At 71.2% G+C, this 57,215-nt stretch carries 42 protein-coding genes and 1 pseudogene (1 of these 43 only partly in view); 22 read left to right on the forward strand and 21 right to left on the reverse strand.

Annotated features, from left to right (window positions below; genetic code table 11):
* A protein-coding gene (locus tag AB0C15_RS06340; RefSeq protein WP_357349242.1) for a helix-turn-helix transcriptional regulator crosses the window boundary here: on the reverse strand, window positions 1-131 show its beginning. Its footprint begins 679 nt before the window's first position; only the first 131 of its 810 coding nucleotides appear in the window; its start codon is at window positions 129-131; its stop codon lies off the left edge, out of view.
* Window positions 132-504: 373 nt separating this feature from the next.
* Here AB0C15_RS06340 and AB0C15_RS06345 point away from each other — a divergent pair, with 373 nt between their 5' ends.
* Together AB0C15_RS06345 and AB0C15_RS06350 are read left to right on the forward strand one after the other, a co-directional pair.
* Window positions 505-804 carry a hypothetical protein gene (locus tag AB0C15_RS06345; RefSeq protein WP_357349348.1) on the forward strand — a complete coding sequence of 100 codons (300 nt, stop codon included), beginning with the start codon at window positions 505-507 and terminating at the stop codon, window positions 802-804.
* Between the two features lie 93 nt (window positions 805-897).
* Entirely contained in the window at window positions 898-1,869 is a 972-nt protein-coding gene (locus AB0C15_RS06350) for a hypothetical protein (RefSeq protein ID WP_357349244.1), read from the forward strand.
* Between the two features lie 74 nt (window positions 1,870-1,943).
* Here AB0C15_RS06350 and AB0C15_RS06355 read toward each other — a convergent pair whose 3' ends face one another.
* From AB0C15_RS06355 to mce, 4 genes are all read right to left on the reverse strand, one after another.
* Entirely contained in the window at window positions 1,944-4,091 is a 2,148-nt protein-coding gene (locus AB0C15_RS06355) for a hypothetical protein (protein WP_357349246.1), read from the reverse strand.
* A 178-nt stretch (window positions 4,092-4,269) separates the two neighbouring features.
* Entirely contained in the window at window positions 4,270-5,541 is a 1,272-nt protein-coding gene (locus AB0C15_RS06360; protein WP_357349248.1) for a DivIVA domain-containing protein, read from the reverse strand.
* 312 nt (window positions 5,542-5,853) lie between these two features.
* Window positions 5,854-7,209, reverse strand: coding sequence for a crotonyl-CoA carboxylase/reductase (gene ccrA / locus AB0C15_RS06365; RefSeq protein ID WP_357349350.1), 1,356 nt, complete (start codon window positions 7,207-7,209; stop codon window positions 5,854-5,856).
* A 332-nt stretch (window positions 7,210-7,541) separates the two neighbouring features.
* Window positions 7,542-8,021: a methylmalonyl-CoA epimerase gene (gene mce, locus AB0C15_RS06370; RefSeq protein ID WP_357349250.1), complete on the reverse strand. Its 480-nt coding sequence runs from the start codon at window positions 8,019-8,021 to the stop codon at window positions 7,542-7,544.
* A 61-nt stretch (window positions 8,022-8,082) separates the two neighbouring features.
* Between mce and AB0C15_RS06375 the strand changes: the two genes are divergently transcribed.
* Window positions 8,083-9,282 (forward strand): acetyl-CoA C-acetyltransferase, encoded by a 1,200-nt coding sequence (locus tag AB0C15_RS06375; RefSeq protein WP_357349252.1) that lies wholly within the window; start codon window positions 8,083-8,085, stop codon window positions 9,280-9,282.
* 55 nt (window positions 9,283-9,337) lie between these two features.
* A complete protein-coding gene (gene meaB, locus AB0C15_RS06380) occupies window positions 9,338-10,342 on the forward strand; it encodes a methylmalonyl Co-A mutase-associated GTPase MeaB (RefSeq protein WP_357349254.1) in 1,005 nt (334 codons plus the stop codon).
* A gap of 57 nt (window positions 10,343-10,399) precedes the next feature.
* Here the strand turns inward: meaB and AB0C15_RS06385 are convergent, their stop codons facing one another.
* Window positions 10,400-10,804 (reverse strand): hypothetical protein, encoded by a 405-nt coding sequence (locus AB0C15_RS06385; protein WP_357349255.1) that lies wholly within the window; start codon window positions 10,802-10,804, stop codon window positions 10,400-10,402.
* A gap of 252 nt (window positions 10,805-11,056) precedes the next feature.
* Here AB0C15_RS06385 and AB0C15_RS06390 point away from each other — a divergent pair, with 252 nt between their 5' ends.
* The 4 genes and pseudogenes from AB0C15_RS06390 to AB0C15_RS06405 all read left to right on the forward strand — a co-directional run.
* Complete coding sequence (locus AB0C15_RS06390) at window positions 11,057-11,473, forward strand: Asp23/Gls24 family envelope stress response protein (protein ID WP_357349257.1); 417 nt, start codon at window positions 11,057-11,059, stop codon at window positions 11,471-11,473.
* A 114-nt stretch (window positions 11,474-11,587) separates the two neighbouring features.
* Window positions 11,588-13,276 (forward strand): methylmalonyl-CoA mutase family protein, encoded by a 1,689-nt coding sequence (locus AB0C15_RS06395; RefSeq protein WP_357349259.1) that lies wholly within the window; start codon window positions 11,588-11,590, stop codon window positions 13,274-13,276.
* Between the two features lie 221 nt (window positions 13,277-13,497).
* Window positions 13,498-14,412 carry a tetratricopeptide repeat protein gene (locus AB0C15_RS06400; protein WP_357349261.1) on the forward strand — a complete coding sequence of 305 codons (915 nt, stop codon included), beginning with the start codon at window positions 13,498-13,500 and terminating at the stop codon, window positions 14,410-14,412.
* A 66-nt stretch (window positions 14,413-14,478) separates the two neighbouring features.
* Window positions 14,479-15,414, forward strand: a pseudogene (locus tag AB0C15_RS06405) (arginase family protein); the annotation flags it as partial.
* 578 nt (window positions 15,415-15,992) lie between these two features.
* Here the strand turns inward: AB0C15_RS06405 and AB0C15_RS06410 are convergent.
* Complete coding sequence (locus AB0C15_RS06410) at window positions 15,993-17,957, reverse strand: penicillin-binding transpeptidase domain-containing protein (RefSeq protein ID WP_357349263.1); 1,965 nt, start codon at window positions 17,955-17,957, stop codon at window positions 15,993-15,995.
* Window positions 17,958-18,246: 289 nt separating this feature from the next.
* Here AB0C15_RS06410 and AB0C15_RS06415 point away from each other — a divergent pair, with 289 nt between their 5' ends.
* Complete coding sequence (locus tag AB0C15_RS06415) at window positions 18,247-23,325, forward strand: NAD-glutamate dehydrogenase (protein WP_357349265.1); 5,079 nt, start codon at window positions 18,247-18,249, stop codon at window positions 23,323-23,325.
* A gap of 72 nt (window positions 23,326-23,397) precedes the next feature.
* On the opposite strand, the gene AB0C15_RS06420 is transcribed toward AB0C15_RS06415, so the two are convergent.
* Window positions 23,398-24,087 carry a class F sortase gene (locus tag AB0C15_RS06420; RefSeq protein WP_357349267.1) on the reverse strand — a complete coding sequence of 230 codons (690 nt, stop codon included), beginning with the start codon at window positions 24,085-24,087 and terminating at the stop codon, window positions 23,398-23,400.
* Between the two features lies 1 nt (window position 24,088).
* A complete protein-coding gene (locus tag AB0C15_RS06425; RefSeq protein WP_357349269.1) occupies window positions 24,089-25,264 on the reverse strand; it encodes a hypothetical protein in 1,176 nt (391 codons plus the stop codon).
* Between the two features lie 602 nt (window positions 25,265-25,866).
* On the opposite strand from AB0C15_RS06425, the gene AB0C15_RS06430 reads away from it, so the two are divergent.
* A complete protein-coding gene (locus AB0C15_RS06430; RefSeq protein WP_357349270.1) occupies window positions 25,867-27,648 on the forward strand; it encodes a glycoside hydrolase family 6 protein in 1,782 nt (593 codons plus the stop codon).
* Between the two features lie 127 nt (window positions 27,649-27,775).
* Here the strand turns inward: AB0C15_RS06430 and AB0C15_RS06435 are convergent, their stop codons facing one another.
* The 5 genes from AB0C15_RS06435 to AB0C15_RS06455 form a co-directional block, all read right to left on the reverse strand.
* A complete protein-coding gene (locus AB0C15_RS06435) occupies window positions 27,776-28,162 on the reverse strand; it encodes a hypothetical protein (RefSeq protein ID WP_357349272.1) in 387 nt (128 codons plus the stop codon).
* Between the two features lie 121 nt (window positions 28,163-28,283).
* Entirely contained in the window at window positions 28,284-28,592 is a 309-nt protein-coding gene (locus tag AB0C15_RS06440) for a hypothetical protein (RefSeq protein WP_357349273.1), read from the reverse strand.
* A 16-nt stretch (window positions 28,593-28,608) separates the two neighbouring features.
* On the reverse strand, window positions 28,609-30,267 hold the full coding sequence (locus AB0C15_RS06445; RefSeq protein ID WP_357349275.1) for a sodium:solute symporter family protein: 1,659 nt from the start codon (window positions 30,265-30,267) through the stop codon (window positions 28,609-28,611).
* 197 nt (window positions 30,268-30,464) lie between these two features.
* The gene (locus AB0C15_RS06450) at window positions 30,465-31,484 is read right to left on the reverse strand and encodes a hypothetical protein (RefSeq protein WP_357349277.1); all 1,020 of its coding nucleotides are present in this window, start codon (window positions 31,482-31,484) and stop codon (window positions 30,465-30,467) included.
* An 11-nt stretch (window positions 31,485-31,495) separates the two neighbouring features.
* Window positions 31,496-32,089 carry a hypothetical protein gene (locus AB0C15_RS06455; RefSeq protein ID WP_357349279.1) on the reverse strand — a complete coding sequence of 198 codons (594 nt, stop codon included), beginning with the start codon at window positions 32,087-32,089 and terminating at the stop codon, window positions 31,496-31,498.
* A gap of 129 nt (window positions 32,090-32,218) precedes the next feature.
* On the opposite strand from AB0C15_RS06455, the gene AB0C15_RS06460 reads away from it, so the two are divergent.
* From AB0C15_RS06460 to AB0C15_RS06495, 8 genes are all read left to right on the forward strand, one after another.
* A complete protein-coding gene (locus AB0C15_RS06460) occupies window positions 32,219-33,706 on the forward strand; it encodes a catalase (RefSeq protein ID WP_357349352.1) in 1,488 nt (495 codons plus the stop codon).
* 205 nt (window positions 33,707-33,911) lie between these two features.
* Window positions 33,912-36,275 (forward strand): nitrate- and nitrite sensing domain-containing protein, encoded by a 2,364-nt coding sequence (locus tag AB0C15_RS06465; protein WP_357349281.1) that lies wholly within the window; start codon window positions 33,912-33,914, stop codon window positions 36,273-36,275.
* On the forward strand, window positions 36,275-36,697 hold the full coding sequence (locus AB0C15_RS06470; RefSeq protein ID WP_357349282.1) for a roadblock/LC7 domain-containing protein: 423 nt from the start codon (window positions 36,275-36,277) through the stop codon (window positions 36,695-36,697). Before AB0C15_RS06465 ends, AB0C15_RS06470 begins: the two co-directional genes overlap by 1 nt.
* Entirely contained in the window at window positions 36,687-37,076 is a 390-nt protein-coding gene (locus AB0C15_RS06475) for a DUF742 domain-containing protein (protein WP_357349284.1), read from the forward strand. Before AB0C15_RS06470 ends, AB0C15_RS06475 begins: the two co-directional genes overlap by 11 nt.
* Window positions 37,057-37,659: an ATP/GTP-binding protein gene (locus AB0C15_RS06480; RefSeq protein WP_357349286.1), complete on the forward strand. Its 603-nt coding sequence runs from the start codon at window positions 37,057-37,059 to the stop codon at window positions 37,657-37,659. The genes AB0C15_RS06475 and AB0C15_RS06480 overlap by 20 nt, the downstream gene beginning before the upstream one ends.
* An 88-nt stretch (window positions 37,660-37,747) precedes the next feature.
* Window positions 37,748-38,785, forward strand: coding sequence for a lactonase family protein (locus AB0C15_RS06485; protein ID WP_357349288.1), 1,038 nt, complete (start codon window positions 37,748-37,750; stop codon window positions 38,783-38,785).
* Window positions 38,786-38,942: 157 nt separating this feature from the next.
* Window positions 38,943-40,700 (forward strand): substrate-binding domain-containing protein, encoded by a 1,758-nt coding sequence (locus tag AB0C15_RS06490; protein ID WP_357349290.1) that lies wholly within the window; start codon window positions 38,943-38,945, stop codon window positions 40,698-40,700.
* Window positions 40,701-40,931: 231 nt separating this feature from the next.
* Window positions 40,932-42,398, forward strand: coding sequence for a sugar transferase (locus AB0C15_RS06495; RefSeq protein ID WP_357349354.1), 1,467 nt, complete (start codon window positions 40,932-40,934; stop codon window positions 42,396-42,398).
* 7 nt (window positions 42,399-42,405) lie between these two features.
* Here the strand turns inward: AB0C15_RS06495 and AB0C15_RS06500 are convergent, their stop codons facing one another.
* Window positions 42,406-43,536, reverse strand: a complete 1,131-nt coding sequence (locus AB0C15_RS06500) for a PP2C family protein-serine/threonine phosphatase (protein ID WP_357349292.1) — start codon at window positions 43,534-43,536, stop codon at window positions 42,406-42,408.
* A gap of 96 nt (window positions 43,537-43,632) precedes the next feature.
* Between AB0C15_RS06500 and AB0C15_RS06505 the strand changes: the two genes are divergently transcribed.
* Complete coding sequence (locus AB0C15_RS06505) at window positions 43,633-44,259, forward strand: MarR family transcriptional regulator (RefSeq protein WP_357349294.1); 627 nt, start codon at window positions 43,633-43,635, stop codon at window positions 44,257-44,259.
* An 18-nt stretch (window positions 44,260-44,277) separates the two neighbouring features.
* On the opposite strand, the gene AB0C15_RS06510 is transcribed toward AB0C15_RS06505, so the two are convergent.
* Entirely contained in the window at window positions 44,278-45,921 is a 1,644-nt protein-coding gene (locus AB0C15_RS06510; RefSeq protein WP_357349296.1) for a SpoIIE family protein phosphatase, read from the reverse strand.
* Window positions 45,922-46,047: 126 nt separating this feature from the next.
* Window positions 46,048-47,286, reverse strand: coding sequence for an ROK family transcriptional regulator (locus AB0C15_RS06515; protein WP_357349298.1), 1,239 nt, complete (start codon window positions 47,284-47,286; stop codon window positions 46,048-46,050).
* Window positions 47,287-47,364: 78 nt separating this feature from the next.
* Between AB0C15_RS06515 and xylA the strand changes: the two genes are divergently transcribed.
* From xylA to AB0C15_RS06530, 3 genes are all read left to right on the forward strand, one after another.
* On the forward strand, window positions 47,365-48,552 hold the full coding sequence (xylA, locus tag AB0C15_RS06520) for a xylose isomerase (protein ID WP_357349299.1): 1,188 nt from the start codon (window positions 47,365-47,367) through the stop codon (window positions 48,550-48,552).
* Between the two features lie 10 nt (window positions 48,553-48,562).
* Window positions 48,563-49,990 (forward strand): xylulokinase, encoded by a 1,428-nt coding sequence (gene xylB / locus AB0C15_RS06525; protein ID WP_357349301.1) that lies wholly within the window; start codon window positions 48,563-48,565, stop codon window positions 49,988-49,990.
* Window positions 49,991-50,083: 93 nt separating this feature from the next.
* Complete coding sequence (locus tag AB0C15_RS06530) at window positions 50,084-51,517, forward strand: MFS transporter (RefSeq protein ID WP_357349303.1); 1,434 nt, start codon at window positions 50,084-50,086, stop codon at window positions 51,515-51,517.
* Window positions 51,518-52,246: 729 nt separating this feature from the next.
* On the opposite strand, the gene AB0C15_RS06535 is transcribed toward AB0C15_RS06530, so the two are convergent.
* The 4 genes from AB0C15_RS06535 to AB0C15_RS06550 all read right to left on the reverse strand — a co-directional run bounded on the left by AB0C15_RS06535 (window position 52,247) and on the right by AB0C15_RS06550 (window position 57,077).
* Window positions 52,247-53,920 (reverse strand): glycoside hydrolase family 13 protein, encoded by a 1,674-nt coding sequence (locus tag AB0C15_RS06535; RefSeq protein ID WP_357349356.1) that lies wholly within the window; start codon window positions 53,918-53,920, stop codon window positions 52,247-52,249.
* 29 nt (window positions 53,921-53,949) lie between these two features.
* A complete protein-coding gene (locus AB0C15_RS06540) occupies window positions 53,950-54,996 on the reverse strand; it encodes a LacI family DNA-binding transcriptional regulator (RefSeq protein WP_357349305.1) in 1,047 nt (348 codons plus the stop codon).
* A gap of 64 nt (window positions 54,997-55,060) precedes the next feature.
* Window positions 55,061-56,029 (reverse strand): carbohydrate ABC transporter permease, encoded by a 969-nt coding sequence (locus tag AB0C15_RS06545; RefSeq protein WP_357349307.1) that lies wholly within the window; start codon window positions 56,027-56,029, stop codon window positions 55,061-55,063.
* 1 nt (window position 56,030) lies between these two features.
* A complete protein-coding gene (locus AB0C15_RS06550; protein WP_357349309.1) occupies window positions 56,031-57,077 on the reverse strand; it encodes a sugar ABC transporter permease in 1,047 nt (348 codons plus the stop codon).
* Window positions 57,078-57,215: the final 138 nt, after the last annotated feature.

A 57,215-nucleotide genomic window follows, 5' to 3' on the forward strand; every position in this document is an offset into this window, starting at 1 on the left:
AGTGCGGACACCATCGAGCCGGAATAGTGCACCAGTCGGCCGAAGTCCTCCTGACTCATCCCGGCGGCGATCCGCAGGCGGCGCAGCTGTGCGCGGATCATGTCGGCCGTCGGCGCGGCGTCGCCTTCCACAGTGCCTCCGCAGGTTGAGGGCCTTCTCCACCGGTCGACCCGGCGGGTCACGTCGGCACCGCAGTCACCCCACCGGAGTCGGCGATGCCTTCCGACCGTAGCCGTGTCCTCAGCAGACTGTCACGTATCGGGTCGTCCCCGGACCACTCCGGTTCCCCACCGCGCGGGCCTGCCGTTGCACGACGGCGTGCCCGCGCCCCAGTCGAGGAGGTCACCCATGTCGACGTCTCGCCCCGCCGGCCGGTCGCTGCCCGTCACCGTCACCTCGGCGTCGCTGTCGTCCGCCGGTTGTACCCCGCCGGGCTCCCACTCGGGCGGGAGGGCACGTACCCCGCCGTCGGGGCTGCCCCAGCCGCGGCTCGGGCCGTACCCCATGTTTCCCCGACCCTGCGGCGCGCGGACGCCGCACACTCCGCTGCGACCCCTGTGGTGCTGCCGGGCCGACGGCCGGCCGTGGCCCTGCGCGGACGCCCGGCTGCTGCTCAAGGCGGAGTTCGACGAGGACCCGGTGGCGCTGACCATCTACCTGGCCGGGCTCTACCACGAGGCGGCGCACGACCTGTACCAGCTCAATCCCTACGACGGCCCGGCGCCCCGGGAGTTGTTCGAGCGCTTCGTGGCGTGGGGCCAGTTCCGCAGCCCGATCGTCGACCCACCCCCGGACGGCGGCTAGACCGCGCAGATCTTGGACAGTTTCCGTCACGCCCTGACGGAAACTGTCCAAGATCTGGTGGTGGGCCGGCGGTCAACGGCGAAAGCTGTTCAAATGCTGCCCGCCGATGACGATGACGCACTCGACTGGCTCGCCTTCGAGCAGGCGGGCGTGCTGACGACCGCGCAGGTCGCCGGGCTGCTGAGCGAGGGGACGGTGCGGGGCCGGATTCGGTCCGGTAGGTGGCGGTCGATCTGCCGGGGGATCCTGCTGACCGGCAACGGCCGACTCACCCGCGACCAACAACTCTGGGTGGCGGTGCTGGCGGCCGGGCCGGGGGCGGTGCTGGCCGGGGTGTCCGCCGCCGCCGAAGCCGGGGTACGAGGGCTGCGGCGCGAGCCGCTGCACGTGCTGGTGCCGGCCGCTCGCCGTGCCGCGCGGACCACCCTGCGTCGACTCCCGATCGACATGCCCGCCGTCCTGGTCCACCGCACGACGGTCCTACCCGAGGCCCATCTCCAACGTGGCCGTCCGATGCGCACCACGACGGCGCGGGCCCTGGTGGACGCGGCGGGCTGGGCGGCCGGGGTGGACGAGGCGCAGGCGGTGCTGGCCGCCGGTTGCCAGCAACGCCGGGTGCTGCCCGAGGAGTTGCAGGCGGTGCTCGACGTCCTCCCTCGGGCCCCTCGTCGGCGGTTGATCGGGCAGACCATCAGCGACATCGCCGGCGGCGCGCAGGCGCTCTCCGAGATCGACTTCCTTCGGCTGTGTCGCCGGCATCGGCTGCCCGCCCCCGACCTGCAGGAACACCGTGTCGACGCGGCCGGCCGGACCCGCTGGCTGGACGCGTACTGGCGGGAGTGGCGGGTGCAGGTGGAGGTCGACGGGGCGCACCACATGGACGCCAAGCAGTGGGCGGCGGACATGCGTCGGCAGAACGACGTCTGGACCAGCGGCGATCGGATTCTGCGCTTCCCGGCCTGGCTGGTCCGGGCCCGCCCGGACGAGGTCGCCGAGACTGTCCGCCGTGCCCTCGTCGCCGCCGGCTGGACCCCCACCCCGCCCCTACGCCAGCCGACGACATAATGAATCTTGGACACTTTCCGTCATCGGCTGACGGAAAGTGTCCAAGATCTGGAAGCTGGGACGGGCGGGTGCCGTCACTCCTTCTCGATGGTGACCTTGCTGGGCTTGGCGCTGCGCTCGTCGGTGGTCGGCTTGGTGGGCCGCTTGCCGTTCTCACCGGTGCTAGTGATCCTGGTGGGCTTGGCGCCCCGGCCACCCTCGCCCGGAACGGCGGCCACCGTCGGCTCCCCGTCCACCCCGGCGCTCGCCGTCCCACCATCCACTGTGGTCACCGGCTCGGCCACCGGCCGCGTCGTGGACTGCCCGGACTCCTCGGCGCTCGCGTTCACCGGCTGCCTGGTGTCCGTGGGCTCCGCCTTCAGCCCGGTGCCCGTGCCTGACCCGGTGCCCGTGCCCGAACCGCTGCCCGTGCCTGTGCCCGCGGTGACACTTACGCCGTCGTCTCCACCACCTGGCGCGTCTCCGCTCGCTCCGTCCGCGTCGGCAGGCGCGGTCGGGCCGTCGATCGGGCCGGCGACGCTCTGCAACCGCAGATCGGACATCCGCCGCTGGAGGTCGTCGGACTCCTGCCGGGCCTTCCAGGTCTCCTGCCGCAGGTCGGCGAGCTGTTGCTGGGCCTGGGCGATCTCCAGCATCACCTGAGCCAACTGCTGCCGGCCCGCCGCCGACTCCTGCTGGGTCGCCGCCAGATGCTGCTGGGTGGTGGCCAGGTGCTGCTGCGTGGTGGCCGCGTACTCCTCGAACTGCCGCCGGGACGCCGCGACATGCTCGTCGGCCTTGCGGCGCTTGTCGCCGGCCTCGGTCTCGGCCTGGCTGAGCAGCTCGGCGGCCTCGGCCTCGGACCTCTCGCGCAGAGCCGCCGCGTCCTGCTCGGCCGCCTGTCGGACGCCCGCCGCGCCCTGCTCGATCTCGTTCTTACGAGCTGTGTACGTGGTCTCCAGTTCGTCCTTGCGGGTGGAGTACTCGGTCTCCAGCTCGTTCTTGCGACCGGAGTATTCGGCCTCCAGCTCGTCCCGGCGGGTGGTGAACCCGCTCTCCAGCTCCTGCTGACGGCTGGTGAAACCAGCCTCCAACTCGTGCTGACGTGAGGTGTGCTGCTTGTCCAGGTCGTCGCGGCGCTTGGTGAACTCCTGCTCGGCCGTGGACCGAAGCTGCGCCAGCTCCCGGTCGGCCGCCTCCCGACGGGAGTTGACCTCCTGCTCCACCCCGGCCCGCCACGCGCCAAGCTCCTGCTGGGTCTGTGCCCGGGTGTGCTGGACGTACGCCTCGGTCTCGGTGCGCATCCGCTGCACGTACGCCTCGGTCTCGGCACGACTGCGCTTCGCCGCCTCGGTGGCCTGCGTCGTCAGCCGCTCGGCCTCCTGCTGCGCCTTGGCCCGGGTGGCCCGGCCGGCCATCGACGCGTCGTCGATGATCTGCTTGGCGTCCTGCTGCGCCTTGGCGTGCGTGGCCCGACCGGCCTCGGTCGCGGTGTCGGTGAGCCGCTTGGCTTCCTGGAGGGCCTTGGCGTGCACCTCCTTCGCGGCGTCGCGCAGCTCGCTGGCCTCCTGCCGGGCGTTGGCAAGCGTCTCGCTGGCCGTCTCGCGCAGCTTGGTGGCCTCCTGCTGGGCCCGGGTGTGGATCTCCTTGGCGGAGTCCCGTAGCTGGGTGGCCTCCTGCTGGGCCTTCGCCAGCGCGTCCTGCGCCGCCTTGCGCAACTGCGCCGACTCGTCCTTGGCCGACCGCAGGGTCGCGTCCGCCTCGGCCCGCCGGGCGGCGCTGTGCCGCTCCTCCTCGGCGCGTCGGGCGGCGAGGGCGATCTCGAAGTCCTTCAGTGCCCGCGCGGCCTGCTCGCGGGCCTCCTCGATGATGTGCTCCGCGGCGGCACGGCGGGCCTCGATCTCTCCGTTCGCGTCGGAGAGGATCTGCTCGGCCTGCTCCTCGGCCAGAGTGAGGATCGACTCGACCCGTGGGCCGAGATGCCGGAACGACGCCCGGTCGACCACGTTCATCTGCTTGCGCACCTGGGTCAGGTCGCGCTGGAGAACCTCGACCTGGCCGGCGAGCTTGTGGATCTGTGTATACGCCTGTTCCCGTTCCGAGGCGAGGGTCGCGATCTCGTGCTCAGCACGCGCGACATAACGGTCGACCTGTTTCTTCTCGTACCCCCGCAGAGCGGACTCGAAGCTGGGCTCCGTCGTCACGTCCCCGCCGAGAGCGAACAGTTCCTCGCCGTGCGACATGCCCCCATCCTCACACGCAACAGGCCCTGCTGGGGCGATACGGACGGGCCTTGTGGGAGCTACTTCACTCTCTTGCAGGCCCGGGCCTACCAGAGGCTGGGAAACGCATACGGCGCGAGGTGGCACCGGTTACCCGGTGTCACCTCGCGCCGTCGATGCCCCGACCTGACGCCTCGCGTCAGCCGGCGGTCTCCGCGGGCACCCGCTCCTGACCACCGTCGGTCTTCTTGGCTGCTTCCGGCTTGGCGGCCGGCGCCGGAGCGGCCTGCGCCGGCATTCCGGGAACGATGCCGGCGAGGCCGGAGAGCATCTGACCCAGCTGCGAGGTGACCGCGTCCTTCTGCCGGGTGAGGTCCTCGACCTCGCGGCGGGCGGCCTGGGTGGTCAGCTCGGCCTCGGTGCGAGCCTCGGTCAGCAGGCGCTGCGACTCGGCCTTCGCCTCGTTGAGGGTCTTCTCCGAGTGCGCCTTGGCCTTGTCGACCGTCTCGGCGGCGTTGCGCTCCGACTCGACCCGCCGCGCCTCGGCGCGCTGCTCGATCTCCTTGGCCCGCTCCTGCGCGGCGCGGGCGCGCTGCTCGGCTTCGCTGACCAACTTCTGGGTCTGCGAGACCTGGGCGGCGTGGCGCTCGGACTCCTCGCGCTCGGCCTTCTCCCGCCGCTCGGCCAGCTGAAGCTCCAGAGCCTGCAGGTCCTTGTCGCGCTTGTCGCGCGCGTCGGTGAGCAGCTTGGTCGCCTCGGCGCGCTTCTCCTCAGCCTCGCGGGCGGCCTTCGCCCGCTGCTGGGTGATCTCCCGCTCGGCGGTGGCCCGGAGGGTGGCGACCTCCCGCTCGACAGTCGACTTCAGCTCGGCCACCTCGTGTGCGGTGACGGTACGCAGCTGCTTGGTTTCCCGGTCGGCGTCGGCGCGCAGCGTGTCAGCCTCGCGGCGGGCCTGCACCCGGACCTCGGCGGCCTCGCGCTCGGCGGCCGTACGCAGGTTGCCCGCCTCGCGCTCGGCGCTCGCCTTCATGGCCGCTGCCTCGGCGCGGGCCTTGTCGGTGATCTCACGGGCCTCGAGGCGGGCGGCGGAGAGGATGCCTTCCGACTCGCGCTTCGCCTCGTTGCGGTGGTCGTTGGCCTGCTCCTCGGCGAGCCGGAGGATCTGCTCGACGCGGGTGCCGAGCCCGGAGAGGGTGGGCCGGCTGTTCTCTTCGAGCTGCTTGTTCGTGTCGGTGAGCTTCTGCTCCAGCGCACTCATGCGCTGCTCGGCCTGGCGGAGCCGACGCTGGGCGTCGTTCATCCGCTGCTCGGCCTCGGCACGGGCCTGCTCGGACTGGGTCAGCGCGGCGGTCATCCGGCCGAGGAAGTCGTCGACCTGATGGGTGTTGTATCCGCGCAGGCCAACGGTGAAATCTGGCTGCGAGTTCGCGTTATCGAAGAACGCGAGAGGGGAGGACTGCTGCTGGGGCATTGGGACATACTGGCAGACGCCCCAGGGTGCTTCGCAAGAGCGGGGCGAAGCTTTCGTGCCCGCTTTACATGGTCAACTCCCACGGTCGGCGAGGTCGGACCAATCGGCGATCTTGGCAGGTCCCGGCCGGTCGGGCGCCACGCAGCGTGACACGGAAAAGGGCCCCGGGGTTACCCCGAGGCCCTTTGTTCGATCCAGGCGGGTTATCCGCTAATGGGGGCGGAAGAACAATGGCCGATCGTCGCAATGGTCATCCGGCGTTCCACCGTCCGGCCGGTGCCCGTGCGGGCTGCCGCGGAGCCCGGGTGCCGGTCAGTGCCCCCGGAACCTGTTGATCGCGTGCTCGTGCCGGGCCCGCAACTCGCCGTCGCGCACGCCCAACCCGTCGCTGGGAGCCAGGCAGCGCACACCGACCTTGCCCTGGTGGGCGTTGCGGTGCACCTCGTACGCGGCCTGACCGGTCTGCTCCAACGGATAGGTGCGGGACACCGTCGGGTGCACCTTCCCGAGCGCGACCAGGCGGTTCGCCTGCCAGGCCTCGTGGTAGTTGGCGAAGTGGCTGCCGACGATCCGCTTGAGGTGCATCCACAGGTAGCGGTTGTCGTACTGGTGCTGGAAGCCGCTCGTGGACGCGCAGGTGACGATGGTGCCGCCGCGCCGGGCCACGTAGACGCTCGCGCCGAACGTCTCCCGGCCCGGGTGTTCGAACACGATGTCCGGGTCCTCGCCGCCGGTCAGCTCGCGGATCCGCTCGCCGAAGCGCCGCCACTCGTCCGGGTCCTGGGTCTCCTCGTCCTTCCAGAAGCGGAAACCCTCGGCGGCCCGGTCGATGACCAGCTCCGCGCCCATGCTCCGGCACAGCTCGGCCTTCTCCGGCGAGGACACCACACAGACCGGGATCGCGCCGCCGTTGAGCGCCATCTGGGTGGCGTAACCGCCGAGGCCACCGGACGCACCCCAGATCAGCACCACGTCGCCCTGCTTCATGTTGGCGCCGTGATGCGAGACCAACTGCCGGTACGCGGTCGAGTTGACCAGCCCGGGACTGGCCGCCTCCTCCCAGCTCAGGTGCCGCGGTTTGGGCATCAGCTGGTTGGCCTTGACGACCGCCAGTTCGGCGAGCCCGCCGAAGTTTGTCTCGAAGCCCCAGATCCGCTGCTGCGGGTCGAGCATGGTGTCGTCGTGCCCGGCCGCGTCCTCCAACTCGACGGAGAGGCAGTGCGCGACGACCTCGTCGCCGGGCGCCCAGCGGGTCACCCCGGGGCCGGTACGCAGCACGACGCCAGCCGCGTCCGAGCCGACCACGTGGTACGGCAGGTCGTGCCGGCGGGTCAACTCGGAGACCCGGCCGTAGCGTTCCAGGAACCTGAAGGTGCTCACCGGCTCGAAGATGCTGGTCCACACGGTGTTGTAGTTGATGGCGCTGGCCATCACCGCGACGAGCGCCTCGCCCGGCGCCAGCTCCGGCGTCGGCACCTCCTGCACGTGCAGCGCCTTGCGCGGGTCCTTGTCCCGGGTGGCCATGCCGTCGAACATCCGGGTCTCCTCGGCGCGCACCACCACGCCCCGGTAGCTCTCCGGGACGGGCAGCCCGGCGACGCCGGCGAGTTCGCGGTCCGGGTCGTTCGATTGCTCCGCCGCCATGATCGCTTCGAGGATGTCCTGCACGGTGACCTCCGGTTCGTCCGCACCCGCACGGGCCCGGGTGCTGCCATCGTCGGCGCCGGTGGGCACGACCCGCCATGTCGGCATTCGACACATCCGGCACCGGTCGCGCTCCTGTGGGGCCGGACGTTACTGAACGGTAGCTAGGCCGGGAAGCCCTCTGTGAAAAACTGCATCCGCCGATGCGTGAAGGTGCCCGGCCACCCCGCCAACCGCGCACTGACGTGCGCGGTTGGCGGGGTGCCACGGCGCGCGGGCGGCCGGTGCGCGGCCACGCTGAGGCGGGGTGCGCGCGGGCGCGGCCGCGTTGGGCGCCCGGGGCGGCCCAGGTGGGGTCAGTGGGTGGGGGTGGGGGCGGGTTCCACCAGTTCGACGAGGACGCCACCGGCGTCCTTCGGGTGGACGAAGTTGATCCGGCTGTCCGCGGTGCCACGCCTCGGGGTGTCGTAGAGCAGACGCATGCCGCGCTCGCGCAGCGCCGCGCAGGCCACGTCGATGTCCGCCACCGTGTACGCGACCTGCTGCACGCCCGGCCCGTTGCGGTCCAGGAACTTGGCGATCGTCGACTCCGGGCTGAGCGGGGCGAGCAGTTGCACGCAGCCGCCCTCGATGGTCGGGCCGACCGACAGCATCGCTTCCCGGACACCCTGCTCGGCGTTGGTCTCGACGTGTACGCAGCGCATCCCGAAGGTCCGCCGGTAGAAGTCGATCGCGGTGTCCAGGTCGGCGACGGCGATGCCGACGTGGTCGATCTTGCGAAGCCCGATGTCTGTGACGTAGTCCGCACCGGGCTCGACGGGGGAGTTCTCTGCCATGGCGCTAGTCTGGCCGAACCATCGTTCAGGCGTACAGCTCGGCACCCCCTCGGAGGCAGGCATGGCTTCGGTGATCGTCAGCGGCGCGCGGACCCCCATGGGCCGGCTGCTGGGCAACCTCAAGGACCTCCCGGCCACCAAGCTCGGCGGGATCGCCATCAAGGCCGCACTGGAGCGCGCGGGTGTCAGCCCGGACCAGGTCCAGTACGTGATCATGGGGCAGGTGCTCCAGGCCGGCGCCGGGCAGATCCCGGCCCGGCAGGCGGCGGTCGAGGCCGGTGTGCCGATGTCCGTGCCGGCGCTGACCATCAACAAGGTCTGCCTCTCCGGCCTGGACGCGATCGCCCTGGCCGACCAGTTGATCCGGGCCGGTGAGTTCGACGTCGTGGTGGCCGGCGGCATGGAGTCGATGACCAACGCCCCGCACCTGCTGATGGGCCAGCGTGCCGGCTACAAGTACGGCGACGTGGTGGTCAAGGACCACATGGCGCACGACGGGCTCAGCGACGCCTGGGACTGCTGCTCGATGGGCGAGTCGACCGAGCGGCTCGGCGCCAGGCACGGCATCACGCGTGCGGAGCAGGACGCCTTCGCCGCCGCCAGCCACCAGCGCGCCGCCGCCGCACAGAAGAACGGCCACTTCGCCGACGAGATCACCCCGGTGGTCATCCCGCAGCGCAAGGGCGACCCGCTGGTGATCAGCGAGGACGAGGGCATCCGCCCGGACACCACTGTCGAGTCGCTTGCCAAGCTGCGCCCCGCCTTCGCCAAGGACGGCACCATCACCGCCGGCAGCTCCTCGCCGATCTCCGACGGGGCCGCCGCGGTGCTCGTCATGAGCAAGGCCAAGGCGACGGAGCTGGGGCTGACCTGGCTGGCCGAGATCGGCGCGCACGGCAACGTGGCGGGTCCGGACAACTCCCTGCACTCGCAGCCGTCAAACGCGATCAACCACGCCCTGAAGAAGGGCGGCCTGAGCGTTGCGGACCTGGACCTCATCGAGATCAACGAGGCGTTCGCCCAGGTCGGTGTCCAGTCCACCCGTGACCTCGGCATCAGCCCGGACAAGGTCAACGTCAACGGCGGCGCGATCGCGCTGGGGCACCCGATCGGCATGTCGGGCGCGCGTCTCGTCCTCACCCTCGCCCTGGAGCTGAAGCGGCGCGGCGGTGGCACCGGCGCGGCCGCGTTGTGTGGCGGCGGTGGCCAGGGCGACGCGCTGATCATCCACGTGCCGGGCAAGGCCGAGACGAACCAGTGAGCGCGAGGAACGAGCGGGTTTTGTGGGCCCCACGGTCGCGAACGAAGATGGTGCGGTGAGCGAGGCGACCGAGAGCGTCCCGGCAGCGGGCACCCCGTCGGTGCGCCGCAGTCGGGACGTACCGCTGCTTGTCGAGCGGGCCCGCGCGGCTGACCCCCGCGCGGTGGCCCGCCTGATCACGCTCGTGGAGAACGGTGACGCGCTGTTGCCGGCGATCGCCGCGGCGCTGGCGCCCTACGCCGGGCAGGCCCAGGTGGTCGGGCTGACCGGTTCACCCGGGGTGGGCAAGTCGACCACCACCAACGAGCTGGTCCGGGCGCTGCGGGCGCGTGGGCACCGGGTGGGTGTGCTGGCGGTCGACCCGTCCAGCCCGTTCACCGGCGGGGCCATCCTCGGCGACCGGGTGCGGATGCAGGACCACGCCACCGACCCGGGCGTCTACATCCGGTCGATGTCCAGCCGGGGGCACCTCGGCGGCCTGGCCGCGGCCACGCCGCAGGCGGTCCGGGTGCTCGAGGGCGCCGGCTGCGACGTGGTGCTTGTGGAGACCGTCGGCGTCGGGCAGGCCGAGGTGGAGGTCGCCTCGCTCGCCGACACGACGCTTGTGCTGCTCGCACCCGGGATGGGCGACGCGATCCAGGCGGTCAAGGCCGGCATCCTGGAGATCGCCGACGTGTTCGTGGTCAACAAGGCGGACCGGGACGGCGTCGACGCCACCGTTCGGGACATCCAGGGCATGATCGTGCTCGGTGAGCGCGGGCCGGGGCAGTGGCGACCACAGGTGGTGAGGTCGGTCGCCGCCCGCGGCGAGGGCATCGACGACATCGCCGCCGCCATCGACAAGCACCGGGGCTGGCTGGTCGAGCACGGCGAGCTGCGTCGCCGCCAGGAGGCGCGGGCCGCCGCCGAGATCGAGGCGATCGCGCTCGGCACCCTCCGCGCCCGGATCGGCTCACTTCGCGACGGTACGGAGTTGAGCACGCTCGCCGCCACGGTCGCTGCCGGTGGCCTCGACCCGTACTCGGCGGCCGACGAACTGCTCGCCCAGCTCGCCCGCTGACCCGGGAGTGCGGGGGCCGGCACCAATGATCGGCGACGGCCCCCCGCGTCTGCGGTTCTAGCCGCAGTGTCCCCAGGGGCTGGTCCAGTACGTGCCGCGGCTGAGGCCGCCGAACCGGACGCACTGGCCGCCGCTGTCGGCTCGGATCGGCCCGGCGTAGTACGCGAACCGACCCTCATCGATGCCGCCCCGGCCGTCCTCAATGTCGAGGTACGCGCCGACCTTGGTCGCCGTGCCACGGTCCGCGGTCTTGACGGTGACCACACAGTTCCAGCCGCCACCGCTGGACTTGTAGAGCAGGTACGTGGTCGCGCCGGGTAGCCCGTGGCTGTCGATGACGTAGTACCCGGAGCCGCACAGGGCGCTTGGCGACTCGGCGGCCTGAGCCGGCCCGGCCGCTCCGAGCAGCGCGCCGACCGACAGGGTGGCCGCCGTGGCGAAACTCAACAACCTTCTGCGCATCAAACAGACCTCACTCGTGTTTCAAACGGACGTCCATCCTGGACGCGCCATCGGGCAGCCTACTGGTCAAGATCGACATTCGGGTGGTCGTCGGTCGCGCGTACGGCTGGTTGGCGGCGCGTGCCGCGTGCCGGAGGCGAAGGTCACTCCGGTTTTAGTAGGCTCGCGGCGCGTGGCGGGAGTTCAGGCTGTCGCGCGGCGGGCTGACGGGACGGTCGGTCCACAATGCGGCGGACCAGGGGAGATGTGATCATGACGGACGCGGTGGAGAACGCCGGAGCAGTGCAGCCCGCGACGGGTGCGGCCCGGGGTGTCACGTCGGTTTCCGACGAGGTCGTGGAGAAGATCGCCGGGGCGGCCGCTCGTGCGGTGCCCGGTGTCGCCGACCTCGGCGGTGACGTGGCCCGGTTCTTCAACAGCGTGCTGGACAAGGTCGGTCTGGACGAGGTGGGCGACGCGCGCCGGGGCGTCTCGGCCGACGTGAAGGGCAGCTCGGCCGTCATCAACGTGGTCCTGGTGATCGACGCCGGGCACGTGGTGGCCGACGTGACCGAGGCGGTGCGGGCCGCGGTGATCGAGGCGGTGGAGAGGTACGGCCTGACGGTCACCCAGGTCAACGTCACGGTGGACGACATCGAGCTGAACCAGCCGGGCGCGGCAGCGGTCTGAGGGGTCATCGCCGGCCAGCTCACGTTACCCGCGGGTACGACGTGACTTAGCGATCGTTCAGGTGCGGGCTCTACACTCGGGGTGCTGTCGAGGACCCGAGGAGGAGCCCTGCTCATGGACGCCGACGAGATCGACGCCGGACGGGCGCGCTGGCAGGCCCGGTACGACGCCGCGCGCAAGCGGGACGCGGACTTCACCACGCTCTCCGGGATGCCGGTCGAGCCGGTGTACGGGCCGCCGGAGGGCGCCACCTATCCGGGCTTCGAGCGGATCGGCTGGCCGGGCGAGTACCCGTACACCCGGGGTCTGCATCCGACCGGCTACCGCGGACGGACCTGGACGATCCGGCAGTTCGCGGGCTTCGGCAACGCCAAGCAGACCAACGAGCGCTACAAGATGATCCTCGGCGCCGGAGGTGGCGGCCTCTCGGTGGCGTTCGACATGCCGACGCTGATGGGCCGCGACTCGGACGACCCGCAGGCGCTCGGCGAGGTCGGCCACTGCGGGGTGGCCATCGACACCGCTACCGACATGGAGGCGCTGTTCGACGGCATCGACCTGGCCGGCGTCACCACCTCGATGACCATCTCCGGCCCGGCCGTGCCGGTGTTCTGCATGTACCTGGTCGCCGCCGAGCGGCAGGGCGCCGACCTGTCCACCCTGGACGGCACCCTGCAGACCGACATCTTCAAGGAGTACATCGCGCAGAAGGAGTGGCTCTTCGACCCGGAGCCGCACCTGCGCCTGATCGGCGACCTGATGGAATACTGCGCCGCCGAGATCCCGCGCTACAAGCCGCTGTCGGTCTCCGGCTACCACATCCGGGAGGCCGGCTCGACCGCCGCGCAGGAGCTGGCGTACACCCTGGCGGACGGCTTCGGCTACGTCGAGCTGGGCCTCTCGCGCGGGCTTGACGTCAACGTCTTCGCGCCTGGGCTGAGCTTCTTCTTCGACTCGCACCTCGACTTCTTCGAGGAGATCGCCAAGTTCCGGGCCGCCCGCCGGATCTGGGCCCGCTGGCTGCGCGACGTCTACGGCGCGACCAGCGAGAAGGCCCTGTGGCTGCGGTTCCACACCCAGACCGCCGGGGTGTCGCTGACCGCGCAGCAGCCGGTCAACAACGTCGTACGCACCGCAGTCGAGGCGCTCGCGGCGGTGCTCGGCGGCACGAACTCGCTGCACACCAACGCGTTGGACGAGACCCTGGCGCTGCCCACCGACGAGTCGGCCGAGATCGCACTGCGTACCCAGCAGGTGCTGATGGAGGAGACCGGAGTGGTGAACGTGGCCGACCCGCTCGGCGGCTCCTGGTACGTCGAGGCGCTGACCGACAAGATCGAGGCCGAGGCGGAGGAGATCTTCACCCGGATTCGCCAGCTCGGCGGCGACGGGCCGCACCAGATCGGCCCGATGACCTCGGGCATCCTGCGCGGTATCGAGGACGGCTGGTTCACCGGGCACATCGCCGAGTCGGCATTCGTCTACCAGCAGGCCCTGGAGAAGGGCGACAAGAAGATCGTCGGGGTCAACTGCCACACCGGCACGGTCGCCAAGGAGCTGGAGATCCTGCGCATCTCGCACGAGGTGGAGCTGGAGCAGCGCCGGATGCTCGCCGAGCGCAAGAACGCCCGGGACGAGGAGGCGGTCCGCGCCGCGGTGACCCGGATGGTCGAGGTCGGCCGCACCGACGGCAACATGATCCCCGCCATGCTCGACGCGGTCCGCGCCGAGGCGACCCTGGGCGAGATCTGCGACGCCCTGCGCGCCGAATGGGGCACCTACCGAGAACCAGCCCGCTTCTAATCCGCTGTCCCACCCCCACCCCACCCCCACCCCCACCCCCGCCCCGCCCCCCACCCCCACCCCGTCGATCTTGCAGTTTCTGCGGTGCCATAAGGCATGAATGCGGCATAGCGGCGACAGAAAGTGCAAGATCGCGAGGGTGGTGGGTGGGGGGTGAGAGTTGCAACGTCGGGGTTGCGGGTGACCGGAGAATCCCGGCTCACGTGCGAGACTAGGTAACCATGAGCGACCCACGGATCACCTCGTCGATCTTCACCCGCGGCGCGGTCGACCTCAGCACGCTGCGTGGCCCCGCACCAGCCAGTACCCGCCCCGGCACGCCCCCGCAGGGCGGCCCGTCCAATGGCGCACCCGCCGCCGGCGGTGACACCGCCATCGTGGACGTCACCGAGGCGACAATCCAGTCCGACGTGCTCGAACGCTCGATGGCCATGCCCGTCGTGGTGTTCTTCGGCGCGGCCGGCTTCCCGGAGAGCGACGAGTTCGCCCCGGTTCTGGAGCGGCTGAACGCCGAGGGCGCCGGCACCTGGGTGCTGGCCCGCGTCGACGTGCAGGAAAATCCCCGAATCGCCCAGATGTTCCGGGTCCAGGGCATTCCCATGGTCTACGCGGTCGTCGGCGGCCAACCTGTCGACGCCTTCTCCGGGGTGGTGCCCGAGGCTCAGTTGCGGCAGTGGATCCAGGCAGTCCTCAAGGCCGGCGGCGTGACCGTGGCCGAGCCGGAGGACCCCCGCCTCGACGAGGCGGACGACGCGCTGATGAGCGGCGATCTGGACGCCGCCGAGCAGGCGTACCGGAAGATCCTCGCCGACGCCCCGGCGGACGCCGCGGCCACGGCCGGGCTGGCCCAGGTCGGGGTGGCCCGCCGGGTGGCCGGTGCCGATCCGTCCACCGCGCTTGCCGCCGCCGAGAGCGCCCCGGACGATGTCGCCGCCCAACTGCTGGCCGCCGACATCGAGGTGCTCAGCGGCCTGGCCGAGCAGGCGTACGCCCGGCTCGTCGGTCTGGTCCGGCGCACCGCCGGTGAGGACCGTGAGACGGTACGCCAGCACCTGGTCTCGCTCTTCTCCATCGCCGGCCCGGACGATGCGGCCGTCGCCTCGGCGCGTCGGGCCCTGGCCAGCGCCCTGTTCTGAGTTCGTAGCACGCCAGCGCGGGCCGGCGTTCCGGCCGGCCCGCCCGACCTCCGAGGACGGGAGCTCATGATGCGCCGGATCGCCGTCCTCGACGCGCCGACAAATCTTGGTCTACGGCCGCCGACGCCCACGTCGGTCCCGGGTTGCGCCAAGGCGCCTGGCGCGCTGCGCGACCACGACCTGCTGGCCCGGCTCCGGGCCCGCGACGCCGGCTGTGTGACTCCCGCCCGCTACGACCCGGGCGACTGGCGGCCCGGTGACGGGGTGTGCCACGCCCGGGAGATCGCCGACTACTCGCTGGCCCTCGCCGAACGCATCGGCTCGATCATCGACCGGGGTGAGTTCCCGGTGGTGCTCGGTGGCGACTGCTCCGTGCTCCTCGGATCGGCGCTGGCCATGCACCGGCTCGGCGAGGCCGTCGGCGGGCGGATCGGGCTGGTCTTCGTCGACGGGCACTCCGACTTCCGGCACCCCGGCAACGCCTCCTACGTGGGTGCCGCCGCCGGTGAGGACCTGGCCCTGGTCACCGGCCGAGGGCAGGCCGACCTGGCCGCGCTCGAGGGTCGCCGGCCCTACTTCCGCGACATCGACGTGGTGGTGCTCGGCATCCGCGCCCAGGACGAGTACCGGCTCGACCTCCAGGCCGCCGGGATCACCACCCGGCCGGTGCCGGCGTTGCGTGCCGAAGGCGCTGCCCGGACGGCCCAGTGGGCGCACGAGCAACTCGCCGACTGCGCCGGCTACTGGGTGCACATCGACGTGGACGTACTCGACCCCGCGGTGATGCCCGCCGTGGACGCCCCCGACCCGGGCGGAATCGCCTTCGCCGAGTTGGAGATCCTGCTCGCCGGTCTGGTCGACACCCCGCACTGCCTCGGCGTCGAGTTGACCGTCTTCGACCCCGACTACGACCCGGACGGCTCGTACGCGGCCGAGATCGTCAACACGGTGGTGGCCGGCCTGGCGCCGGTGACCGCCCCGGAGGCCGTGCCACCCCGACTGTTGTCGGTCCGGCCGATGCCCTCCCCGCGCCGCGCCGCCCCCACCGATCGTGGGCAGCGGTCCGGTGTTGCGGAAGGGTTCGACGGTGGCGGGCCGTCCGGCGGGGTGGAGGGGTTTGCGGAACGGCCGGACGGGCCTGACGCCGTAGATCTTGCCGGCCTTGACGGCTCCGGTCGTGGAGTGGCTGATGCCGGCCGGGACGACTGGGTCGCGGCGGAGCAGTCGGGCACTCCTGAACCGGCCCACGCCGAGTTGTCGGGGGTGGCGGCGGTGGTCGCGCCCGAGCGTGAGCCGGTCGGCCCGCCCGCCTCGGCCGGGCCGGGGCTGCTCCGGCGGGTCTCGTCGACCGTAGAGGACACGTCGGGCCAGAGTTCTGTCATCGAGAACGGCGCAGATCTGCACAAAGCCGACACTGCCTGACCCGGTCGGCCGCTGATCGACTCGGGTTCATTGAACTCGGCGTATCCGAAGGCCCCGGATGACACGGTTTCAAGGAACCCGAGTTGATCAGAGCCGGAGCCCACCGGCAGCCCCTGGGCGTAGCGGGCTGCCGGCCGGCGGACGTGTGAGGGGCGAGGTCAGGTGGCGGGAAGGGCGCGGAGGAAGCGCTCGGCGATCGGCACGGCCGAGGCCGTGCTGGCCCCACCCTTCTCCACGAAGACGGCGAACGCCACGTCGCCCCGCCACCCGACGAACCAGGCGTGGGTGTGGGCCGGGTTGTCGTCGTACTCGGCGGTGCCGGTCTTGCCGTAGACCTCGCCCGGCACGTCCTTGAGCGCGCTGCCGGTGCCGGCGGTGACCACCTCGCGCATCATCGTGCGCAGCGCCGCGACGGATTCCGGCTTCAGTTGCTCGCCGGCCGCGGCCGGCTTCGCCGGCGCCGGGTCGAGCAGCAGCTTCGGCTGCTCGAACCGGCCGCGGGCGACGGCGGCGGTGGCACCGGCCATGGCGAGCGGGCTGACCAGCGTGGTGCCCTGCCCGAACGAAGCGGCGGCCTGCTCGGCCGGACTGCCGCCGGTCGAGACCTTGCCGGTGAAGGCGTCCGTGCCAAGGTCCCACTGACCCTCCAGGCCCAGCGAGCGGCCGGCGGCGGCCAGCCCGTCGCCCCCGAGCTTCGGTGCCAGCGCGGCGAACGCCGTGTTGCAGGACTTGGCGAAGTCGGTGCGGAACGGCACCGAGCCCAGCTCGAAATTGTCCGAGTTCTTGAAGGACCGGCCGTCCACGGTGAAGGTCTTCTTGCAGTCCACCGGCCCGTCCAGGGTGACCGCGCCCCGGTCCAGCAGACCCAGCGTGCTGACCATCTTGAACGTGGAGCCGGGCGGCACCTGGGCGTTGAAGGCCAGGTTCTCGCCGGCCGGCCCGGGGCCGTTCGCCGCGGCCAGCACGGCCCCGTCGCTGATCCGGACCGCCACCACCGCGGATCGGCGCGATTCGGCGCGCAGGGCCCCGTCGGCCGCGTTCTGGACGGCGACGTCCAGTGTGGTCTTCAACGCCTGACCGGGCTGCGGCTCCCGGCGGAACAGCTCGGTGCCGGTGGGCTCGAGTTTGCCGCCCTCGGCCGGACGCTCGACCACCACGGTCAACCCCGGCCCGCCGCGCAGCCGCTCGTCGTAGCGGCCCTGCAACCCGCCGTGCCCGACCTTGTCGCCGACGACATACCGGTCGGGATGGGCGGCCAGGTCGTCGGCCTGCGCCGGGTCGACGGTGCCGAGCAGCGCACGGGCGAACTCGCGGGTGGGGGCCAGGTCGACCTTGTCGGAGACGAACTTGGTGCCGGGCAGGTCGTAGATCCGGGGCTTGATCTGCCGGTACGCCTCCTCGCGCAGCGACACCACCTCGACGAACGCGCCCGGCTCCGCCTCGGCCACCCGCTTGGGCAGGTCCGCCAGGTCGACACCGGGGACCAGTGCCGGACGGATGGCCTTGAACGCCGCGTCGAGGTCCTTGACGAGCTTCTTGATGTCGGTGACCCCATCGGGCTGCACGCCCACCCGGACCACCGGGCGCGGGGCCACCAGCGGCTTTCCGGCGTTGTCGAGCACCCCGGCGCGGGCACTGGCGTCACGGCGCAGCGCCAACCGGTCACCCTTGGTGAGTTGCTCGTGCACCACCGTCGGCTCCCAGATCACCTGCCACTGGTCGTCGTCGCCGTGGGCGAGCCGCACCTCCCGGTCGTACGCCCACCGGGTCTGACCCGGCAGAGCCCACTCCACCTGGACCGTCGCTGTCGCGATGTCCTTCGTGATCTTCGGCTCGCCGCGACGCGTCAGCGTGGGCGGGGTGGCCGCCAGCTCACCGGCGAGTTCCTTGATCTCGCGTGCCACGTCGGCGGACGGCAGTTTCGTGCCGAGCGGGTCGATCAGACCGACCGCCTGGAGGTCGCCACTGCGCCAGCCCGTGAGGAAGGCGTCGACGGTGCGCTGCGGCCCGTCGTCAGCCGAGCAACCGACCAGGACACCCGCCGTGAGCAACGCCGTGGTGACGGCGGCGGCCAGGCGGCGGGCGGGGTTCGGCCGGTGGGGCCGGGGGTACGACAAGGGCATGAAGCTGGTCCTTCCGATCTCGGACTGCCCTCGCACGGTAGTACGCGAGCGCCGTCCCCAACGTCCCCCAGGTGTTCGGCAGCGCTCAAAGACGGGGCGCGCCCGTGTGATGAACATCGCGTGGCGGGGTATCCCGCAGCCGGCCAACCTCGGACCCGCAACGGGTGAAAGGACAAAGTCCCGATCCGGACGTCTGGCCAGTGGTCCGCCGACGAAGGCGCACAACGGCAGGGCCTAGGCTGGGCGGCAGAGTGACCCACAACGCGGTGGGTCGAGGGGAGTGGCACCGATGGACCGGCGTCCGGCGATCAAACCGGAACCCGACCTCCGGCAGGATGACTCCGGCCGGGACGACGACAGCTTCGATTCGGCGACCGACGGGGACGGCTACGGCCGGCTCGACACGGGCGTCACCGGGCTGACCGGGTCGAGCATCGACACCATCTACGATCTGGGCCTGCCGACCGAGGCGTTGGCCGACGACGTGGAGGACGCCGAGCTCGACGAACCAGTTCCCAACGCGGAGCGCCTGGTGGCCCAGGCCGTCGCGCTCGCGGGGGACGACCATGACGCGGCGACACTTGTCGGTCGTTTCTGGCGGTTCGCCCCGGACGAGGAGTTGGTCGGCTTCACGGCGGAGGAGATGCTCGACGCGGCCCGGGCTCACCGGGATCTCGCCCAGCAGCGGGTGCCGGGCGAGTTGAAGCTGCGAATCCACGAACCGCACGCGGACCAGCACCACACGGTCGTCGAGATCGTCACGGACGACATGCCGTTCCTGGTCGACTCGGTGACGGCGCTGCTCAACTCGTACCACCTCGACGTGCACCTGCTGGTGCACCCGTTGGTGGTGGTGCGGCGGGAGCCGCTGGGCCGGCTCACCGAGGTCTCCGCAGACGTGGAGCCGGACGACGCGATCTCCGGCGACATCGTCGAGAGCTGGATGCGGATCGAGATCGACCCGGTCCGGGACGCGGCCGAGCGGGACCGGCTCCGCCACGAGTTGCAGCGGGTGCTCACCGACGTGCGGGAGGCGGTGGAGGACTGGCCGAAGATGCGGCAGCGTGCCCTCGCGCTCGCCGACGAGTTGGCGTCCGCCCGCACCTCCGACAACCGCCCTCCGGTGCCGGAGAAGGACATCACCGACTCGGTGGAGCTGCTGCGGTGGCTCGCCCACGACCACTTCACCTTCCTCGGTTACCGCGAGTACCGGCTGGTGGACGCCGACGGCGACGCCGCCGACCCGGTCGACGGCAAGGCGTTGGAGGCGGTGCTCGGCACCGGGCTGGGCATCCTGCGCTCCGACTCGCCGGAGGCGCGGTCGCTCTCCTCGATGACGCCCGAGGCGCACGAGAAGGTGCTGGAGAAGCGCCTGCTCATCATCACCAAGGCCAACTCCCGGGCCACCGTGCACCGCTCGGCGTACCTGGACTACATCGGCTTCAAGATCTTCAACTCGGCCGGTGACGTGATCGGTGAGCGGCGCTTCCTGGGCCTGTTCTCGACTGCCGCCTACCGGACCAGCGTCCGCGAGCTGCCGGTGGTCCGCCGCAAGGTGGCCGAGGTGCTGGACCGCTCCGGCCTGAGCCAGCGCAGCCACTCGGGCAAGGACCTCATCCAGATCCTGGAGACCTACCCGCGCGACGAGCTGTTCCAGATCAAGACCGACGACCTGTACCACGCGGTGGTCGGCGTGCTGCGGATGGCGGGCCGCCGACAGTTGCGCGTCTTCCTGCGTCGCGACGCGTACGGGCGGTTCATCTCCTGCCTGATCTACCTGCCCCGGGACCGGTTCACCACGCAGAACCGGCTGCGCATGCAGGACATCCTGCTGCGTGAGCTGAACGGCGTCGGCGTGGACTACACCACCCGGGTCACCGAGTCGATGCTGGCTCGGGTGCACTTCATCGTCCGTACCGACCCGACCCGGCCGCCCGGCGACATTGACGCCGACCTGCTGGCCGAGGAGTTGGCCGACGCCACCCGGCTCTGGGACGACGACTACCGGCTGGTGCTTGAACGCAAGCTCGGCGACGAGCAGGCCAAGCACCTGTTCACCAGGTACGCCGACGCGTTCCCGGAGGGCTACAAGGACGGGCACACGCCGTACGAGGCGATGAAGGACCTGGCGAAGCTGGAGCTGCTGGAGGAGCCTGGCCAGCTTGAGATGCACCTGTTCCGCAAGCAGTTGGCACCCCGCCCGGGCACCCGGGTGCCGGGCGCGGACCTGGCCGAGGCGATGGACGTCCGGTTCAAGGTCTACCGGTACGGCGAGCCGATGATGCTCTCGGCCGTGCTGCCGGTGCTGCACTCGCTCGGCGTACGCGTGGTCGACGAGCACCCGTACGAGGTGGACCGGATCGACGGTCGGGTCTACCTGTACGACTTCGGTCTCATGCTGCCCGAGGGGCACCACGAGCTGGCCGAGGTGCGCCCGCACGTGGAGAACGCCTTCGCGGCGGCCTGGCGCGGCGAGGCCGAGGTGGACCGGTTCAACGAGCTGGTGCTGCGCGGCGGTCTGACCTGGCGGCAGGTGGTGGTGCTGCGGGCGTACGCGAAGTACCTGCGGCAGGCCGGCACGGTCTTCTCGCAGGACTACATGGAGCAGACCTTCATCGCGTACCCGAAGCTCGCCGCGTTGCTGGTGGAGCTCTTCGAGACCCGGTTCGCGCCTGGCGAGTTGAGCACCGAGCAGCGGCAGCAGCGCAGCGGTGAGCTGGTGGAGACGATCCGGGGCGCGCTCGACGACGTGGCGAGCCTCGACCAGGACCGGATCCTGCGCTCGTACCTGACGCTGATCGAGGCGACCCTACGGACGAGCTTCTACCAGAAGCGCGCCGACGGGCGGCCGAAGGCGTACGTGGCGTTCAAGCTCGACCCGCAGGCCATTCCGGACCTGCCCGCGCCGCGTCCGAAGTTCGAGATCTTCGTCTACTCGCCCCGGTTCGAGGGTGTGCACCTGCGGTTCGGGCCGGTGGCTCGGGGCGGGTTGCGCTGGTCCGACCGTCGGGAGGACTTCCGCACCGAGGTGCTGGGCCTGGTCAAGGCGCAGATGGTGAAGAACACCGTGATCGTGCCGGTAGGTGCCAAGGGCGGCTTCGTGTTGAAGCAGAAGCCTGGCGACCGGGACGAGGCGGTGGCCTGCTACCAGGAGTTCGTCGGCGCGATGCTCGACGTCACCGACAACATCGTCAGCGGGCAGATCGTGCCGCCCGAGGACGTGGTCCGGCACGACGCCGACGACCCGTACCTGGTGGTGGCGGCGGACAAGGGCACCGCGACGTTCTCCGACATCGCCAACGAGATCTCCACGGCGCACAACTTCTGGATGGGCGACGCGTTCGCGTCCGGCGGATCCGCCGGCTACGACCACAAGAAGATGGGCATCACCGCCCGGGGCGCCTGGGAGTCGGTCAAGCGGCACTTCCGGGAGCTGGGCCTGGACACCCAGACCCAGGACTTCACGGTGGTCGGCGTCGGTGACATGTCCGGCGACGTGTTCGGCAACGGGATGCTGCTCTCCGAGCACATCCGGCTGGTGGCCGCCTTCGACCACCGGCACATCTTCCTCGACCCGGAGCCGGACGCCGCCACCTCGTACGCGGAGCGTCGGCGGCTGTTCGACCTGCCCCGGTCCTCGTGGGAGGACTACAACCCGGAGCTGATCTCGGCGGGTGGCGGCATCTTCGCGCGTACCGCGAAGTCGATCCCGATCACGCCGCAGGTCCGGGCGGCGCTCGGCCTGGACGACGACGTCACGCAGATGTCGCCGCAGGACCTGATGAAGGCGATCGTCACCGCCCCGGTGGACCTGTTCTGGAACGGCGGTATCGGCACCTACGTCAAGGCGTCCACGCAGACCAACGCGGAGGTGGGCGACAAGTCCAACGACGCGATCCGGGTGGACGGCCGCAGCCTGCGCTGCCGGGTGGCGGGCGAGGGCGGCAACCTCGGCTGGACCCAGCTCGGCCGGATCGAGTACGCGTTGACAGGTGGCCGGATCTACACGGACTTCATCGACAACGCGGCCGGGGTGGACACCTCCGACCACGAGGTGAACATCAAGATCCTGCTCAACACGGCGGTGGCCGATGGTGAGCTGACCACCGCCGAGCGGGACGAGCTGCTGGCCGGGATGACCAACGAGGTCGCGGAGCTGGTGCTGCGGGACAACTACGACCAGGCTCGGGCGATCAACAACGCCCAGGCCCAGGCCGCGTCGCTGCTCCCCGTGCACCGCCGGATGATCAACGAGCTGGAGCGTTCGGGTGGGTTGGACCGCGCTCTGGAGGCGCTGCCGCCGGACGAGGAGCTGGCGGTCCGCAGCGAGTCCGGCCTGACCGCGCCGGAGTTCGCGGTGCTGCTCGCGTACGTGAAGATCGTCCTGGAACGGGAGATCCTCACCGAGGGGTTGGCCGACGAGGAGTGGACGACCGACGTCCTGGTCAACTACTTCCCGACGCCGATGCGCGAACGGTTCGCCGACCGGATGGGCCGGCACCGGCTGCGCCGGGACATCGTCACCACCGTGCTCGTCAACGAGGCGATCAACCGGGGTGGCATCTCGTTCATCTTCCGGGTGGTCGAGGAGACGGCGGCGAGCGCGGCGGACGTGATCCGGGCGTACGTGGTGGTCAGCGAGGTGTTCGGCCTGCGTGACCTGTGGGACGCGGTCGAGGCGCTTGACAACCGGGTGGCGCCGGAGTTGCAGACGAGCGTCTACCTGGACACTCGCCGCCTGCTCGACCGGGCGGTTCGGTGGCTGGTCTCCAACCGGCGCTCGCCCATCGACGTGCCCGCCGAGATCGCCCGGCTGCGCGACGGGGTGCACCGGCTGCTGCCGGGGCTCGAGGAGCTGTTCTACGGCAACGAGCGCCAGGGCATCGTCGCCCACATGGACTCGATGACCGAGCGTGGGCTGCCCCGCGAGCTGGCGGAGCGGGCGACGCGGCTGATGTACAGCTTCGGCCTGATGGACGTGGTGGAGACGGCGAACGCCAGCGGGCGGGACGTCAGCGAGGTGGCCTCGGTCTACTTCGTGCTGTCCGACCTGTTCCGGGTGGACTCGCTGCTGTCGAAGATCTCCCTGCTGCCGCGGGAGGACCGCTGGCAGACGCTGGCCCGGATGGCGCTGCGGTACGACCTGTACGCCGCGCTTGCCGCGCTCACCGCGGAGGTGCTCGACTCGACGCCTGGCGACCTTCCGCCGCACGAGCGGGTGCAGCAGTGGGAGCAGTCGAACGCCACCTCGATCCACCGTGCGCGGCGGGCGATGGGGGAGTTCGACGAGTCGCGGGCGGATCTCGCCGCGCTGTCGGTGCTGCTGCGTCAGATCCGCACCCTGGTGCGGACCTCCGCGGCTGCCTGAGTCAGGTCGCCGGACGCGGTCCGGCCGGTCGGGTCACCCCGACCGGCCGGGCCGCGTCTCGTTCGTCGTGGGTCACGCCGCCAGGGTGGCGAAGACGACGATGTTGTCCGGGTAGCTCTTCGCGACCTCGTCGAACTGACCGCCACAGGTGACCACCCGCAGGCTGGGCCGGTCGCTCGGTCCGTACACCAACTCGGTGGGGAAGGCGGTCTTCGGGTACGACTTCACCGAGTCCACGGTGAAGGTGGCCGGCACTCCGTCGGCGCGGCGCACGGTGAGGGCGTCGCCGGGGGTGAGAGCGCCGAGGTCGAAGAAGACTGCCGGGCCCAGCACCGCCGAGTCCACGTGCCCGACGATGACCGCGTTGCCCGTCTCGCCGGGGCTCGCACCGGGCTCGTACCAGCCGGCCTTGTCGGCCTGGTCCAGCGGAGGAACCTGCACGGTGCCGTCCGGGTTGGTGCCCAACGACATGATCGTGGCGTCGACGCCGATCCGGGGAATCTCGATGCTTGTCGGCGCGGAACGGGCCAGGCCGGCCGGAGCGGTGCCCTGACCGACCGACTGCCCGTCGTCAGCGGTGCTCGCCGGCCCGGTCGCCTCCGGGCCGGCCTGGGCCAGCGGCTGCGGCGGTCGGGGCGCGGGCGCGGTCTTCAGCGAAGCGCCGATCATGCCGGCGCCGATCATGGCCATGGTGACGACGACGGCCGTGCCGGCGGCACGCCACGGTTTCCCGCGACGGCCGCCGGCCGGTGTCGTCGTCACGTCAGACGAGCGAACCATCGGTCCGCCGACGACGCATCAGCACGATCCCGCCGAGCGCGGCAGCGCCGAGCAGGCCCGCCCCGCCGGTGGCCATACCCCGGTCGGTGCCGGTGCTGACGCCGCCGTCACCACCGTCGACACCGCCGTGCGGCAGCACGACCAGCTCGCCCTCGCCGCAGGAGCCCTTGAGCTCGTAGCGACCCGGCTTGGCGTCCTTGTCTACCTTGGCTTCGCCGTAGTAGACGAACTCGCGCTCCTTGTCCCAGTCACGCTCGTCCGAGCCGCGCTCGTCCTTGCCGTGACCGCCGCGCTCGTCCGAGCCGTACTCGTCGGAGTCGTGGCCCTTGTTCTCCCAGCCCTTGTCCGAGCCGCGCTCGTCGGAGCCGTAGCTGCCGCGTTCGTCCGAGCCGTACTCGTCGGAGTCGTGGCCCTTGCTTTCCCAGCCCTTGTCCGAGCCGCGCTCGTCGGAGCCGTAGCTGCCGCGTTCGTCCGAGCCGTACTCGTCGGAGTCGTGGCCCTTGTTCTCCCAGCCGTTGTCGGAGCCGTGCTCGTCCTTGGACTCCCAGTCCTTCTTGTCCTCGTCCTTGGAGTCCCAGTCCTTCTTGTCACGGCTTTCGTCGGCGTCCTGGCCGTGCTCCTCGCCCTTCCAGTCCTTGCTGTCCTCGTCGCCGTAGGCGTCGGCGGCAGCGCCGCCGCCCTGGCCACCCTTGCCGTTCTCGTCCTTGCCCTTGTCGTCCTTGCCGTGCTCGTCCTTGCCCTTGTCGTCCTTGCCCTTGTCGTCCTTGCCCTCGTGGTCCTTGCCCTTGTCGTCCTTGCCGTTCTCGTCCTTGCCCTCGTGGTCCTTGCCGTTCTCGTCCTTGCCGTGCTCGTCCTTGCCCTTGTCGTGGTCGGAGGAGTCCTCCTCCTCACGCCACTCGCGGTCCTCGCCCCGGTCCTCCTGGGCCGGCTTGAGCTTGACCTTGCCGGTGACCTTGGACCACACGTACGCGTGCTCCTGCCGATCCGGGCAGATCTCGAGGAGCTTGACCTCGTCGCCAGCCTTGACGACGTGCGGCTTGGCGTAGACCTTGCCGTCGTCGTGGCCGTCGGCGAACGCGATCCCCGGTGCGAACACCAGGAGCGACGCGCCGCCGAGCGCGGCGCCCGCAACGACCTTCCCGAGCATCTTCTTAGCCATGACCTGCGTCACTCCATCCCTGTTGTCCTGAGCCCGGCGACAACCGAGCTAAGACCGACGTTAGACGGTTTCATGACTTATGAAGTGAAAGATTCGCGTTTTGACCTTTGGTCCAAGTAAGAGGTGAAGGGGTGCTACGCGGCTTTCTCTGCGCCGAGCGCCGTGCGGGGTGCCACGTGGCTTTCCGGGCGTTGCACGGCGTTCGGCGCTCGCCGTGCCCGGTCCGCGCCGGTCATCCGGTAGCGGCAGCGCCAGGTCGGCCGCGTGCCGCTCGGGTCCATCCGGGGGTATCGTCCGAAACGGTTCCGGTTGACGCATCGAGCCATTGCCATGGAAGCGCTCCCATGCAAGAATCGTCGAACGCGGTTCGATGAGCCACACCGCGCAGGCAGGGCAGTCGAGGGCACCCGGTTCACCGGGCGACACCAGCCGCCGAACGACCGGCCGACGCATCGGCCGGGCACCACCACCACCATCGCCCGTCCGGGTCGGGCGCCCCCCAAAGATTCCCGTTGGTGCCGAAGGCCGTCCGTGCAGGACGCCCATCGGGCCGTCCCGCCGGGCCGTACCTGGGCCCGGTCTCGCCCAAGGAGATCAGTGGCATGAATGTGTGGAGAAGGCTGACCGGCCCACGCCGGGCCCTCGCGCTCGCCGGCGCGGGTGCCCTGGTCGCCGGCGGGCTGGTGACGATTCCGGTTACCGCGGCGCAGGCCGCGACGCAGTGCGATATCGCGTACACGAGCAACGACTGGCAGGGCGGCTTCACCGCGAACATCACCATCAAGAACGTCGGCGACGCGCTGAACGGCTGGACGCTCGGCTGGACCTTCCCCAACTCCAGCCAGCGGGTGCAGCAGGGCTGGTCGGCCACGTACACCCAGTCCGGCAGCCAGGTCACCGCGCGCAGCATGTCCTACAACGGCACCCTGGCGACCGGCGCGTCGACGAGCATCGGCTTCAACGGCGCGTGGAGCGGCAGCAACCCGAAGCCCACGTCGTTCACCCTGAACGGAGTGGTCTGCAACGGTGGCACCACCCCGCCGACGACGACGCCCCCGACCGACCCGCCGCCCACCACCACGCCTCCGCCCACCGACCCGCCGCCGACCACCACGCCGCCGCCCGGCACCAAGGTGGACAACCCCTACGCCGGGGTACGCGGTTACGTGAACCCGGAGTGGAAGGCCAAGGCGGACGCCGAGACCGGCGGAAGCCGGGTCTCGAACAACCCCACCGCCGTCTGGCTGGACCGGATCGCCGCGATCAACGGCACGCCGAACAGCAGCTCCAACGGTGCCTTCGGGGTGAAGGAGCACCTGGACGAGGCGCTGCGCCAGGGTGCCGGCTACATCCAGTTCGTGATCTACAACCTGCCCGGCCGGGACTGCTCGGCGCTCGCCTCGAACGGTGAGCTGGGCCCGGACGAGTTGCCCAAGTACAAGGCCCAGTACATCGACCCGATCGCCGCTATCCAGGGTCAGTCGAAGTACAGCAGCCTGCGGATCATCAACATCATCGAGATCGACTCGCTGCCGAACCTGGTGACCAACACCTCCGGCCAGCCGGGCGGCACGGTCATGTGTGACACGGTCAAGGCCAACGGCGCCTACGTCAACGGCGTCGGCTACGCCCTGGCCAAGCTGGGTGCGATCGGCAACGTCTACAACTACATCGACTCCGGCCACCACGGCTGGCTCGGTTGGGACAGCAACTTCAACCCGAGCGCGGAGATCCTGAAGACCGCCGCGGTCGCCTCCGGCAGCACTGTCAACAACGTGCACGGCTTCATCACCAACACCGCCAACTACTCGGCGCTCACCGAGCCGTACTTCAAGGTCACCGACAACGTGAACGGCCAGACGGTGCGGCAGTCCAAGTGGGTCGACTGGAACTACTACGTCGACGAGCTGTCGTTCGCGCAGGCGTTCCGGACCAAGCTGGTCTCGCTGGGCTTCAACTCGAACATCGGCATGCTGATCGACACCTCCCGCAACGGTTGGGGCGGCTCCGCCCGGCCCACCGGCCCGGGTGCGATGACGAGCGTCGACACGTACGTCAACGGTGGCCGCATCGACCGTCGGGCACACCTCGGCAACTGGTGCAACCAGGCCGGTGCCGGTCTCGGTGAGCGGCCGCGGGCGAACCCGGCGACCGGTATCGACGCCTACGTCTGGGTGAAGCCGCCGGGCGAGTCGGACGGCTCCAGCAAGGAGATCCCGAACAACGAGGGCAAGGGCTTCGACCGGATGTGCGACCCGACGTACGGCGGCAACGCCCGCAACGGCAACAACCCGTCGGGTGCCCTGGGCGACGCGCCGATCTCCGGTGCGTGGTTCTCCGCCCAGTTCCAGGAGCTCATGCGCAACGCGTACCCGGCGCTCTGACCGGAACGCTTCCGCACTTACCCCCCACCGGCAGTAGGTGAGGCACTGCCGGCGGGGGGTTCCCCCCGGGTCCCCGGCTCGACCGTCACAGGTCGGGCCGGGGACCCCCCCTTGTCGTGGGCCCCGATCAGGGCACTGTGCGCTCGATCGCCGCCCGGCCCTGCTCGGCCAGGTCCCGGCGGGCCTTGTCCAGGTTCTCCGGCGTCAGGTCCTGGCCGCGGGCCATCACCAGGTCCTCGGGCTCCCAGGGCTGTTCGCCCCCGGTACGGATGTTGTCCCCACCAGCGCCGGTGCCGGTCCCGGTGGCGCCGGTGCCGGCGGCGTACGGGTCGCCGATCAGCTCGTCGGTGTCCGGCGCGAGGTCGGCGGGCCGACTGCGGGGTTCGGCGAAGCCCGGGGTGTCCCGGTCGGGGCCGCCTCCGGTCCGGAACTGCGGCACGGTGGCGTCATCGTCCACCGCCGAGGCCACCTCCGGGCTGTCCTCCAGCGGCGGTTGGCGATCGCGATCGGTCATGGTGCTGCCTCCTGGGTCCGACACGTGCCTGGTTGCCTCGCGTACCCCCTGGTGCCGCGCTCATGCCGCACGGCCCGGCGGTCGGCGGCGGACCGCCCGCGCAGGAGATGCGGTCCGGCCGTCAGGCGTCGGGCTGCTGCTCGTTGGGGGCCGGCGGTTCCGCCGGGCGCAGCCGCTGCCAGAGCAGCATGAGCAGGCCGAACACGAGCATCGCGAGCCCGGTCCACAGGTTGATCCGCACGCCTTCGGCCTTGTCGATCTCGGCCCGGCTGTCGAAGATGCCGATAAGCGTCACGATGATCCCGTACGCGACGAAGAGGCCACCGATCACCCTGCGGATGTCGAACAGCCGGGCTGCGGCGGAGCGCCGCTGCTCCGCCTGTGCCTCGTCGATCAGCGGATCCTGTGCCGGCTGGCCGTCGTTGCTCATCTGCCGACCCCTTTCCTCAGAAGACCGGGATGTAGAAGAGGGCGGCCAGCGCGACGGCGATCACGCCGAGCAGCACCGGGGAGCGGTACCAGACGGCGTCCCCGGCGAGCACGTCGCCCTTCAGGTCGACGCCGCCCATGCCGTACACCAGCCCGCGCAGTTCCTCGTCCCGCTTGGGCGCGGTGAGCGGGGTGAGGATCACGGCGACGATCGCCACCGTGACGAAGGCGATGCCCGCGCCCCAGAAGCTCTCCTCCAGGTCGGAGTTGAAGTTGATCACACCGCCCTTGTAGAGCAGGTAGGTCGCCAGCGACGCCAGGGTGCCCAGCAGCAGCGACCAGAAGCCGGCCAGCGCGCTCATCCGCTTCCAGAACATGCCGATGATGAAGGTGGCGAACAGCGGCGCGTTGAACAGCGAGAACAGCGCCTGGATGTAGTTCATGATGTTGCTGAACCCGGCCGCGATGAACGCGGTGCCGATCCCGATCACCACGGCGGCGACCGTCGCCCACCGGCCGATCCGCAGGTAGTAGTCGTCCGAGCGGCCGGGCCGCAGGTACGCCTGCCAGATGTCGTAGGTGAAGACGGTGTTGAAGCCGCTCACGTTTGCCGCCATGCCGGCCATGAACGACGCGAGCAGGCCGGTGACCGCCACCCCGAGCACACCGTTGGGGAGCAGGTCGCGCATCAGCAGCGGGATGGCGTTGTTGTACTGCAGGTCGCCGCTCTCGGCGCCAAGTCCCTTCACCGTCACCAGGGCGACCAGGCCGGGGATCACCGTGACCAGGGGGATGAACAACTTCGGGTACGCCGCGATGATCGGCGTACGCCGGGCGGCGCTCATGTTCTTCGCCGACAGGGCCCGTTGCACCTCGGCGAAGTTCGTCGTCCAGTAGCCGAACGACAGCACGAAGCCGAGGCCGAAGACGATGCCGATCCACTGCGCGCCCAGCGGGTTGGCAGTGCTGCCGGTGTCCTGCCACGCGTGCAGGCCCGCCTCGCCGAGCTTGGACTCGCTCACCGCGTTCATCAGCCCGTTCCACCCGCCGACCTTGACCAGACCGATCACGGTCACCGGGATGAGACCGGCCAGGATGACGAAGAACTGGAGCACCTCGTTGTAGATCGCCCCGGACAGGCCGCCGATGGTGATGTACGCCAGCACGATCGCCGCGCCGACCACGATCGCCGTCCAGAGCGGCCAGCCGAGCAGCGCCTGCATGACCAGGGCCAGCGCGTAGAGGTTGACCCCGGCGATGAGCACCTGGGCGACGGCGAAGCTGAGCGCGTTGAGCAGGTGGGTCGGACGGTTGAACCGCAGGCGCAGGTACTCGGGGACGCTGCGGACCTTGGAACCGTAGTAGAAGGGCATCATCACGATGCCCAGGAACACCATCGCCGGGACCGCGCCGATCCAGTAGTAGTGCACGGTCATGACGCCGTACTGGGCCCCGTTCGCGGCCATCCCGATGATCTCCAGCGCGCCCAGGTTCGCCGAGACGAAGGCGAGACCGGTCACCCAGGCCGGCAGCGACCGGCCGGAGAGGAAGAAGTCGACGCTGGTCCGGATCGCCCGACGCGCGGCGAAGCCAACTCCGAGGACGGTGACGAAGTACAGCGCCAGGATCAGGTAGTCCAACCCGTTCATGTTGAGCCGAAGACCGTCGCCGTCCATCCCGTCACCCCTCGTCCGGACGTCCGCGCCTGTGGGTGCGCGCGCGGCCTATTACCCCGTCCGCGCGGTTTCATTCCCCGACGTCGGGCCCGTCGCGATCGGGCCCGGTCGGGCGGTCTGTGCGGCCTGGCGACGATCGGGCGCACGAGGGCGCCCCGGCCGTGCTGGGCCGGGGCGCCGGGTGCTGGTCGGGTCTCTCAGCGACCCAGTACGCGGTCCAGGAAGTCGCGGTAGTTGCGGACCGCCATCCGCAGTTGCTCGGTGTCGGCCGAACCGGCGTCCTGCCATCCGCCGAGCGTGTTCTTCTGCGCGGCCAGCGCCGAGGAGAGGGCCTGGATGGCCTCCTCCACCAGCGACTGCGCCTCGCCGGCGGCCGCCTGCGGGTCGTCGACGAAACGAAGCTGCACGTCCCGCCAGCGGTCCCGGAAGCCCTGCGCGGTGTCCGTGTCGAGCAGCGTCGCCGGCTCGGCAGCGACCGTCGACCCGGCGGGTCGGTGCGTTCCGGCGGACTCCAGCGTGTGGCTGGAGTCGTCGCTCGGCACCGGCTCGCCGTCCGCGTCCGGGTCGACCATCTCCGGTGTGGCGCTGCCGTAGCCGGCCGCGCCCGCCGTGGCGGCGTCCCGGTCGCCGGTCAGGTCGCTGCGGCGCTCGGGGTCGCCGTCGGTGGTGCCCGGCGGTACGACGGTCCGCGCGGACGTGTCCGCGTCGGCACGGGCGTCCAGGTCGGTGCTGTCGGTGACGTCCGCGCTGTCGTCGAGGTCCGTGTCGCGGCGGTGCAGCTCGGCGGTGGGGTCGGCGCGCAGACCTTCCCGCTCGCCGTCCTCGGCACCGTCGCCGGGCTTGGCGGTCCGCTCGGCCCGGGGGTCCGGCTGGTCCTGCGGGTGCGGGCTGGCCAGCGCGGACGCGGCCACCGCGTCGGCGACCGTGGTGGCGCCGAAGGTCGTCGGCAACGGCCCCGGCTCGTGGAAACCGCCGTCGTCGGTGGAGTGGCCGTCGCGCCGGTGGCGAGAGCCGGAGTCGTCGGTCGACTCGTCGTCGGCGGGGTCGTACGCGGCATCGGTGTCGGCGTGGGTCTGGTCGTCGAAGGCGCCCCGGTCGTCGAGGGCGTCCTCGGGGACGTCGGAGCGGGCGGCCCGGTCGGCCGGGGGTACCGGCACTGGCGCGGACCGGACGGCCTCCGGGTGGTCGTTGCTCACCTGCTGCTCTTCCTGGCGCATCGGTGGCCTCCTCAGCGGCTCGTGGCGTCGTGGTCCGGGTGGTGGCGCTGTTCGGGCGTGCGGTGGCCGACCGGTTCCTCGCCCAACAGGTCGGCGAAGAGTGCGCGGTAGTGCACGACGGCCTGCCGCAGCTCCTCGGTGTCGGCCTCACCTCGGGAGTTGCGCAGGTGGATCTCGTGCGCGTCCCGGTAGTTGGTGAGCGTGCGGGCGTGCTCGACGGAGAGGTGGGCGATCTGGTCGGAGAAGTCGCCGGTCGGGTAGCCCTGCTCCTCGATGAGCCGGGTGACCAGTTCGTCCGCGTCGCCCACGGTCTCGCCGGGGGAGTCGATGAAGCGGACCTGGAGTTCCTCCCAGGCCGCGGCGTACCGGGCCCGCGACTCCGGCGTGAGTGGGGTGAGCGTGAGCTCGGCGTGCCGGCGTTCCCGGTCGCGCAGTTCGCGCTCGGCGGCGGACCGGCTGTCCTGTTCCGCCACCACCCGGTCGTACTCCGGCCCGAACCGGTCCCGCAGCGCGCGACGGCTGTTGAGCGAGCGGACGGCCACGGCCAGTGCGGCGACGATCACCAGCACGACGAGCACGATGACGATTATCTGCGTGGGCGACATGGGCTCCTCCTTCGTCATCTGGTATTCCCTCCGCGCGGTGATCGCCAATCCCGATTTGAGGCACTTTCCTGACGGAGAACACGACCGGCCAAACTTGACTCATTCCAGAGAAGGCGCTTGGGTGTGGTGATGCACCCAAAGGCCAGCAAGCCGATCCTCACCACCCGGCAGGGTCGCCCCGTGCACAACAACCAGCAGCAGCGGACAATTGGGTCGCGTGGCCCCGCCACCCTGGAGAACTACCACTTCCTGGAAAAGATCGGCCATTTCGACCGGGAGCGGATCCCGGAGCGGGTGGTGCACGCCCGCGGCTTCGTCGCGCACGGCGAGTTCGAGGCGTACGGGACCATCGGCGACGAGCCGGCCGCGACGTACACCCGGGCCAAGCTGTTCCAGGTCAGGGGCAGGAAGACTCCGGTGAGCGTGCGCTTCTCCACGGTCATCGGCGGCCGGGACTCCTCCGAGGCCACCCGCGACCCGCGCGGCTTCGCCGTGAAGTTCCGCACCGACGACGGCAACTGGGACCTGGTTGGCAACAACCTGCCGGTCTTCTTCATCCGAGACGCGATCAAGTTTCCGGACGTCATCCACGCGCTGAAGCCGGACCCGGTGACCTTCCGCCAGGAGCCGAACCGGATCTTCGACTTCATGTCCAACACCCCCGAGTCGATGCACATGCTGACCTGGCTGTTCAGCCCGCGCGGCATTCCGGCCAACTACCGGACGCAGGACGGCTTCGGTGTGAACACCTACCGGCTGGTCGACGCCGCCGGCGAGGGCGTGCTGGTCAAGTACCACTGGAAGTCGCAGCAGGGCATCGAGTCGCTGACCGAGGAGCAGGCCGCGACCATCCAGGCCACCGAACTGGGCCACGCCTCCAAGGACCTCTACGAGGCCATCGAGCGCGGCGAGTGCCCCCGGTGGGAACTGCACGTCCAGATAATGAGCGACGACGAGCACCCGGAGCTGGACTTCGACCCGCTCGACGACACCAAGACCTGGCCGGAGGACGCTTTCCCGCTGCGGCCGGTCGGCATGATGACGCTCAACCGCAACGTCGGCAACGTCCACAACGAGAACGAGCAGATCGCCTTCGGCGCCGGTGTGCTCGTCGACGGCCTGGACTTCTCCGACGACAAGATGCTCGTCGGGCGGACGTTCTCCTATTCGGACACCCAGCGGTACCGGGTCGGCCCGAACTACCTCCAACTGCCGATCAACGCCCCGCGCGGGGACGTCCAGGTCAACACCAACCAGGGCGGCGGCCAGATGTCGTACGCGGTGGACCACCTGGCCGGTGACCCGCACATCAACTTCGAACCGTCCTCGGTGGCCGGTTTCGACCAGGCCGACGAGTCCTACCGGGAGTACCGGCCGTTCGTCTCGGGTCAGGTCGTGCGCGCGCCGATCGATCGGCAGAACAACTACGCCCAGGCCGGTAAGCGCTTCCGCACCATGCCCCGGTGGGAGCGCGACGACCTGGTGAAGAACCTGGTCAACCTGTTGGGCCAGTGCGACAAGCAGATCCAGGAGAGGATGGTCTGGCACTTCAGCCAGTGCGACGACTCCTACGGCCGACGGGTCGCCGAGGGCCTCGGCATCGCCGACCACGCCTGAAGTCGCCAGTCTGCCGTGCCCACCCGGGGCACGTCCCGGAGCGTCGATGTCGGCGCGACGGGCGGTAGTGCAACCGCCCTCGATTACGTATCCTGCCCAAGGCGCCCGCGCCGGTGCCCGGCGACGCGGCCGGGTGGGCGGCCGGTCGGCGCGTCGCCCGGCGGCGCCGGCACCCCTCCTGCCACCCCTGCACGGGCGAGGTCTGATGAAAACCCGCGACTGGCCGATCCGCTCGAAGCTGACCGCGTTGGTCGTCGCGCCGGTGACCGCCCTCCTGGCGTTGTGGATCTTCGCGACCACACTGACCTTCGGGCCCGCCCTGAACCTGCTCTCCGCCCGCACCCTGCTGTACGACCTGGGTCGCCTCGGCGAGACGGTCGTCACCGAGCTGCAACGGGAACGCCGGCTCTCGGTGGTGCAGCTCGCCGGAAGAACCGAGCTGCCCGCCCTCGCCGAACAGCGCGGGCGCACCGACCGGGCGGTCGCCGAGCTGCGCCGCCGGGTCGACGGGGAGCCCCTGCGCGACGCCGCGGACGACCTGCTGGAGACCCGGGTCGACAAGTTGGTCAGCGCCCTCGCGGCGCTGCCCAGCGGCCGGAAGTTCATCGACGACCGCAAGGTCGACCGGGCCGGCGCGATCGGCCTGTACAGCGGCATGGTCACCGCGGCCTTCCAGGCGTTCGCAGGCATGGCCACCCTGGACGACCAGGACCTCAACCGGCAGGCGCTGGCGCTCACCGCGCTGGGTCGCTCCCGGGAACTGCTCGGCCAGAGCGATGCGCTGCTGGCCGGCGCGTTCACCGCCGGACGGTTCGCCGAGGGGGAGCACACCCAGCTCGTGCAGGCCATCGGCAACCAACGGTGGCTCACCGAGAGCGCGGTGGCCGACCTGCCCGAGAGCAGCCGGGGCGCCTACCAACGGTTGACCGAGGGCGAGGCGTTCACCCGGCTGCGCACGATGCAGGACGCGCTTGTCGTACCCAACCGCTCCGGCCGGCCGGCTGTCGACGCGGCCGCCTGGCAGGCGAGCCAGGACGCGGTGCAGCAGCAGTTGCGGGACTTCGAGCTGTCCGAGGCCGACGCGCTCACCGACCGTTCGGTGCCGATGGCGGTCGGCATCCTGGTGCGGCTGGCCGCCGCCGGCGTGCTCGGGCTCGTCGCCGTCGTCGTCTCGGTGCTTGTGGCGCTGCGGGTCGGCCGCACCCTGGTCCGGCGGCTCAGCGGCGTCCGCACCGCCGCGTTGGAGCTGGCCGAGCACCGGCTACCCGACGTGGTGACCCGGCTGCGCCGCGGCGAGCAGGTCGACGTGGCCCGGGAGGCGCCGCCGTTGGAGTACGGCCACGACGAGATCGGCGAGGTCGGGCGCGCCTTCACCGAGGTGCAGCGCACCGCCGTCCAGGCCGCGGTGGACGAGGTCACCCTGCGCCGCGGGCTCAACGAGGTCTTCCTCAACATCGCCCGGCGGAGCCAGAGCCTGGTGCATCGTCAGCTACACCTGCTCGACCGGATGGAGCGTCGCAGCGAGGACCCGGACGAGCTGGCCGAACTGTTCCAGGTCGACCACCTGGCCACCCGGCTTCGCCGGCACGCCGAGGACCTGGTCATCCTCGCCGGCTCCGCGCCCGGCCGGGGCTGGCGCAACCCGGTCGCGATCGTCGACCTGATCCGTGGTGCCATCTCCGAGGTCGAGGCGTACGAGCGGGTCGACATCACCGCCGTGCAGCCGGCCGGGGTGCTGGGGCGGGCGGTCGGAGACGTCATCCACCTGCTCGCCGAACTGGTCGAGAACGCCACCGCCTTCTCCCCACCGGACACCCGGGTCACCGTCAGCGGGGCGCAGGTGGCCAACGGGTACGCCCTGGAGATCACCGACCAGGGGCTGGGCATGTCCGCCGAGGCGCTGGAGACCGCGAACACCCGGCTGGCCAGCTCGCCCGAGTTCGACCCGGCGCAGAGCGCCCGACTCGGCCTGTTCGTGGTGGCCCGGCTCGCGGCCCGGCACGGCGTACGGGTGCGGTTGCGCTCCTCCTCCGCGGAGGGCGGCGTGACGGCGGTGGTGCTGGTCCCCGGTGACCTGATCACCGCCGAACCGCCGGCCGGCCCCGACCCTGCCACGCTCGGCGTCGCGTCGGCCGACCCGAGCCGGCGGCCGGCTCGGACGGCGCGTCGGGGCACCGTGACCCGTCCCCGTACCCGCCCGCCGACGACCCCGTCCGTCAGCACGGCCCCGCCCGCCCCGGCCGGAGCGCCGGCCGCGGCCACCCTGCCTGCCGGCGGGCGTGGCGTGGGGTCGGCGACCGCCGACGAGCCGGACGACGAATTGGACGGCCTACCCCGCCGGGTGCGACGCCGTACCCCCACCGCCCAACCCCGGTCGACAGTCGCCGAGACGCCGTCACCCCGCTCGCCGGAGGAGGTCCGCCAGGTGATGGCGGCGTTGCAGGCCGGCACGGCGCGCGGACGCGCCACCGCCACCCCGACGGCGTCGACAGCTCCGGCGGTCCCGCCCGCCCCCACCGACCCGCCGACGACCCCCGAACCCCCGACCGCGACTGAGAGGGACGCCTAGTGCGGCATTCGACGAAGCAGAGCGCCGGCCTCGACTGGTTGCTCGACGAACTGGTGCAACGGGTACCTGCCGCCCGGGAGGCGGTGGTGCTCTCCGCCGACGGCCTGCTGCTCGGCTGCTCGACCGAGTTGGGGCGCTCCGACGCCGAGCACCTGTGTGCGCTCGCGGCCGGCTTCTCCAGCCTCGCCCGGGGCGCCAGCCGGCACGTGGACGGCGGCCCGGTTCGGCAGACCGTGGTGGAGATGGAGGACGCGTACCTCTTCGTCACCGCCGCCGGGCAGGGTGCCTGCCTGGCCGTGGTGAGCGACGCCGACGCGGACATCGGGCTCGTCGCGTACGAGATGGCCATGCTGGTGATCCGGGTGGGGGAGAGCCTCGCCGCGCCGGCCCGTTCGGCAGCGGGTGCCGGGGATGCGGACTGAGCCGCCCGGGCCGCAGCACGAGTGGCTGGATGGCGACGCCGGCCCGGTGATGCGTCCGTACGCGCTCACCGGAGGTCGGGTGCGCTCCGCCGTCGACCACTTCAATCTGGTCGCGTTCGTGTTGGCCCGTCCGGACGTCGATGCGGCGAACCATCCGGGTCTGCTGCCGGAGCACCGACGGCTCGTCGCGTTGGCCCACCGGCCGGTGTCGGTCGCCGACCTGGCAGCCGAGCTGGACCTCGCGGTCGGCGTGGTCCGGGTACTGCTCGGTGATCTCCTCGCCGAGGGCGTGGTCGCGGTGCACGAGCCGCCGTCCGCCGGCATTCTTCCCGACGACGACATCCTCAAGGCGGTGGTCAGTGGACTCCGTGCGCTTTGACCAGGTGGGCACCAGCACCACCATCCCGCTGGCACTGAAGATCCTCATCGCGGGAGGCTTCGGTGCCGGCAAGACGACCTTGGTGAGCGCGCTGAGCGAGGTCCGTCCGTTGCAGACCGAGGAGGTGCTCACCGGTGCCGGGATCGGCACGGACGACCTCTCCGGCGTGGAGGGCAAGTCGACCACCACGGTGGCGATGGACTTCGGCCGGATCACCATCAACGACGACCTTCAGGTCTACCTGTTCGGTACGCCCGGTCAGGACCGGTTCTGGTTCCTCTGGGACGAGTTGGCCTTCGGCGCGCTCGGCGCGGTGGTGCTCGCCGACACCCGGCGGTTGGCCGACTGCTTCCCCTCCATCGACTACTTCGAGCAGCGTGGCATTCCGTTCGTGGTCGGGGTGAACTGTTTCGACGACTCGCGCCGGTTCAACCTGGAGACCGTACGCCGGGCGCTCGACCTCGACCCGGACGTGCCGATGGTGCTCTGCGACGCCCGGGACCGGCAGTCCGGCAAGATGGTGTTGATCTCTCTGGTGGAGCACGTCGCCCGGCAGCGCGGCGAGCCGGTGCCGGCGGCCTGAGATCCGGGGCCGGAAAGCCGGTTAACGGGCGGGCAACGCGGGCAGCCTCTGGTTGGATCGACGGAGGATGCCGGCGGAGGGGTGGGACGTGAGCGGTCAGGGTGAGGTCGTCCACATCGGGGGTTACACCGCGCAGAGCGGTGGGCGCGGCAGCGGCATCGTGGCGGCCCGTCGCGACCCGACGACCGGGGCACTGACCCCGCTCGGCACGGTGGCGGTCACCCCGTCCCCCTCCTTTCTGGCGCGGCACCCCACCCAGCCGGTGCTCTACGCGGTAAACGAGCTGACGGCCGGTGAGGTCAGCGCCTGGCAGGTAGGGGCGGACGGGGCGTTGACCCCGCTCGGCAGCCGGTCGACGGGCGGCGCCGAGCCCTGCCACCTCGCGGTGCTGCCCGACGGCGGCCACCTGCTGGCGGCCAACTACGGCAGCGGCAGCATCGCGGTCTTCCCGCTCGACCCGCAGGGCGTGCCCGGTGACCGCACCGATCTGGTGGTGCACGAGGGGCACGGCCCCGACCCGGAGCGCCAGGATCACGCCCACGCCCACATGGTCTCGCCGGGCACGGGGCGGGGCCCGATCTTCGCCGTTGATCTCGGCACCGACTCGGTCTACCGGTACGACCTCGACGGCGCGACCGGGCGACTGGTGCCGCGCGCGCCGCGGATCCGTACGACGCCCGGCACCGGCCCCCGGCACCTGGCCCGGCACCCCGACGGACTGCGCTGCTACCTCGTCGGTGAGCTGGACGCCTCGGTCACCGCGTACGAGCTGACCGACGACGGCGCGCTGCACCAGCGCGGACGGGTCGAGGCGAGCGAGCGGGCCGGTCACGTCCAGCCCTCGGAGGTCGCGGTCGCCCCGGATGGCCGCTTCCTCTACGTCGCCAACCGTGGGGTGGGGACCGTGGCGGTGTTCGCCCTGGCCGGGGAGTTGCCCGAGCTGGTGGCCGAAGTGGACACCGGCGGCGAGTGGCCCCGACACTTCGCGCTGATCGGCGAGCACCTCTACGTCGCCGACGAGCGGGCGGACATGGTCCGGGTGTTCCGGCGTGACGCCGAGACCGGCGTACCGGAGGCGGTCGGCGAGCCGGTGCCGGTGCCGAGTCCGACTTGCGTACTCTCCTGAACGATGGTTTAGAGACGCGAGCGTTGCCCTGGTTTGGCAACGCCACGAGGCTGCCACGTCACTCTGTGTTGCAAAAAAGTGGGCAACTGTTTCTCCTCCGTAACTTTAGTCCGAACGGATGTGGCAGAGACGGCACCTAGTACGCAAGATGGTCACCGTGTCAGCAGGCCGCCATCGCATGCGTTCGAAACTCCACCTCGCCGCCGCCGCCGCAACGGTCGGCGTCCTCGTCGTCACGACGGGCTCGTGGTTCGGCTATCGGGAGTTGATCCAGCCGAGTTGCTCCGGGGAGATCCGCCTTGCCGTGGCGGTCGCCTCCGAGTTGGCGCCGGCGGTGGACGCCGCCGCGTCCCAGTGGGTCAAGGATGGCGCCGCGGTGGGCCCGACCTGCATCCGCGTCGACGTCTCCGCGTCCGACCCGGTCGACGTGGCGGCCGTGGTGGCGGCCAAGCACGGCGCTGTGCTGGCCGGTGTGGGGCAGGCCAGTGGCACCGCCGTCAGCCCGGACGTCTGGGTGCCCGACTCCTCGACCTGGCTGCTGCGGTTGAAGAAGGAGGCCAACGCGTTCGCTCCGACCAACGGCGCGTCCATCGCGCGTAGCCCGATCGTCGTGGCGATGCCCGAGCCGATCGCCACCCGGCTGGGCTGGCCGGACAAGAAGTTCAACTGGATCGACCTGCTCAAGCAGGTCAACAACACCAGTGCGCCGTTGCGGACCGGGATCGTCGAGCCGACCCGCGACGCGGCGGGCCTGTCCGGTCTGCTCTCGTTGACCGCGGCTGCCAACGGCGCCGGCGGCGACGCCCAGCGCAACACCGTCGGGGCCCTCCGCGCACTTGCCACCGGGCGCTCCTCACTCCGCAACGACCTGCTGGCCCGTTTCCCGGCGGCGAACGACTCGACGTCAATCGCCAGTGGTCTCGGCGCGGCGGCCCTGTCCGAAGAAGACGTGATCGCGTACAACAGCAAGAAGCCGCCGGTGCCGCTCGCCGCGCTCTACATGGAGCCGGCGCCGATGCCGCTGGACTACCCGTACGCGGTGCTGCCCGGCATCGAGCCGAGCAAGGCGTCGGCCGCCCGGGTGCTGTTCGAGCTGCTCACCAGCCCCACCTTCCGGGACCGGCTCGCCGCGCAGTCGCTGCGCGCGCCCGACGGCAACTGGGGCGACGGCTTCAAGGCTCCGCAGGGCGCCCCGAGCCCGTCCGGTGGCGCGCCCACCGCGCCGGCCAACGGCGGCACCGCCGCGGGTGGCCTGGACCCGGCCGCCATTCAGCGGGTCGTCTCCAGCTGGTCGATCGCCACGCAGTCCGGTCGGATGCTCGCCGTCATCGACGTCTCCGGCTCGATGAAGGACGAGGTGCCGAGCGCCAACAACCGCAGCCGGGAGGAGGTCACCGTCGACGCGGCCCGACGCGGTCTCGGTCTCTTCGACGACTCCTGGTCGATCGGCCTGTGGACCTTCTCCACCAAGCTGGTCGGCAACCGGGACTACCGGGAGTTGGTGCCCATCGGCCCGCTCTCCGGCCAGCGGGCCCAACTGGAGGGCGCGCTCGCCACCGTCAAGCCGTCGAACGGTGACACCGGCCTCTACGACACCATGGCGGCCGCGTACCAGGCGGTGCAGGAGAACTGGCAGCCCGGTCGGGTCAACTCGATCGTGCTGTTCACCGACGGCAAGAACGAGGACGCCAACGGCCTCAACCAGCAGCAGCTCCTCGCCAAGCTCAAGCAGCTCGCCGACCCGGACCGGCCGGTCCAGGTGATCATGATCGGTATCGGTGAGGGCGTCAGCAAGGCAGAGCTGGAGTCGATCACCAAGGTGACCGGTGGCGACGTGTTCGTCACCAAGGACCCGAGCGAGATCGGCAGCATCTTCCTCAGCGCCATCGCGCGGCGTCCGCCAGCACCGCGCTGATCCGACGCTCAGACGTCGGAGGGGCCTGCCGTACCGTCTATTCGGTGTGGCGGGCCCCTTTTCGGCCACAGGTTGTTGAAGAAAAGTGACGGCAATACGTCGGAAGCAATCGGCAGTCATAGTTGTCAAGGCAGGATGTCGACTGTTCCGGCATGGTCGGTCCGCCCACGGCCCGACCCGTCGGCCGGGGCCATCCTGTACAGAGTGGGAGGGCCGGTGAGCGTGGCGACACTGTTGACCCCCGCCACGTCGGCGGAGCCGGACGATCGACGCGCCGGGCTGGTGGCGCGCGCCGACGAACGGTCCTACGTCCGGGTCCTGGTGGTGCTGGACACCACCGTCCTCATCATCGCGCTGCTGATCGGGTACGTCACCCGTTTCGGTGAGGGGGAACCCACCGGCTCGGAAATTCCGTACGTGCTCGTCGCCCCCGGGTTGGTGCTCGCCTGGCTGATCTCGCTGAAGGCGCTCGGCTGCTACGACGACCGGGTGATCGGCTACGGGGCGGACGAGTACCGCCGGGTCAGCTCCGCCAGCCTGCGCCTGGCCGGGGCGATCGCCATCATCGGCTACATCGCCGACGTCGGCGTCTCCCGGGGCTTCCTGGGCATCTCGTTCGCGGTCGGCACCGTCGGGCTGGAGGTGGCGCGGTTCGCCGCCCGCAAGCGCCTGCACCGGGCCCGCTCGCTCGGCGCGGGCTGGTCCCGCAAGGTGCTGGTGGTCGGCGACACCGCCCACGTGTTGGAGCTGGTCCACACGCTGCGCCGCGAGCCGTACGCCGGCTACCAGGTGGTGGGCGCGTGCATCCCGGACGCGCTGCTCGCGCCGGTGGCGCAGCGGCTCGGCGACGTGCCGGTGGTGGGGTCGTTCCGGGGCATCCCGGAGGCCGCCACCGCGATCGGCGCGGACACGGTCGCGGTGACCGCCTCCGGCGAGCTGACCGCGACCCGGCTGCGTCGTCTCGGCTGGCAGTTGGAGGGGACGGGCGTCGACCTGGTGGTGGCACCCGCGCTCACCGACGTGGCCGGCCCCCGCATCCACACCCGCCCGGTCGCCGGCCTGCCGCTGATCCACGTCGAGGCACCCGAGTTCCGCGGGGCCCGCAAGCTGGTCAAGGGTCTCGTCGACAGGTCCGTCTCGTCGCTGGCGCTGGCGCTGCTGCTGCCACTGATCGCGTTCATCGCCCTGGCCATCAAACTGGACAGCCGGGGCCCGGTGCTGTTCCGCCAGGTCCGGGTCGGCCGGGGCGGGCAGGAGTTCGGTGTGTTCAAGTTCCGCACCATGGTGGTCAACGCGGACGCGCTGCTCGCCGAGCTGACCGCGCGGAACGAGACCGACGGTCTGATGTTCAAGATGCGCCGGGACCCCCGGGTGACCCGCGTCGGTCGGCTGCTGCGCAAGTGGTCCCTCGACGAGCTGCCGCAGCTGGTGAACGTCCTGCTGGGGCAGATGAGCCTGGTCGGGCCGCGTCCGCCGCTGCCGTCGGAGGTGGCCCGCTACGACGGCGACGTGGCCCGGCGGCTGCTGGTGAAGCCCGGGATGACCGGCCTGTGGCAGGTCAGTGGCCGCTCCGACCTGAGCTGGGAGGACGGCATCCGGCTCGACCTCTACTACGTGGAGAACTGGTCCCTCGCCGCCGACCTCACCATTCTGTGGAAGACCGTCGGCGCGGTGCTGAACGGCCGCGGCGCGTACTGACCACCGGTCAGGCGTGCGGGCCGGTCCAGTCCAGGCAGACGACCACCGCGTCGTCGATCAGGTCACCGTTCACGAACGCGCGCAGGTCACCGATCAGCGACCGGACGGCGTCCAGGGGTGCCATCGGCCCGGTCCGCCGCAGGAACCGGTCCAGTGCCGTCTCGCCGTAGCGCATGTGCTGGCCGGTGGCCTCCACCACTCCGTCACTGACTACGAAGACCCGGTCGCCGAGCATCAAGGGGAACTTCTGCTCGTGGTAGTCGGTCGCCTCGAACATGCCCAGCGGGAACTGCGCCTCCAACGGCTGCGCGGTGATCTCCCCGTCGCGGAGCAGGACCAGCCGGGGCGACCCGGCGTCCACCACCGTCATCATCCCGGAGCGCAGGTCCAGCTCCATCAGCAACGCGGAGAGGTGCTGCTCGCCCCGGTACAGGTCGTAGATGGCCTGGTCGGCGAGGGCGGCCTGGTCGCCGAGGCTCAACCCGGCCCGGCGCGCGTTGCGCAGCGCATGGGTGCCCAGCGAGGTGAGCAGGGAGGCGGCCACGCCCTCACCGGTGCCGTTGATCGTGGACAGCCAGAGTCGTTCCCCGTCGTCGGACCAGTCGAAGCTGTCGCCGCGCACCGCGTACGCCGGCTCCAACTGCCCGGCCAGGCTGAACGAGGGACGGATCCGGCTCCGGCCGGGGAGCAGGTCCCACTGCATCTCGGCGGCCAGGGTGAGGCGCTGGCTGCGCCGGGCCGCCCGATAGACGTCGGTGCCGGCGGAGACCGCCGCCACCTCGTGGGCGAGCGCGGTGGCGATCTCGGCCAGCGCGGCGACGACCTCCCGGTCGTCCGTCACGGGTGACAGGCACAGCACCCCGCGGCGCTCGCCACGCATGGTGACCGGGAACCAGGCGGCGCCGTCGGCAAGTACCGGCGACTGGTGGTCGAAGGCGCGCCAGGCCGGGTGCCCGGGGCTCGTGATCGATTCACCCTCGTCGAGTGGCAGCAGCTCCGCGAGCCGGTAGTCGACCTGATAGAGCTCGGCGTCGGTGATGCCGTACGAACTGGCGAGCACCTCCCGGATTCCACCGACGAGCCGGTCCGCTGGCGTCTCGTTCAGGGCACGTCGTGCCTGATTGACCGGTTCGCTCATCGTCGCTCCTCGCTGAAAGCTCGACTACCAGTGCCTTCGGAGTAGTCTCGGGCCACCATGGCCGAACTGAACGGTCCGACGGACCCTGAGACGAGTATGGCTGCCGCGCTGGACGCGGCGGCCGCCGCCCTGCTGGGCATCTGGGAGTCCGCCCGGGAGGGGACCTCCAACCGGGTCTCCGGTGCCCAGTTACGGGCGGTGATGGTGGTGGAGCAGTCCGACGGCATCAACCTGCGTCGGCTCGCCTCCCGGCTCGACATGCTGCTCAGCTCCGCCAGCCGCCTCTGCGACCGGCTGGTGGCCGCCGGCATGCTCGAGCGCGAGCCGGGCCGCTTCGACCGGCGGGAGATCTCGCTGCACCTCACTCCGGAGGCCCGCCGGCTCCTCGCCGAGCTGCGGGCCGACCGCCAGGCCCAGCTCGCCGCCGTGCTTGCCGACATGAGCCGCGAGGGCCGCGACGCGCTGCTGCGCGGTATGCGGGAGTTCGACGAGACCGCCCGCCGCCAGCAGGTGCCGGGAGAGTCGCCGCCGCACGAGTCGACTGGCCAGGGGGACTGGCCGAACGACCCGGACCGGCCCGGTGGCCGACCGAGGGACTGGTCGGCCGATCCGGTTCAGCCGCCCCGCTCGGCCTGGACCGGCCCGTCGGGCGGTCCGGAACGGTCGGTCGGCAGCTCCCGGGAGTGGCCGGCCGGCGACCCGCCGGTCGCGCGTACCGCCTGACCGAGCCGGCCGGGTCGGTCAGGCCGGCGCCGACGCGCTGACCGCGAGCATCGCGATGTCGTCGGGGGCCTGCCCGTCGAGCCAGTCGTCCACCGCCCGGAGCACCCGGTCGACGAGAGCCGCCGGCGGTTGCCCGGCCGCCGCGACGAGCGCGGCTCGCAGCCGGGCCTCGCCGAACATCGCCGGGTCGCGCGGCCCGCGCGCCTCGGTCACCCCATCGGTGTACGCGAGCAGGAGGTCGCCCGGATCGAGGTGCACCCGGGTCTCGGTGAATCGTGCGGCCGCAAGTGCCCCCACCGGCATGCCACCCACCGGAACCGCGGTGACCGTGCCGTCGGCGGTGACAAGCAGTGGTGCCGGATGCCCGCCGCCGGCTATCCGGACGGACAGCCCCGCCGGCTCCCGGTCCAGAGAACCGAGCAGCAGGGTGGTCAACTGGCTGCGCCGCGCCGCGTCCGGCGCGTCGAACAGCGCCTGGTTGAGCAGGTGGATCAGCTCCAGTGGCCGTTGCTCGACGAGCCGAAGCGTCTGCAACGACTGGCGGACCCGGCCGGTCAGCACCGCCGCACCCACCCCCTTGCCGCACACGTCGCCGAGCGCGAACAGGGCGCCACGCGAGTGCGGGAAGACCTCGTAGAAGTCACCGCCGATGCGCAGGGTGTCGCCCGCCGCCCGGTAACCGCCGGCCATGGTCACGCCGGGTACGACGGGCAGCTCGGGCGGGAGCAGGCTGTTATATAGCACCCGGGCCAGGTGGGCCTGCTCACCGTGCAGGTCGGCGGTGGCGAGCGCGGCTCCCGCGCGGGCGGCGAACTCCCGGGCCAGCTCCGCGTCGCGCCTGTCGAAACCGACCCGCCCGGGTCGACGGACGAGCAGCAGCGCGCCGGCCGACCCGCCGGCACTGAGCAGCGGGTTGACCAGCACCGTGCCGACGGGGCCGAACCCCGGTGGCAGCAGGTCGGCCAGGTCGGCGTGCGGGGTGTCCGGCACCGGACCCGAGTCCGCGTGCGGGGTGTCCGGCACCGGGCCTGACTCGGCGCTTCCGCCGGTGAACGCTTCGGCCAGCCCGGGCACGGTACCGGGCAGGGTGGGGCTGGCCAGCCCGCTGACCGGGGCCGACTCGCCGTCCGCGTACCGGATCCATCTGACGTGCGGTTCGGCAGGTGGGGTCGGTCGGGGTAGTGCCACGGCGACGTCGGCCAGGTAGGGGACGGCGAGCGTGGTCGTCGCCTGGAGGACCTCGTCCCGGTGCAGGGTCAGCGCCAGCCGACTGCCGGCCCGGGCGAGGAACGCGGTGCGGGAGCGTTCGGCGAGTAGGGCGTCGGCGCGAGCGTGCTCCTCGGTGACGTCACGGACATACCACGCCCAGCGGGACCCGGTGAGCTGCCGCCGGACACCGCGCAGTCGCCGCCCGTGGTGGTCGGCGTCGAAGCGGTCGGACCCCTCGGCGACAGCCCGGGCCAGCGCGGCAACCGGGCAGCGGGTCAGCTCGGTGCCGGCGGTGACCTCCGGGATCAGCTCGGCGGCCATGGCGTTGACCAGGGTGACCCGGCCGTGGTCGTCAGTCGTCAACACGGCCCCGGCGAGCCCGTCGAGCAACTCGCGGGCCAACCGCTCATCGGCCGGCAGCGAGGTGCCGCCGGGTTGCCGGGTCGTGGTCACCGCCGGACGCCCGCACGCGTCTGACGACGTGTCCGCATGCTGCTACTCGCCTCCTCACCGGGGATCGTTGCCTGCCAGCAAGAATACCGATCCTCCCCGACAGAGGCCCACGGCGCGGGGCGGCGATCAGCCGGCGCGGGCCAGCCAGCCGGCGGGCTGGGCGATGATCCGGCGGGCCACCGATCCGGCGGCGCCTACCGCGGCGGCCTCGGCGCCGAGCGTCGACGGCCGGACCGTGACCGGTGACCAGGCCGCGGTGAGCACCCGGGCGTCGATCTCGCTGAGCACCGGAGGGCACAGCCAGGTCGCCAGCGCCGCGTAGCCGCCGCCGAGCACCACGGTGTCCAGGTCGAGCAGGTTGACGACACCTGCCACCGCGACACCGAGCGCGGTGCCGGCCTCGTGCAGCGCCCGCAGGGCGGCGGCGTCGCCGGCCTCGGCCAACTCGGCCAGCCGGGCCGTCGCGGTGTCGGCCGGAAGCTCCGCCCGGGCCAGCCCGGCGGCGGTGACGATCGCCTCCTGGCCGGCGTACTGCTCCAGGCAGCCCTGCCCGCCGCAGCGGCAGGGTCGCCCCTCGGGGTGGACGGGGAGGTGCCCGATCTCGCCGCTCCACCCGCGTACGCCCCGGAACAGGGCCCCGTCGAGCACGATGCCGGCGCCGATGCCCACCTCTCCGGAGATGTGCAGGAAGCTGGCCGGGCCGGGTGGCCGCGCGTGCAACTCACCGAGCGCGGCCAGGTTCGCTTCGTTGTCGACCACCAACGCCGGGACGCCGGGCACCTGCTCGACAAGCGGTGGGTGTTCGGCGAGCAGCGCGGGCACCGGCACATCGGACCAGCCGAGGTTCGGGGCCAGCCGGACCAACCCGTCGTCGTCCACCAGGCCGGGCACCGCGAGCGCGGCCCCGACCAGGGTGAGGCCCTGGTCGGCGGCATCCTCCCGGGCCGCTTCGGCCAGCTCGACCAGCCGGGCCAGGGCGTCGGCGGGGGCCACCGGACGCAGGTCGGCCCGGTGCACCGTGCGGTGCCGGACCTGCCCGGCGAGGTCCACCACGCAGACCGCCAGATAGTCGACGTTGACCTCCAGGCCGAGCCCGGCCGGCCCCTGATCCGCCAGGACCAGCCCACGGGCCGGGCGACCGGCGCCGGAGCGGGGCGCGGGGTCGGACTCACTTACCAACTGGCCGGCGAGCAGATCCTCGACCACGGCGGAAACGGTGGCTCTGGTCAGGCCGGTGGCGGTGGCCAGGTCGGCCCGGGACGGGGGTCGCTCGGCCGCGGCGATGCGGCCGAGCACCAGGGCGAGGTTGAGCTCGCGGAGGCTGCCCTGACGGACCGCGCCGGCCGGGGCGTGGGTGAGGCTCACCCCTTGACACTGCCATAGGGTGGGCAAATAATTCAATCGCTGAACAAATACCTGACAACACCACCCCGGAGGTCGCTCATGGCACCCCGTCCCACCCCCGCCGACAAGTTCTCCTTCGGCCTCTGGACCGTGGGCTGGCAGGCCCGCGACCCGTTCGGTGACGCCACCCGCCCCGAGCTGGACGCGGTCGAGGCGGTGCACCGGCTCGCCGAGCTGGGCGCGTACGGCATCACCTTCCACGACGACGACCTGATCCCGTTCGGCGCCGACGCGGCCACCCGGGACCAGCACATCGCCCGGTTCCGCAAGGCCCTCGACGAGACCGGCCTGGTGGTGCCCATGGTCACCACCAACCTCTTCACCCACCCGATCTTCAAGGACGGCGGCTTCACCAGCAACGACCGCGACGTCCGCCGCTTCGCCCTGCGCAAGGTGCTGCGTCAGGTCGACCTGGCCGCCGAGCTGGGCGCGAGCACCTTCGTCATGTGGGGTGGCCGCGAGGGCTCCGAGTACGACCTCGCCAAGGACGTCCAGGCCGCCCTGGACCGCTACCGCGAGGCCGTCAACCTGCTCACCCAGTACTCCATCGACAAGGGCTACAACCTGCGGTTCGCGCTGGAGCCCAAGCCCAACGAGCCGCGCGGCGACATCCTGCTGCCCACCATCGGCCACGCGCTCGGCTTCATCTCGCAGTTGCAGCACCCGGAGCTTGTCGGCCTCAACCCGGAGGTCGGCCACGAGCAGATGGCCGGGCTCAACTACGCCCACGGCATCGCCCAGGCGCTCTGGCAGGGCAAGCTGTTCCACCTGGACCTCAACGGCCAGCGCGGCATCAAGTACGACCAGGACCTGGTCTTCGGCCACGGCGACCTGATGAACGCGTTCGCCCTGGTGGACCTCCTGGAGAACGGCGGCCCCGACGGCGGGCCGACCTACGACGGGCCGCGGCACTTCGACTACAAGCCGTCCCGCACCGAGGACATGGACGGGGTGTGGGCCTCGGCGGCGGCCAACATGAGCACGTACCTGCTGCTCAAGGAGCGTGCCGCGGCGTTCCGCGCCGACCCCGAGGTGGTCGAGGCGCTGGCCGCCAGCAAGGTCGGCGAGCTGAGCACGCCGACGCTCGGCGAGGGCGAGGGGTACGAGGAGTTCCTGGCCGACCGGTCCGCGTTCGAGGACGTCGACGTGGACGCGGTGGCCGCTCGCGGCTTCGCCTTCGTCCGGCTCAACCAGCTCGCCGTCGAGCACCTGCTCGGCGCCCGCTGAGGCCGCCGCCATGCCGTTCGTCGCAGGCGTCGACTCGTCCACCCAGTCCTGCAAGGTGGTGATCCGGGACGCGGAGACCGGCGTCCTGCTCCGGCAGGGTCGGGCCCCGCACCCCGACGGCACGGAGGTCGACCCGGAAGCCTGGTGGCAGGCGCTGCGCAGCGCCGTCGACCAGGCCGGTGGGTTGGCCGACGTGGCGGCGATCTCGGTCGCCGGCCAGCAGCACGGCATGGTGTGCCTCGACGAGGACGGCCGGGTGGTCCGCCCGGCGCTGCTGTGGAACGACACCCGATCCGCCGACGCCGCCGCCGACCTCGTTGAGGAGGCCGGCGGCGGCGCGGCCGGGAGTCGGTTCTGGGCCGAGGCCACCGGCAGCGTTCCGGTGGCCAGCTTCACCCTCACCAAGCTGCGCTGGCTGGCCACCCACGAGCCGGAGCGGGCAGCCCAGGTGGCGGCCGTCTGCCTGCCGCACGACTGGCTGACCTGGCGGTTGGCCGGAGCACCGGGGCTGGACGCGCTGCGTACCGACCGGGGTGATGCCAGTGGCACCAGCTACTGGTCGCCGGCCACCGGGCAATACCGGCTGGACCTGCTGGAGCGGGGCTTTGGCCGGCGGCTGGTGCTGCCCGAGGTGCTCGGCCCGGCGGATTCGGCGGGCAAGCTGTCGGACGTCCTGGGTGGGCCGGGCGGGGCCCTGCTCGGCGCCGGTACCGGGGACAACGCCGCCGCCGCGCTCGGTGTCGGCGCCGGGCCCGGTGACGTGATCGTCTCGATCGGCACCTCCGGCACCGTGTTCAGCGTCGCCGACGTGCCTGCCGCTGACGAGAGCGGTGCGGTGGCGGGCTTCGCCGACGCGTCCGGTCGCTTCCTGCCGCTTGTCGCCACGCTCAACGCGGCCCGGGTGCTGGACGCCGCCGCGGCGATGCTCGGCGTCGACCTGGACAAGCTGGCCGAGCTGGCGCTCTCCGCGCCGGCCGGGGCGGACGGGCTGGTCATGGTGCCTTACCTGGAGGGTGAGCGGACGCCGAACCGACCGCTGGCCACCGGTGCGGTGCACGGCCTGACCCTGCGTACGTCGACCCCCGCCCACCTGGCGCGGGCCGCCGTGGAGGGCATGCTCTGCGCGCTCGCCGACGGGCTGGACGCGCTGACCGCGCAGGGTGCCACCGCCCGCCGGGTCATCCTGATCGGCGGCGGGGCCCGGTCGGCCGCGGTGCGGCAGATCGCCCCGCAGGTCTTCGGCTGCCCGGTCGTCGTCCCGCCGGCCGGGGAGTACGTCGCCGACGGCGCCGCCCGCCAGGCCGCCTGGGTCGCCCTGGGCGGCGACGCGCCGCCGGCCTGGGCGGTCGAGGGCACCGAGGAGTACGCGGCACCTGCCGTCCCCGCCATCCGCGACCAGTACGCCGCGGCTCGCGGGCTGGTGCTCGACCGGCGCTGAGCGTCGGGATCGACGAGGGTGGGTGCCGGTCGACGATGACCGGCACCCACCCGCCTGACGACCGCCCACACGGCGTCTGGTTTGCTGCCGGTCATGACGGTGACCAGTGGCGGGCCCCACCTGCGCCCGCACGGTCGGGGCGGCGGGCGGGCGCACCGGTTGTACAGCGTCGTGGTGTTCGTGCTGCTCGCCTCACTGGACAACGTGGCGATCGGGCTGGTCCCCCCGCTGTACGGCCCGATCTCCGACGCGTTCGACGTGTCCGGGCGGCTGCTCGGCGTGGTCACCGCGGTCAGCTTCCTGGTCAGCGCGGTCGCGGCGGTCGGCTGGGCGTACGTCGGGGACCGGACCAACCGCAAGCCACTGCTGATGGTGGGCACGCTCCTCTGGGCGGCCGGCACCGGCGGTAGCGCGCTCGCCGGCGGCTACCTGACGTTCCTTGCCGCGCAACTGGTCGCGGCGATCGGCCTCGGCGCGGTCGGCTCGGTGGGTTTCTCCGTCGTCACCGACCTGATCTCGCCGACCCGGCGGGGGCTGGTGATGAGCTTCTGGGGGCTTTCCCAGGGGGTCGGGACCCTTGCTGGCACGCTCCTCGGCGGGCTGCTCGGTGCGGCCGACTGGCGGCGTCCGTTCCTGTTGCTGACCGGCGTCGGCCTGGTCGCCACAGTGGCCTACCTGTTCACGTACGACATCCGGCGCGGCGCGAGCGAGCCGGAGCTGGCCGGCAGAATCGACGCCGGTGCCGACTACGACTACCGGATCAGCCGCGCCGACCTGCCGCGCATCCTGGCCCGGCGGACCAACAGGTGGCTGATCCTGCAGGGCCTGACCGCGCAGGCCGCATTCGGGTCGCTGGTCTGGTTGCCGGTGCTCTTCGCCGAACGGGCCGAAGACCAGGGCTACTCGACGTCCACGGCGGTGGTGGTCGGCAGTGTCTTCGCCACCCTGTTCCAGCTCGGTGGGGTGCTGTCCATCGTGGGTGGGCTGATCGGTGACGCGGTGCAACGGCGTACGCCCCGAGGGCGGGCGCTCGTCGCCTCGATCGGCATCCTCGCCGCGCTGCCGTTCTACCTCGTGTTGTTCTTCGTCCCGGTGACAATCGACGTGCCGGACGGCGCGAGCGGCGGCGCGGTGGTAGGCGCGGTGCTGAGCAGCGTGTTCACCGAACCCTCGGTCGGGTTGAGCCTGCTCACCGCAATCGTGGCACTAGCGTTGACCTCGGCCAACTCGCCGAACTGGTTCGCGTTGATCGCCGACGTCAACCCGCCGGAGCACCGCGGCACCGTCTACAGCCTGGGCAATCTGGTCAACGGGGTCGGTCGCGCCGCCGGCAACGGGCTGGTCGGGGTGGCCTTCCAGGCCCTGCGTACGGCGTTCCCACCACCGCTGAACTTCGCCGTCGGGCTGGCCGCGTTCCAGCTCTTCTTCATCCCGACGGGTGTCATGTACTGGCTCGCCTCGCGCAGCTCGCCGACGGACATCGAGAACGTGCACTCCCTGCTGCACACCCGAGCCGACCACCTCTGACAGCCCCACGCCTCCGCGCCTCCACGCGTCTCCGCGCCTGTGCCGCGCGCTCCCGCCGCCCAAGGAATGATGCTCCAACCAAGATCGCGTTCTGCGCCCCGCTCGATCATGGAGTTGTGGTGGGTGGCAAATCAGCTGTTTGGCATCAAGTCAGGCACCACAACTCCATGATCGACGAAGTCGAGCTGAGCTTCGCCGCGATCTTGCACTTTCTGTCCCGACATAAGTTTGCAATCTGCTCATCTCGCCAACAGCAACTGCAAGATCGACGTGGGGCGCCGCGTTCTGGAGAGACCAGCCTGGGGTGTTCGCCGTGCCCTTAGTTCCGCCAGTGACAAGCTTCAAGGCCCGGTCCAACCCAACCCAACCCGGTCCGGTCCGGTCCGGGTCCGGGTCCGGGTCCGGTCGATCATGGAGTTGTGGTGCCCGGTTTGGTGCTTGCCTAGTGTTTTGTCACCCACCACAACTCCTTGATCGACGAAACTGGGCGGGTCGACGAACCTTTGCTGCGCCTGACGCCGCGTCGTCGACGCCTCGAAAGTAGTGCCCTCATGTGGGTGAGCGGAACGCACGGGAGCATCCAACGCGCGTCCTGCGCCGGCGCGGGGCGCGGGGCGAATCGTTTACGACATCAGCTCCATAGCGGCCCGCTCCACGTCGACCGGCCCGCCCGCGAGTACCGCTCGGCGTGACGGGCCGGTCGACTGGACGGGCCGGTTGGCGTGCGGATCAGCCGCGCAGCCAGACGGTCACGTCGGTGGGGACCGTGCCGTCGTCGTCGAGCGGGGCGCTGCTGGTGAGCACCTCGGCACCGGCCGGCACCGGCACCGGGGCGGCCCCGAAGTTGGTCAGCACCGTGAGGTCGCCATTGCGGAAGCTCAGCACCTCGTCGGCGGAGGACAACCATTCCAGGGTGCCGCGACCCAGCCCGTGTGCGCGCCGCAGCCGCAGCGCCGTGCGGTACAGCTCGTACGTCGAACCGGGCACGTCACGCTGGCGGTCCAGCGCGTACTCGGACCAGAGCGCGGGCTGCGGCAGCCAGCTCGCGTCGGTCGGTCCGAAGCCGTACGACGGGGCGTCGGCCTCCCACGGGATCGGCACCCGGCAGCCGTCCCGGCCCCGCTGGGTGTGCCCACTGCGCGCCCAAGTCGGGTCCTGCCGGGCCTCGTCGGGCAGTGTGGTGTGCTCGGGGAGCCCCAGCTCCTCACCCTGGTAGAGGTACGCCGAGCCGGGCAGCGCGAGCATCAGCAGGGTGGCCGCCCGGGCCCGCCGCAGACCGAGTGCGGCGTCCGGCTGCGGGTCGCCGATGCCGATGCCGTTGGGGCGTACGGTGCCGATCGGCAGGCCGAGCCGGGAGGCGTGCCGCACCACGTCGTGGTTGGACAGCACCCAGGTGGTCGGCGCGCCGACCGAGTCGGTCGCCTCCAACGAGCGGGTGATCACCGCGTACTGGGCCGGTGCGGTCCACGCCGCGACAAGGTACTCGAAGTTGAACGCCTGGTGCATCTCGTCCGGGCGGACGTAGCGGGCCAGCCGCTCGGCCGGCTCCACCCAGGCCTCGGCGACGAGCACCCGCTCCCCGGGGTAGCTGTCCAGGACCTGCCGCCATTGCCGGTAGATCTCGTGCACGCCGTCCTGGTCCCACATCGGCGGGCGGGGCTTGTCGCCCTCGTTGCCGGAGAGGATCTCCTGGGGCTCCTGCCAGTCGGCCAGGTCGGCCTGCTTGATGAGGCCGTGCGCCACGTCGACCCGGAAGCCGTCCACCCCGCGGTCCAGCCAGAACCGCAGGACGTCCAGGAACTCCGCGTGCACCTCCGGGTTGTCCCAGTTGAGGTCCGGCTGCCCGGTGTCGAACAGGTGCAGGTACCACTGGCCGGGCTGCCCGTCGGCGTCGACCGTCCGGGTCCAGGCTGGACCACCGAAGACGCTCTGCCAGTCGTTCGGCGGTTGGTCGCCGGCCGGACCACGGCCGTCCCGGAAGATGTACCGGGACCTCTCCGGGCTGCCGGGGGCGGCCGGCAGTGCGGCCTGGAACCAGCGGTGCGCCGAGGAGGTGTGGTTCGGCACCAGGTCGACGATCACCCGCAGGTTGCGCGCCCGGGCTTCGGTGATCAGCTTGTCCGCGTCGGCGAGGGTGCCGAACAGCGGGTCGATGTCCCGGTAGTCGGCCACGTCGTAGCCGGCGTCGGCCTGCGGCGACGGGTAGAAGGGGGAGAGCCACACCGCGTCCACGCCCAGCTCGGCCAGGTGGTCGAGGCGGGCGGTGATGCCGGGCAGGTCACCGATGCCGTCCCCGTCCGAGTCGGCGAACGAACGGGGGTAGATCTGGTAGATGGCGGCCTCGGTCCACCAGCCGGTGGCCGGGTGACCGGAGGAGGTCTGCTGCGTCGGGTCGGTGTTCAGGGTCGTCTCCCGTGGTGCGGTGTGTGGTTTCACTGTTCCCGGGGTGGTGCGGTCGAATCCCGAACCACCAACCGGGTGGGCAGGAGCACCGGTGTGTCGTAACCGGCGCCCCGCTGACTGACGACAGGGCCCGGCGGTCGGGCCCCGAGCGGGTCGAGCAGCATCTGGGCGGCCAGCCGGCCCTGCTCGGCGGCGGGCTGGGCGATGGTGCTGAGCCCGAGCACGCCGGCCAGGTCGTGGTCGTCGATGCCGACCACACTGACGTCCTGCGGCACCCGCAGCCCGACGTCGCGCAGGGCGGTGATCGCGCCCATCGCCATCTCGTCGCAGGCGGCGACGATCGCGGTCGGTGGTTCACCGCGGGCCAGGAGTTCGGAGGTGGCCCGGTTGCCGCCGTCGATGGTGAAGGTGGACTCGATGTCCAGGGTCGGGTCGGGTCGCAGGCCGGCGGAGCGCAGCGCCGCCTGGTAACCCCGGCGTCGGTCGAGGTGGGTGGTGAAGGCCAACTCGTCGTCCGGGTCGCCGGAGATGTGGGCGATCCGGTGGTGGCCGAGGTCGATCAGATGCTTGGTGGCGGCCCGCGCGGCCGCGACGTCGTCGATCCGTACGCACGGCCAGTTGGGCACCCTGCTGCCCGAGCTGATGGTGACCCCGGGCAACTCGAGCGTGGCAAGCGCGGTCAGGTCGGCCGGGCGCAGTGGCGTGGCGACGAGCATCATGGCGTCCACCCGCTTGTGCAGATTGGCCGTACGCAGGACCCGCTGGCGGACCTGCTCCCGGCCACCCAGGTTGTAGAGCAGCAGGTCGTAGCCGCACTGGTAGAGGTACTCCTCGACCGCCTCGACGACGGTGCTGAAGAACCAGCGGGTGATCCGGGGGACCACCACGGCGACCGTGCCGGTCCGGCCGCCGGCGAGCCGGGACGCGCTCGGTGAGACCTCGTAGTCGAGTTGCTCGGCGGCGGCGAGCACCCGACGCCGGGTGGCGGCCGAGACCGTCGGCAGCCCGCGCAGGGCCCGCGAGACGGTGGCCGTGGACACTCCGGCCAGCCGGGCCACATCATCGATCCTCGTCACGGTTTCCCCCGCTCGGTGCCCGGAGCGCCCGCCGCCCGAAGGACCAGGCGGCGGGCGCGCCGGGTCAGCCCTTGACGCTGCCGGCGAGCAGACCTCGCACGAAGAAGCGTTGCAGGGACAGGAAAACAATGAGCGGTACGACGATGCTGACGAACGCACCGGCGGTCAGGCGCTGCCACTCGTTGCCCCGGGTGCCGGCCATCTCGGCGAGCCGGACGGTGAGCGGGGCGGTCTCGTTGCCGCCACCCGCGAAGATCAGCGCCACCAGCAGGTCGTTCCAGACCCAGAGGAACTGGAAGATGCCGAATGCCGCAAGCGCCGGGGTGATCAGCGGCAGCACGATGGTGCGGAAGATCTTCGGGTGGGTGGCCCCGTCGACCCGGGCCGCCTCCATCAGGTCACCCGGCAGTTGCGAGATGAAGTTGTGCAGCAGGAAGACGGCGAACGGAAGCGCGAAGCAGGTGTGTGCGAACCACACCTGCGCGAACTTCTGCTCGTCGACCAGGTCCCAGGCGGGCATCAGGGTGACGCCGCCGAGGGTGACGCCGGTGGAGAAGAACTTCAGCAGCGGCACCAGCGCCATCTGCAACGGCACGATCTGCAACGCGAAGATCGCGATGTAGACCCAGTCCCGGCCGCGGAAGTTGATCCAGGCGAGCGCGTAGGCGGCGAGGCATGCGAAGGCCAGCGGGAAGAGTACCGACGGGATGGTGATCGCCAGCGAGTTGATGAAGGAACCGGCGAGTTGCCCGGAGGACCCCGACCGCCCGAACAGGACCTGCTGGTAGTTCTCGAACGTGAACTGGGGGTTCGTGAAGGCCGTCCACCAGCCGGTGGTCTTGATCTCGTCCTCCGGTCGGAGGGACGAGACGAGCAGGCCGAAGGTCGGGATCGTCCAGACCACCGCGATGACGATCGAGACGAGCGTCGCGGTACGGCTGTTCAACCGCTTGCGGACCCGGCCGGCGGCGGTGGACGGGGTGCCGTCGGTCTTCTGGGCACCGGCGGCGACGGTGGGCGTTGCGGTCGTCATCTCAGCCCTCCCGCTGCTGACGGAGGTTGCGGATCTGGTAGATCACGACCGGGATGACCAGGATGAAGAGGAAGACCGCGAGTGCGGAACCCTGCCCGTTCTGGCCGTACCGGAACGCCTGGTTGTACATCTCGCTGGCGATCACGCTGGTGTCGTAGTTGCCGTTGGTCGAGGTCCGGACGATGTCGAAGACCTTGAGCGTGGCGATGGTGAGTGTCACCACCACGACGATCAGCGCCGGCCGGATGCTCGGCATGGTGATCTGCCAGAACATCTGCCACGGGCTGACGCCGTCGAGTCGGGCGGCTTCGACGATGTCGCCGGGGATCGCCTTGATCGCGGCGGAGAGCACCACCATGGCGAAGCCGGCCTGGATCCAGACCATGATGACGATCAGCAGCAGCGTGTTCAGTGGTGACTCGAGCAGCCACTGCTTCGGTTCACCGCCGAGGCTGACCACGATCTGGTTGAGCAGACCGATCTGGTCGCCGTCACCCCGGTAGGCGTAGACGAACTTCCAGATGATGCTGGCGCCGACGAAGGAGATGGCCATCGGCAGGAAGATCAGTGACTTGGCCACCGCCTCGAACCGGGCCTTGTCCACGAGTACGGCGTAGATCAGGCCGAAGCCGGTCGCCACCAGCGGGACCAGGAGCACCCAGACCAGCGTGTTGATCAGGACCCGGACGATCGAGTCGTCGGAGAACATCCAGCCGTAGTTGCGCAGGCCCACCCAGTTGGTGCTGCTCCCGTCCATCAGGGAGAGCAGCGTGGTGCGGATGGCCGGCACGACCAGGCCGACGACGAGCAGCAGCAGCGTCGGCAGCAGGAAGAAGAACGCGAAGAGCCCTTCCCGCTGCTTGCGTCGGCGGGGCAGCGGGCCCCCACCCACGGAGGCGGCGACGAGCTGGGCCTCCCGCCGACGGGCGAACCAGGCCGGCACCACGTCGAGCAACAGGAGCAGACCGCCCACGACCAGCACGAAGGCGACCAGCCCGTACATCAGCATGAGGAACTTCGGCTGCTGATCGGCGAAGTCGAACTTCATCAACCCTCCCTTCCGGGTCCACCTCGGCCGGTGGCCCGGCCCGCCCACCCGGGCCCGGCCCCCCCCCGGGTCACATAGTGCACCGGGGCTCGATGGCCAGGGGCGCCCGGGCGGGGGCCAGGCCGTTCAGAAAGAGCA

Source organism: Micromonospora sp. NPDC048835, from assembly GCF_040649995.1.
Taxonomy (GTDB): domain Bacteria; phylum Actinomycetota; class Actinomycetes; order Mycobacteriales; family Micromonosporaceae; genus Micromonospora.

Excerpts from the sequence above, each read along its gene's own strand:
- AB0C15_RS06460 (WP_357349352.1), top strand. The coding sequence starts at position 32,219 with ATGCACCCAAAGGCCAGCAAGCCGATCCTCACCACCCGGCAGGGTCGC.
- AB0C15_RS06400 (WP_357349261.1), top strand. The coding sequence starts at position 13,498 with ATGAGCGACCCACGGATCACCTCGTCGATCTTCACCCGCGGCGCGGTC.
- AB0C15_RS06390 (WP_357349257.1), top strand. The coding sequence starts at position 11,057 with ATGACGGACGCGGTGGAGAACGCCGGAGCAGTGCAGCCCGCGACGGGT.
- AB0C15_RS06430 (WP_357349270.1), top strand. The coding sequence starts at position 25,867 with ATGAATGTGTGGAGAAGGCTGACCGGCCCACGCCGGGCCCTCGCGCTC.
- AB0C15_RS06505 (WP_357349294.1), top strand. The coding sequence starts at position 43,633 with ATGGCTGCCGCGCTGGACGCGGCGGCCGCCGCCCTGCTGGGCATCTGG.
- AB0C15_RS06530 (WP_357349303.1), top strand. The coding sequence starts at position 50,084 with ATGACGGTGACCAGTGGCGGGCCCCACCTGCGCCCGCACGGTCGGGGC.
- AB0C15_RS06410 (WP_357349263.1), bottom strand. The coding sequence starts at position 17,957 with ATGCCCTTGTCGTACCCCCGGCCCCACCGGCCGAACCCCGCCCGCCGC.
- AB0C15_RS06450 (WP_357349277.1), bottom strand. The coding sequence starts at position 31,484 with ATGCGCCAGGAAGAGCAGCAGGTGAGCAACGACCACCCGGAGGCCGTC.
- xylA (WP_357349299.1), top strand. The coding sequence starts at position 47,365 with ATGGCACCCCGTCCCACCCCCGCCGACAAGTTCTCCTTCGGCCTCTGG.
- AB0C15_RS06425 (WP_357349269.1), bottom strand. The coding sequence starts at position 25,264 with ATGGCTAAGAAGATGCTCGGGAAGGTCGTTGCGGGCGCCGCGCTCGGC.
- AB0C15_RS06360 (WP_357349248.1), bottom strand. The coding sequence starts at position 5,541 with ATGCCCCAGCAGCAGTCCTCCCCTCTCGCGTTCTTCGATAACGCGAAC.
- AB0C15_RS06465 (WP_357349281.1), top strand. The coding sequence starts at position 33,912 with ATGAAAACCCGCGACTGGCCGATCCGCTCGAAGCTGACCGCGTTGGTC.
- AB0C15_RS06415 (WP_357349265.1), top strand. The coding sequence starts at position 18,247 with ATGGACCGGCGTCCGGCGATCAAACCGGAACCCGACCTCCGGCAGGAT.
- AB0C15_RS06545 (WP_357349307.1), bottom strand. The coding sequence starts at position 56,029 with ATGACGACCGCAACGCCCACCGTCGCCGCCGGTGCCCAGAAGACCGAC.
- AB0C15_RS06435 (WP_357349272.1), bottom strand. The coding sequence starts at position 28,162 with ATGACCGATCGCGATCGCCAACCGCCGCTGGAGGACAGCCCGGAGGTG.
- AB0C15_RS06395 (WP_357349259.1), top strand. The coding sequence starts at position 11,588 with ATGGACGCCGACGAGATCGACGCCGGACGGGCGCGCTGGCAGGCCCGG.
- AB0C15_RS06375 (WP_357349252.1), top strand. The coding sequence starts at position 8,083 with ATGGCTTCGGTGATCGTCAGCGGCGCGCGGACCCCCATGGGCCGGCTG.
- AB0C15_RS06445 (WP_357349275.1), bottom strand. The coding sequence starts at position 30,267 with ATGGACGGCGACGGTCTTCGGCTCAACATGAACGGGTTGGACTACCTG.
- AB0C15_RS06385 (WP_357349255.1), bottom strand. The coding sequence starts at position 10,804 with ATGCGCAGAAGGTTGTTGAGTTTCGCCACGGCGGCCACCCTGTCGGTC.
- AB0C15_RS06500 (WP_357349292.1), bottom strand. The coding sequence starts at position 43,536 with ATGAGCGAACCGGTCAATCAGGCACGACGTGCCCTGAACGAGACGCCA.
- AB0C15_RS06345 (WP_357349348.1), top strand. The coding sequence starts at position 505 with ATGTTTCCCCGACCCTGCGGCGCGCGGACGCCGCACACTCCGCTGCGA.
- AB0C15_RS06475 (WP_357349284.1), top strand. The coding sequence starts at position 36,687 with ATGCGGACTGAGCCGCCCGGGCCGCAGCACGAGTGGCTGGATGGCGAC.
- AB0C15_RS06350 (WP_357349244.1), top strand. The coding sequence starts at position 898 with ATGCTGCCCGCCGATGACGATGACGCACTCGACTGGCTCGCCTTCGAG.
- mce (WP_357349250.1), bottom strand. The coding sequence starts at position 8,021 with ATGGCAGAGAACTCCCCCGTCGAGCCCGGTGCGGACTACGTCACAGAC.
- AB0C15_RS06550 (WP_357349309.1), bottom strand. The coding sequence starts at position 57,077 with ATGAAGTTCGACTTCGCCGATCAGCAGCCGAAGTTCCTCATGCTGATG.
- AB0C15_RS06440 (WP_357349273.1), bottom strand. The coding sequence starts at position 28,592 with ATGAGCAACGACGGCCAGCCGGCACAGGATCCGCTGATCGACGAGGCA.
- AB0C15_RS06455 (WP_357349279.1), bottom strand. The coding sequence starts at position 32,089 with ATGTCGCCCACGCAGATAATCGTCATCGTGCTCGTCGTGCTGGTGATC.
- AB0C15_RS06355 (WP_357349246.1), bottom strand. The coding sequence starts at position 4,091 with ATGTCGCACGGCGAGGAACTGTTCGCTCTCGGCGGGGACGTGACGACG.
- xylB (WP_357349301.1), top strand. The coding sequence starts at position 48,563 with ATGCCGTTCGTCGCAGGCGTCGACTCGTCCACCCAGTCCTGCAAGGTG.